The sequence below is a fragment of the Corallococcus sicarius genome, from assembly GCF_003611735.1.
Taxonomy (GTDB): domain Bacteria; phylum Myxococcota; class Myxococcia; order Myxococcales; family Myxococcaceae; genus Corallococcus; species Corallococcus sicarius.
In genome coordinates, this window is the sequence record NZ_RAWG01000052.1 from 1 (window position 1) to 42,265 (window position 42,265).

At 66.1% G+C, this 42,265-nt stretch carries 21 protein-coding genes; 1 reads left to right on the plus strand and 20 read right to left on the minus strand.

Annotated features, from left to right (window positions below):
* Positions 1-7,676, plus strand: a 7,676-nt coding sequence (locus D7X12_RS10895; RefSeq protein WP_147443604.1) for a non-ribosomal peptide synthetase, incomplete at its 5' end; no start/stop codon positions are given.
* A 10-nt stretch (positions 7,677-7,686) separates the two neighbouring features.
* On the opposite strand, the gene D7X12_RS10900 is transcribed toward D7X12_RS10895, so the two are convergent.
* The 20 genes from D7X12_RS10900 to D7X12_RS10995 form a co-directional block, all read right to left on the minus strand.
* The gene (locus tag D7X12_RS10900) at positions 7,687-8,943 is read right to left on the minus strand and encodes a polysaccharide deacetylase family protein (protein WP_158620026.1); all 1,257 of its coding nucleotides are present in this window, start codon (positions 8,941-8,943) and stop codon (positions 7,687-7,689) included.
* Positions 8,944-9,285: 342 nt separating this feature from the next.
* Complete coding sequence (locus D7X12_RS10905; protein WP_120625204.1) at positions 9,286-11,403, minus strand: DEAD/DEAH box helicase; 2,118 nt, start codon at positions 11,401-11,403, stop codon at positions 9,286-9,288.
* 7 nt (positions 11,404-11,410) lie between these two features.
* Positions 11,411-12,730 (minus strand): BREX system ATP-binding protein BrxD, encoded by a 1,320-nt coding sequence (gene brxD, locus D7X12_RS10910; RefSeq protein ID WP_120625205.1) that lies wholly within the window; start codon positions 12,728-12,730, stop codon positions 11,411-11,413.
* Positions 12,731-12,801: 71 nt separating this feature from the next.
* A complete protein-coding gene (gene pglZ / locus D7X12_RS10915) occupies positions 12,802-15,666 on the minus strand; it encodes a BREX-6 system phosphatase PglZ (protein WP_120625206.1) in 2,865 nt (954 codons plus the stop codon).
* Positions 15,663-19,646 (minus strand): BREX-6 system adenine-specific DNA-methyltransferase PglX, encoded by a 3,984-nt coding sequence (gene pglX / locus D7X12_RS10920; protein WP_120625207.1) that lies wholly within the window; start codon positions 19,644-19,646, stop codon positions 15,663-15,665. The genes pglZ and pglX overlap by 4 nt, the downstream gene beginning before the upstream one ends.
* On the minus strand, positions 19,643-23,254 hold the full coding sequence (brxC, locus tag D7X12_RS10925) for a BREX system P-loop protein BrxC (RefSeq protein ID WP_120625208.1): 3,612 nt from the start codon (positions 23,252-23,254) through the stop codon (positions 19,643-19,645). The genes pglX and brxC overlap by 4 nt, the downstream gene beginning before the upstream one ends.
* A gap of 14 nt (positions 23,255-23,268) precedes the next feature.
* The gene (locus tag D7X12_RS10930; protein ID WP_120625209.1) at positions 23,269-23,907 is read right to left on the minus strand and encodes a BREX protein BrxB domain-containing protein; all 639 of its coding nucleotides are present in this window, start codon (positions 23,905-23,907) and stop codon (positions 23,269-23,271) included.
* Positions 23,904-24,635 (minus strand): DUF1819 domain-containing protein, encoded by a 732-nt coding sequence (locus D7X12_RS10935; RefSeq protein ID WP_120625210.1) that lies wholly within the window; start codon positions 24,633-24,635, stop codon positions 23,904-23,906. Before D7X12_RS10935 ends, D7X12_RS10930 begins: the two co-directional genes overlap by 4 nt.
* A complete protein-coding gene (gene brxE / locus D7X12_RS10940) occupies positions 24,622-25,218 on the minus strand; it encodes a BREX-6 system BrxE protein (protein WP_120625211.1) in 597 nt (198 codons plus the stop codon). The genes D7X12_RS10935 and brxE overlap by 14 nt, the downstream gene beginning before the upstream one ends.
* Positions 25,215-27,257, minus strand: coding sequence for a hypothetical protein (locus tag D7X12_RS10945; protein WP_120625212.1), 2,043 nt, complete (start codon positions 27,255-27,257; stop codon positions 25,215-25,217). The genes brxE and D7X12_RS10945 overlap by 4 nt, the downstream gene beginning before the upstream one ends.
* The gene (locus D7X12_RS10950) at positions 27,257-29,827 is read right to left on the minus strand and encodes a hypothetical protein (protein WP_147443605.1); all 2,571 of its coding nucleotides are present in this window, start codon (positions 29,825-29,827) and stop codon (positions 27,257-27,259) included. The genes D7X12_RS10945 and D7X12_RS10950 overlap by 1 nt, the downstream gene beginning before the upstream one ends.
* Positions 29,828-29,838: 11 nt before the next feature.
* Entirely contained in the window at positions 29,839-31,314 is a 1,476-nt protein-coding gene (locus D7X12_RS10955) for a hypothetical protein (protein WP_147443606.1), read from the minus strand.
* Positions 31,295-34,381: a DEAD/DEAH box helicase gene (locus tag D7X12_RS10960; protein ID WP_244224483.1), complete on the minus strand. Its 3,087-nt coding sequence runs from the start codon at positions 34,379-34,381 to the stop codon at positions 31,295-31,297. The genes D7X12_RS10955 and D7X12_RS10960 overlap by 20 nt, the downstream gene beginning before the upstream one ends.
* Positions 34,382-34,566: 185 nt before the next feature.
* A complete protein-coding gene (locus tag D7X12_RS10965; protein ID WP_120625216.1) occupies positions 34,567-35,910 on the minus strand; it encodes a protein kinase domain-containing protein in 1,344 nt (447 codons plus the stop codon).
* Positions 35,903-36,622, minus strand: coding sequence for a PP2C family serine/threonine-protein phosphatase (locus tag D7X12_RS45355; protein ID WP_120625217.1), 720 nt, complete (start codon positions 36,620-36,622; stop codon positions 35,903-35,905). The genes D7X12_RS10965 and D7X12_RS45355 overlap by 8 nt, the downstream gene beginning before the upstream one ends.
* The gene (locus D7X12_RS10975) at positions 36,610-37,266 is read right to left on the minus strand and encodes a vWA domain-containing protein (protein WP_120625218.1); all 657 of its coding nucleotides are present in this window, start codon (positions 37,264-37,266) and stop codon (positions 36,610-36,612) included. The genes D7X12_RS45355 and D7X12_RS10975 overlap by 13 nt, the downstream gene beginning before the upstream one ends.
* 669 nt (positions 37,267-37,935) lie before the next feature.
* Complete coding sequence (locus D7X12_RS10980) at positions 37,936-39,651, minus strand: sigma-54-dependent transcriptional regulator (protein ID WP_147443607.1); 1,716 nt, start codon at positions 39,649-39,651, stop codon at positions 37,936-37,938.
* A 122-nt stretch (positions 39,652-39,773) separates the two neighbouring features.
* The gene (locus D7X12_RS10985) at positions 39,774-40,211 is read right to left on the minus strand and encodes a penicillin acylase family protein (RefSeq protein WP_158620028.1); all 438 of its coding nucleotides are present in this window, start codon (positions 40,209-40,211) and stop codon (positions 39,774-39,776) included.
* Between the two features lie 102 nt (positions 40,212-40,313).
* Positions 40,314-40,754, minus strand: coding sequence for a penicillin acylase family protein (locus D7X12_RS10990; protein ID WP_120625221.1), 441 nt, complete (start codon positions 40,752-40,754; stop codon positions 40,314-40,316).
* Between the two features lie 67 nt (positions 40,755-40,821).
* Positions 40,822-42,265 (minus strand): thioesterase domain-containing protein (locus D7X12_RS10995; protein WP_147443608.1); only part of this gene is annotated, 1,444 nt, incomplete at its 5' end.

Sequence of the window (42,265 nt, forward strand, 5' to 3'; positions counted from 1 at the left end):
GTGACGGACAGGTGAAGGTGCGGGGCTACCGCATCGAACTGGGCGAAGTGGAAGCGGCGCTGGCCCAGTACGCCGGAGTCCATGAAGCAGTCGTCGTGGCCCGGGAAGACGGAACCGAAGGCAAGCGGCTGGTCGCGTACGTCACGGCGCAGGAGCGCACCGCACTGGAGGCCAGCGAGCTTCGAAGCCACGTGAAGCAGCGGCTGCCGGAGTACATGGTGCCGCAGGCGTACGTGGTGCTGGACGCACTGCCGCTGACGCCCAACGGCAAGGTGGACCGCAAGGCCCTGCCCACCCCGGACACGGAGGGCACCGCGAGCGCTCAGTTCGTGGCACCGCGCACTGTGGCCGAGCAGAAGCTGGCGGCCATCTTCGCGGAGGTGCTGAACGTCGAACGGGTCGGCCTGGACGGAGACTTCTTCGAACTGGGCGGCCACTCGCTGCTGGCAACGCAGTTGGTGTCTCGCGTGCGCGAGGCCTTCCACGTGGAGCTGCCACTGAGGGACGTCTTCGAAGCGTCCACGGTGGAGAAGCTGGCACAGCAGCTGGAGCGCACGTCGGGGTCTGGCGCGACGGTGCAGGCACCTCCATTGGTTCGGGCCTCGCGCGCGGGGCCTTTGCCGTTGTCGTTCTCACAGCAGCGACTGTGGTTCCTGGATCAGCTGGAGCCGGGCAGTTCCTTCTACAACGTGCCCGTGGCGGTGAAGCTCACGGGGAGGCTCGACATCGGAGCGCTGCAGCGGAGCTTCGATGAGCTGGTGCGCCGGCACGAATCGCTCCGCACCACGTTCCAGAGTGAGGGCGGAATGCCCGTGCAGGTCATCTCCGCCAATGCGCAGGCCCGGCTGGAGCTGGTGGAGCTTGGAGCACTGCCCGAGCCTGAGCGTGCACTGGAGGCGAAGCGCCTCGCGGAGCAAGAGGCCGGGCACCCGTTCAACCTGGAGCAGGGGCCGCTGCTGAGGGCGACGCTGCTGAAGCTGGCGGAGGAAGAGCACGTGCTGGTGCTGGTGATGCACCACATCGTGTCGGACGGCTGGTCGATGGGCGTCCTCGTCCGCGAGATGGTGGCGCTGTACGAAGCCTACGCGCAGGGGCGTGCCTCGCCGCTGGCGGAGCTGCCGGTGCAGTACGCGGACTACGCGGTGTGGCAGCGCGGATGGCTGAAGGGCGAAGTGCTGGACGCCCAGCTTGCCTGGTGGAAGCAGCAGCTCCAGGGAGCCCCCAGCGCACTGGAACTGCCGACGGACAAGCCGCGCCCGGCGGTGCAGACATTCCGAGGAGACACGAGGCCGCTGCAGTGGCCGAAGGGGCTCTGGGAGTCGGTGAAGGGACTGGCGCAGCGGGAGAATGCAACGCCCTTCATGGTGTTGCTGGCGGCGTTCCAGACGGTGCTGGGCAGGTACGCGGGGCAGGACGACGTGTGCGTGGGCTCGGCGATCGCGAACCGGACGAGGGGGGAGACGGAGGGGCTGATTGGCTTCTTCGTCAACACGCTGGTGCTGAGGGCGAAGCTGACGCCGGAGCAGAGCTTCCGGCAGTTGCTGGCGCAGGTGCGGGACGTGACGCTGGGGGCGTACGCGCACCAGGAAGTGCCGTTCGAGAAGCTGGTGGAGGAGCTGCAACCTGAGCGTGACTTGAGCCGGGGGCCACTCTTCCAGGTGATGTTCGTGCTGCAGAACGCGCCGGGCGGAGCGGTGAGCCTGTCGGGGCTGAAGCTGGAGGCGGCGGAGTCGTCGGGGAAGACGGCGAAGTTCGACCTGACGCTCGGCCTGGGGGAGTCGGAAGAAGGCCTGTCAGGCGGTCTGGAGTTCAACAGCGACCTGTTTGAAGCCGAGACAATGGATCGGCTGCTGGGGCACCTGCGCGTGCTGCTGGAGGCGGCGGTTGCTGACCCTGAAAAGCGGCTGTGGGAACTGCCGCTGATGGGGCCGGAGGAGCAGCAGCGGTTGGTGAAGGAGTGGAGCGGCACGGCGGCGGAATACCCGCGTGACGCCAGCCTGCACGCCCTCTTCGAGGCACAGGTGCAGCGCACGCCGGAAGCGGTGGCGGTGGAGTACGAAGGCCAGCGACTGACGTACGCGGCGTTGAACCAGCGGGCCAATCAGCTCGCGCACCACCTGAAGACCATGGGCGTGGGGCCCGAGGTGCGGGTGGGGCTGTGCGTGGAGCGCTCGCTGGAGTTGGTGGTGAGTGTGCTGGGCATCTTGAAGGCGGGAGGCGTGTACGTCCCGCTGGATGCCAGCTACCCCCTGGAGCGGCTGTCATGGATGAAGCGCGAGGCCGGAGTGTCACTGCTGGTCGGCCAACGGAAGCTGCTTCAGTCCGTGAGCCTCGACGAAGGTCAGCGGTTGGTGTGCGTGGACACCGAGTGGGGTTCCATTGCACGCCAGCCTGAGAGCAACCCGAGCCCGAGCGTCGGTGGCGACCCTCTGGCCTACGTGATGTTTACGTCGGGCAGCACGGGGCAGCCCAAGGGCGTCGGTGTGCCGCACCGAGCCGTGTCGCGGTTGGTGCTGGGGACGGACTTCGCGCACTTCGGGCCGGAGGAGGTGTGGCTGCAACTGGCGCCCATCTCCTTCGATGCTTCGACGCTGGAACTCTGGGGCGCCCTGCTGCACGGGGCGAAGTTGGTGGTGTACCCATCGGGCACGCCCTCGCTGGAGGAACTGGGCCGCGCGCTGGAGGCGTCGGGCATCACGTCGCTGTGGCTGACGGCCGCACTCTTCGAGCAGATGCAGGCGAGGCAACCGCAGGCCCTGGCGAAGGTGAAGCAGGTGCTGGCCGGTGGCGACGTACTGCCCGTGGGCCGCGTGAAGGAGCGGCTTGCCTCCGGAGGTGTGCTCATCAACGGGTACGGCCCGACGGAGAACACGACGTTCTCCAGCACCTGGCGGATGGAGCGGCCCGAGGACGTGGGCACCTCCGTGTCCATCGGCCGGCCCATCCGGAACACAACGGGGTACGTGCTGGACGGGGCGATGCAGCCGGTGCCGGTGGGCGTGCCGGGTGAGCTGTACGTCGGAGGCGAAGGCCTGGCCGTCGGGTATGTGAACCGGCCCGAGCTGACGGCGGAGCGCTTCATCCCCAATCCCTTCGGAGACGGAGCGCGGCTCTACCGCACGGGCGACAAGGTGCGGTGGTTGAACCACGGCACGCTGGAGTTCCTGGGTCGCACGGACACGCAGGTGAAGGTGCGGGGTTACCGCATCGAGCTGGGCGAGGTGGAAGCCGCACTCGCCCTGCACGCCGGGGTTGGCGAAGTGACGGTGGTGGCGAGAGACGAGGGTGCGGAAGGCAAGCGACTGGTGGCGTACGTCACGGCACAGGAAGGCGCGGTGCTGGAAGCCAGCGAACTCCGGAGCCACGTGAAGCAGCGACTCCCGGAGTACATGGTGCCTCAGGCCTACGTGGTTCTGCCCACGCTTCCCCTGACGCCCAACGGCAAGGTGGACCGCAAGGCCCTGCCCGCACCGGAGTCCACGGCGGAAGGCGCGCGGCGTGAATACGAAGCGCCTCGCACGCCCACGGAAGAGCTGCTGGCCGGGCTGTGGGCCACGGTTCTCCGTCACGAGAGGGTGGGGCGCCACGACGACTTCTTCGAAATGGGCGGCCACTCGCTGCTGGCGACGCAGCTCGTCTCGCGGATCCGTGAGTCCCTCCAGGTGGAGCTGCCGCTGCGCGAGCTGTTCGAATCCCCCACGGTTGCTCGGCTGGCGCAGCGAGTGGAGGTCGCACGGGCTGCCGCGGCAGGTGTCCAGGTCCCGCCCTTGAAGCGGGCTTCACGCGACGGCGCGCTCCCCCTGTCGTTCGCCCAGCAGCGCCTGTGGTTCCTGGATCAACTGGAGCCGGGCAGCACTGTCTACAACGTGCCCTCGGCGGTGAAGCTGACCGGCACCCTGGACGTGGCCGCGCTGGAGCGGAGCTTCGACGCGCTGGTGCGTCGGCATGAATCCCTGCGCACCACGTTCCGGATCGAGAGCGGCGCGCCCGTGCAGGTCATCGACCCCCAGGGCCACGCACGCCTCAAGGTGGTGGACCTGCGCACGCTGCCGGAGGCCCACCGTGAAGTGGAGGCGAGGCGTCTCGCGCAGGATGCGTCGCAGCACCCGTTCAACCTGGAGCAGGGGCCGCTGCTGAGGACCTCGCTGCTCCTGCTGTCCGAGCAGGAGCACGTGCTGGTGCTGGTGATGCACCACATCATCTCCGACGGCTGGTCCATGGGGCTGCTGGTGCACGAGCTGACGGAGCTCTACGCGGCCTTCTCCCAGGGCCAGACACCACGGCTGCCGGAGCTGCCGCTCCAGTACGCGGACCACGCGGTCTGGCAGCGCGAATGGCTCCAGGGAGAAGTCCTGGAGGCGCAGCTCGGCTACTGGAAGGAGCGGCTGGAAGGAGCACCTCGCCTGTTGGAGCTGCCCACGGACAAGCCCCGTCCCGCGGTGCAGTCGCTGGAAGGCGCCTTCGCTCCCTTCTCGCTGGGCCGAGAGCTGTCCCAGGCGGTGCATGTGCTCGGCCGCCGTGAGGGCGTCACTCCGTTCATGGTCTTGCTGGCGGCGTTCCAGGCGGTGCTGGCGCGCTACTCGGGTCAGGACGATGTGAGCATCGGCTCGCCCATCGCGGGACGTACGCGGGCGGAGACGGAGGGGCTCATCGGCTTCTTCGTCAACACGCTGGTGCTGCGGACACGGCTGGACGGCCATCCCTCCTTCCGCGAGCTGCTCGCCCGGGTGCGCGAGGTGACGCTCGGCGCGTACGCGCACCAGGACGTGCCTTTCGAGAAGCTCGTGGAGGAGCTGCGTCCCGAGCGCAGCCTGAGCCACGCGCCTCTCTTCCAGGTGATGCTCACGTTCGACAGCACGCCCAAGGCAGTGGAGCAGGCCCGGTCCGGCCTGACGCTCCAGCCGGTGGAGGTGGAGCACCGGGTGGCCCGGTTCGACCTCACGCTCGGTTTCGTGGACGGCGAGGACGGCCTCACCGGAGGGCTGGAGTACAGCACTGCCCTGTTCGAGCCCGCGACGGTGGAGCGACTGCTGGGACACCTGAAGGCGCTGCTCGAAGGCGCCATCGCCGAGCCCGAACGCTCCGTCTTCGCGCTCCCCCTGTTGGGAGCGGCGGAGCAGCGGCGGTTGTTGGTGGAGTGGAACGACACCGGCTCCGGAGGGCCCGCGGATGCGTGCCTCCACACGCTCGTGGAGCGACAGGCTGCGATCACCCCCGACGCGGTGGCGGTGGTCTCCGGCGACGTGGCGCTGACGTACCGGGAACTCGACCAGCGGGCGAACCGGCTGGCGTGGCAGTTGCGCGGCCTCGGCGTGGGGCCCGAGGTGCGCGTGGGCCTCTGCGCGGAGCGCAATGCGGAGCTGGTGGTGGCGGTGCTCGGCATCCTCAAGGCGGGCGGCGCCTACGTGCCTCTGGACCCGGCGTACCCGCCCCAGCGGCTGGCCTTCATGCTGGAGGATGCGAAGCCTCGGGTGCTGGTGGGGCAGCGCGCGCTGTTGGACTCGCTGCCTTCCGTGGACGTGGTCCGGGTGGTGCTCGATGAGGCGCACGGCTCCGCGGCGGAGTCCGGGCACGCGCCTGTCTCCGGCACGGCTCCGGATCACCTGGCCTACGTGCTGTTCACGTCAGGCAGCACGGGTCGTCCCAAGGGCGTGGCGTTGGAGCACCGGAGCGCCGTGGCCTTCCTGCGCTGGACGGCGCGGGCCTTCGCCTCGGACGAGCTGGCGGGTGTCCTGGCCTCCACGTCGCTCAACTTCGACCTGTCCGTCTTCGAGCTGTTCGCACCGCTCACCCGAGGCGGCGCCGTGATCATGGCGCGCAACGCGCTCGAACTCCCGTCGCTTCCGGCGGCCCAGAGGGTGACGCTCATCAACACCGTGCCGTCCGCGATGGCGGAGCTGGTGCGCGCCAACGCCGTGCCGGATTCGGTGCGCACGGTGAACCTGGCCGGAGAGCCGCTCGCCAACTCGCTGGTGCAGGCCCTCCACGAGGCTGCCCCCGGCGTGGAGCGGGTGCTCAACCTCTACGGTCCCACCGAGGACACGACGTACTCGACCTGGGCGCTGGCGCCCCGAGGAGCCACGCGAGAGCCGACCGTGGGCCGGCCGCTCGACGGAACGCGCGCGTACGTGCTGGATGCGCTCGGCCAGCCCGTGCCGCAGGGTGTGGCGGGCGAGCTGTACCTGGGCGGCGCCGGCCTGGCCCGTGGCTATTTCGACCGGCCTGATTTGACGGCCGAGCGCTTCGTGCCGGATCCGTTCAGCCAGCAGCCTGGGGCACGGCTGTACCGCACGGGAGACCGCGTGCGGTGGCTGCCCGAGGGCGTGCTCCAGTACCAGGGCCGCATCGATCAGCAGGTGAAGGTGCGCGGCTTCCGCATCGAGCTGGGCGAAATCGAGGCGACCCTGCGCCGACACGCGGACGTGCGTGAGGCCGTGGTGCTCGCGCGCGAGGAGGGGATCGAGGCCCGACGCCTGGTCGCGTACGTCGTGCCCCAGCCGAAGGCGGTGCCTGATGCGGCCGACCTGCGGCGCTTCGTGAAGGAGCGACTGCCGGACTTCATGGTGCCGTCGGCCTGCGTGGTGCTGGACGCGCTGCCGCTGACGCCCAACGGCAAGGTGGACCGCAAGGCCCTCCCAGCGCCGGAGGCCCTTCGTTCGGAGCCGGAGCGGGTCCACGTGGCGCCGCGCGACGCGGTGGAGCTGCTGCTCGCCGGCATCTGGAAGGAGCTGCTGGGTACAGGCCCCATCAGCATCACGTCCGACTTCTTCGAACTGGGAGGCCACTCGCTCCTGGCGATGCGGATGATGTCGCTCATTCGCGAGCGCCTGGGTCGCACCCTGCCCGTGGTGTCGCTCTTCCAGGCGGGCACGATCGAGGAGCTGGCCGCGAGGCTGCGTCATCAGGCCCCGGGGCACCTGTCTCCCCTGGTGCCACTGACGAGCACGGGCACGCGGCGACCCTTCTTCTGCGTCCATCCGGTCAGCGGCAACGTCCTGCCGTATCTGGAGCTGGCGCGGAGGCTCGGGCCGGATCAGCCGTTCTACGCGTTCCAGTCACCGGGCCTCGAGGGAGAGCGCGCGCCGCTGGAGACGGTGGAGGCCATGGCCGCGTGCTACGTGGAGGCGCTGCGAGCCCTCCAGCCCTCTGGCCCCTACCGGCTGGGCGGCTGGTCCCTGGGAGGCGTGGTGGCCTTCGAGATGGCGCGCCAACTGGAGCAGCAGGGCGAGCAGGTGGAGCAGCTCGTGCTCATCGACGCCTACGCCTTCGACCAGCGCCCGTCGGAGGACGTGGGCGCGGAGTGGATCGCCGCGCGGTTCGTGGAGTTCACCGCCCGGCTCCTTGGCCTGCCCGTGCCCGAACTGGCGACGCTGGACCGCCTGCTGGAGATGGGAAGGAGCACCGGCGTGCTGCCCCAGGGATTCGGACCCGAACAGCTCCAAGCCCTGTACCGCGTCTACGAGAGCAACCTCCGCGCACTCTGGCGCTACACACCGGGACGCTACGCTGGCCGCGTCACCCTGCTGCGCGCGAGCGAAACGCAGGTCCCCACGGGTCCGGATGGCGGCTGGGACGCACTTGCTGACGGCGGAGTGGAGGTGCACGAAATCCCCGGCGACCATCACTCCATCCTCCGGATGTCGGCGCTCGACGAAAACCTGCGCGGGCAATCATGACTTCACGGACTCAAGGTGACGGGCTCGCCTCCACATCCGAGAGCGCGAAGTCATCCATGGTGAGCGTGCCGACCTGATCGATGGACAGCCCGACGCTGAGCGCCCGGGCTTCGGAGGGGGCCGCGGGCGTGGTCCACTCGGCGAAGGTGTAGCTGGTTCGCGCGGGCAGCAGGGGGCCCTGGGCCCAGTAGTCCCAGGCGCCCGCGCTGTTCCGGTAGTACGCCTTGAACCGCACCGGCGTGGTGGCCTTGTACCAGGCGGTGATCCGGTAGTGATGCCCCGCCGTCACCGGAGGCGTGCAGCTGCTGTCGTCCTGCCGGGTGATGAGCTTCCGGTCGCCGCTGGAGATCTGCGTGATGCGCACCTGCTGGGCCCAGCTCCCTCCGTGGGCATCCGAGGTCCGCGTCCAGGTGAACGTATTGGTCCCGAAACCGCCGCGCTGCCAGCAGTCCGGCGTCCCATCCCCGTTGGCGTCCGCTTCGAGCGAGGGGTTCTTCAAGAGCTGCGAGGGCGGCCAGCTCACGGGCGGCTTCAGCACGCCGCCGATGACCGCGTCCATGGTGGCGACGGTGGTGCCCCTCGACGCGCGAGGCTGAAGCCAGTCCAGGAACGCCGACAGCGTGGCCGGCGCGGTGGAGTAGGTCTGCGGTGGGTTGCACGGCCCGCAGAGGTGGTGGAAGACGATGGGCACCCAACCGCCTCCCGCCTCCTCCGCGCGCAGGACGTAGTTCTTCAGGTCCGTGAGCGTGGTGGTGGCCTGCACGGAGCCGTGGGTGCGGATGGCATACGCGTCTGCGGGCGGCACGGGCTCGGCGTACGGGTTGCCGCTGCCGCCGGTGGCGGTGCGCAGGCCGCCGCTCTCCCTCGCCGAGTTGTAATTGCAATCCTTCACAATCTGCCGCGTGGTCGAGTCCTTGTCGCCGAAGGGGTACGCGAACGAGGTGACGCGGAGGCCGGCGTTCAGCAGCGCGACCCGGTCGTTGCAGATCTCCCTGCGCTGCTCGTCCGCGGAGAGCTGGGTGAGACGCGGATGGGTCAGCGTGTGACCTCCAATCTCATGGCCGGCGGCCTGGAATGCGCGCACCTGGGCGAGCGTGAGGCGGCCGGACAGTCCCATCCGGGTGCTGTGGACGTAGAAGGTGCCGCGCATGCCATGGGCCTCCAGGATGGAGGCTCCTGTCGCCTGCGTGGCCAGACCATCATCGAAGTTCAGCGAGACGACGACGTGACCGGGCAGGAGGGCGAGGGCCGGACGCGTGGTTTCCATGGCGGAGGAGCTCCCGTGCGCGCGCAGGCGAGGGTGGGCGTCCGCACCGGGCACGCACGGGCGACGGCGCGAAGCATCCACCCGCAAGGTGTGCATGGCCGTGGCCTCGCGCCGGGCCGATGCCCCCAGGGACGAGGGGGCTGCTCAACGCGATGCATTTCCCCGCTGGGTGTCCAGGGCGCAGGTCTGTTTCCGCGATGACCTCCAGGCCGTTGCCGTCGTCCATGCACACGGAGCGCTCGCGCGTGCCGCCCCCCCTTCCACGACGAGCAGCACCAAGGTGGGGGCAGGGCCGGGGGGGCCTTTTCCAGCTGGAAAGGTTTTGGGGGCGTTGGAACTCCCTCAGTGTCCGGGGCTGATTCCTTCGAGGATTTGTCGTGCGCCGTTCACGTCGAGGAATGAGCTTCCCAGCATTTCAGCCACTGCCGCCTCGGGGAGTGCGTCCTGGAATTTGCTCAGGCGGTACGCGGGGATCCTTGCTGTAATGGACGGGATCCTGCCGGGCGCAGACCAGAACCCGGCGTTGGAGACGCCCGCCAATCCTTGGGCGACTTCCTTGTGCGACGCGCCCGCGCCGCTGATTCGCACGAAGAAGTTGTCTGGAACCACCTTCCAACCATGTGCGAGTTCAAGCGCGTACTTCAGGGTGTGATTGATGCGCCCGCCAGCGAAGTTCCACCAGAGCGCGTTTCCGTCGGAATCAATCTGCACCGCAGGCCCCACACGGCGGAGGAGTGGGCCGAGGTCATCCCTCAGCGCTTGAAGTGCTCGGACGGCTCCCTCCTCAAGGTAGGCGATGGGCATGTCTGCCTCCAGGACGGCCCGGATGCGCTGACACACTTCACGGCCAAGGAACTGCGGCATGAATCCACCCCAGGTGGGTTTCTTCCCGGCTGGGGCGGTGCGCACGTGCACTTCCCGGTCGCTGTGGACGAGCCTGTCCACCACCCAGGCGCGGCCTCCGAGCAGGAACGAACTCATGCCCTCCACGAGCCGCTCGACGAAGGCAGGCTCAATGGACCCCAGTTCCTGCGCGCCTGCGAGCACTCGGTACATCACCGGGCTCGTGAAGACGGCGTACAACTCGGCGAAATTCTTCCGGCCGAAGAGCCGCTCGGCACGGTCCCCCAACGAGAGCTTGCCGCCGGACTCAAAGAGGAAGTCCTTCGCGATCAGGTGTCGGAGGAGTGCCTGGAACTCTTCGACGGAAATGCCCTGGAAGTCCGACACACGCGAGAGCTGCATCCAGGCATCCTCGGGGGAGATGGCCCCGAACTGGAGTGAGAGCGCCATGAGTTGCTGCACCAGCACGGGCCAGCAGCGCGGCTGGACGGGAACGGCTTCCACCCAACCCGTGCGGGCCTGTTCGATGAGCGCGATGGCCAGCAGCAGCGAGTCGGTGTCCTCGCAGAGGAACGCCATGTTCGAGACCTGTCCGGCGCGGCGCCCTGTCCGTCCAATCCGCTGCAGGAAGGACGACACGGTGGAGGGCGCATTCACCTGCAGCACTGCATCCAGGTCGCCCACGTCGATGCCGAGTTCGAGCGTGGACGTGCACACGATGCAGGCGTCCCGGCCATGGTGGAAGCGGTCTTCGGCGAGTGTTCGTTCCTCGAGTGACACCGAGCTGTGATGCACGAAGACGTCGGTGCCCTGGCCCCGCATCCGTTCCGATACCGCTTCGGTGAGCGAGCGTGTCTGGCAGAAGAACAGGCTCTTCTTCCCTCGCGCCAGCCCAGCGCCTGATCGCGCGATATCCGAGACAGTGCCCGGGAGGCTGACCGAAAGCTTCCGTTGCGTCGGCTGCCGGGGTGGGTCCACCACTGCTCCGTCACGGCGGGAGGATCCTTTCAGCCAGGTGAGGATTTGAGCCGGGTTCCCCACGGTGGCGGACAGGCCAACCCGCTGAATGTCTCCGCCACCAAGCGCCGCCAGCCGCTCGATGACGGAAAGCAGGTGTGCCCCCCGGTCTGTCCCGGCAAGCGCATGGATCTCGTCCACGACGACGTACTTGAGCTGCGAGAACAGCGACTGCACGGGAACGCGCGGTGAAATGAGCATCACCTCCAGCGATTCCGGTGTGGTCATCAGCAGCTCACAGGGCTCCTTGACGAAGGCACGTTTCGCCCGGTCCGGCGTGTCTCCGTGCCACACGAAGCGACGAAGTCCGACCATCTCGGTGTACGTCCCAAGCCGTTCCTCCTGGTTGTTGAGGAGTGCCTTGATAGGCGCCACGTACAGCGCACCCACCCCCGAGACAGGCCGCTCGATGAGCTCGGCCAGCACGGGGAAGAGGGAGGCTTCCGTCTTCCCTCCGGCGGTGGGTGCGAGGACGACCGCGTTCTTGCCGTCGAGCAGCACCTCCGCCGCGAGCTCCTGCACGGGCCTGAGCCCGGTGAACCCGAGGCGGCTGACGATGGCCTCCTGCAAACGCGGGGGGAACCGGGAGAACGCGCTCATGGGGGCCTCAGAAGTTCACGACCTCGTAGCCCTGGTTGTCGCCCGGGTCGGGGTCGTACTCGGGCTTGCCCTCGCGGAGGCTTGCCTCGGTGTGGGTCAGCGCAGGCTCAATGGGCGGCTTGCCCGGAGCTGGCCGGAACTCCGGTTCCTGCTCGACAATGTCGAACACGCTTACCAGGCGGCGCAGGAACTGTCGGGGCACCACGCCCACGTCGGCGCGAAGCCCTGATGAGACCTCCTGCACCAGCGAGTCCAAGTAGTCCGGGGTGACTGTCACCTCGAAGCGGCGACGGTCGGTTGTCGGGTACATGGAGCGGAGCTTCATCCCGACCTCCTTCAGCCGCTTCAAATCGAATGGCTTGAGCGCGAGCTGTGGCTGCTTGAGCGGTGCGAAGCCGTCCACCTGCGTGAACTGGATGCGCTCATGGAGCGGCTGAAGACCCTTCACGCCCCGGTTCGTGTCGAAGAAGTCGGGCGTGCCGGTGAAGACCCAGAGCAGTCCAGGGAATCCGCTTGCGGCATCCAGGATCTGCCGCATCCCGTTCAGTGACTTCTGACGCACGTCCGCCTTCATCCGGAGGATGGTTTCCGCCTCGTCGATGATGATGACGAGCCCCGCGTAGCCCGCGCCCTTCACGATGGCCAGGATGCCCCGCAGGTACGCGAGCGCATCGGTGCTCTGGATCTCCCCCTTGATGCCGGCCAGCTTCTTGGCGCCCGCCGCGACGTTCTCGCTCCCGGACAGCCAGGAGAGCAGGGCGGAGGCGTCCGCGAGCTGACCCTTCTGCTTCAGCTCGAAAATGGTCCGCACCACGCGCACGAAGTCGGCGGGCACTTCGTTGCTCGTCCGGGCGACCAACTCCTCGTCCAGCTTCGCGAGCACCGCGGCATCGAACCCTGGCGCGTCCGGATCCTTCCCCAGGGCGATGAGTGACTCCTCCACGCTGGCGACCCAGCGGTCGAGGATGTCTGCGAGCGCGCCAAGAGGACACGCGCTGGTGCCCAGGTTCCCCACGACCTTCCGGTACACGTTGTCGAACCGGTGGAAGTGCAGGTCGTTGTCCGAGACCACGACGAAGCTGGTTGCGAAGCCGCGCTCCTGGGCATCCACGGTCGTCAACCGGGCCAGGAACGTCTTGCCGCACCCATAGCCGCCCCGGAGGAACTTGACGCTCCCTTCACCGTTCCGGGCCAGGTCCAGCATCCGGTGCAGCTCGCCACGCTCGCGCTCGATGCCGACGGCGAAGGTCTCTAGACCGCGCTCGGGAACGGTGCCTCCGCGGAGGCTCTGGAAGACGTGCTCGGTGTCCCGCTGGCTCAGGGGCATGGTGTTCTCTCGAAGAAAGGAGGCAAGACGTTCTCGACACAGTAGCGCGGTGGATGCACCGCACGCGCATCTCAGACGCGCTGGTACCGCTTGCCCTCCGAGGTCATCAGCACCTGCACCTCGAAGGTGAGCTTGTCCCGGAAGGAGTCGAAGCGCGCGGCGAAGGCGCGGGCCTTGCGCGGGTGGCCGAGCAACTGCACGAGCTCCCCCTCGTTGAGGCTGCCGAACTGCTGCAGGTGGTCGAACACCTTCCCGGCGTCCGCATCGCCCAGTTTTTCACCCCAGTGCTCCAGGGCCTGGGGCGGCTGTGCCGGCGGAACCTTGGGAGACGGTGTCGCGGTCACGTCCGGCTCCTTCCGCGACGTGGGGACGTAGGAGACCGGGTAGGCGGTGGGCGGAGATGCCGTCACTGTCTGGTCGCTCGCCAGGACCAGCTCGACCGAGAGTCGCTCGTTCACCGGGCCTTCGAGGACGAAGTAGACCTCGGTCCAGTCGCTCGTTCCCGGGCGGAGACGGAGGCCCGCGGCCTGGGCAACCGCGTCGGGGCCGATGACGTCCTTCACCACCAGTTGGATGTCCGGGCGGCCTGGCACCCGCATCGCTACGTCCATCGGCTGCGCGCTGGCGAAGTCCAATGGGGCCTGGCCACTTTCCCGGGCGGGACTGACGCGCACGCGGAGCCGCTGGACGCCCAGGGCCGCGCTGGCGGGTTCGCATTCGAGGCTGAAGCGACGCCCTGTGTCCGCAGCGGCGCGTTTGCGCGAGACGTGCAGCACCGGGATGACACGCTCCTGGAGCGAATTGCCTCCGTGCGTGAAGGACCCAGGCGTCCTTCCCACGTCGTACTCAGCGGTGTCCTCCCGGAACACCAGGAAACCCGGGGCGTCGTAGTGGAGCGAGGCAAGCGGCACGCAGAGGTGGCCCGCATCCGTGCGCTCGGTGGTGCTGAACACGTAGCGCCGGTCCGCCTGTCCGCGCGAGTCGAACCCGTGCGCCCGGACGCCACGCTGGAGGAGGAAGCCGTGGTCCGAGGTGAAGATGAACTGCTGCACGCCCGCGAGCTCGAGTTGGTGTCTCGCCGCGACGATGTCCCGAAGGATGTCGCCGAAGACACGGACCCCGAAGCCGCTCTCGCCAGCTTGATCCAGCTCGATGCCGTGGATGACGACGAGCTGCGCCTGGGAGACGCGGTGCTTCAGCTTGGCGACGGACGTCTGTCCAACCTCCGCCAGGGGGATCGTGAGCGGCGGCTTTCCGGCGGCTCGTGCGCCCATGGCCTTCACCCTGTCGTCGGGACGGGTGACCATGGCCTCTCCGGTGCGGAAACCGGTGATGCGGCCCTCCTTCAGGATGGGACTGAGCCGACCATCGCGGTCGACGGGGGCCAGGGCATTCATGCCAACCGCAGTGATGGTGGGCAGCTCCGCCAGCCGGGCGCGGAGGTCCACCTGGACGCCGCTTCCCAGCAGTTCATCGCGGAGCTCCAGTGCCATCTCGAAGCGGAGCGCGTCCAGGACGAAGAGGGCGACCTTTGCTCCGGGCACAAGAAGGGGCAGGACGGTCTGGTCGAAGATGCTTCGCTGCTGGAAATCGGTCGAGGGAAGGGCGCCATGCTCACGGCAGATGCGCGCGAAGTCCTTCGCGAGTCGATCCGCCCAGTCCGCCCACGCGAAGCGGAGCTGTTCGAAAGCCAGGTCGAGGGCGGTGAGCTCTGGGAGTAGCGGCCCATAGAGCGCGGCGTGGCGCTGCTCGAAGTGTCGGTGGGCCAGGTCGACGGGCGCGGCGATCTCCACGTAGCGCTGAATGGCCTCTTCAAGCCCGGTGGCGTGCTCCAGGGAATGCTGGGCACCGAGCAGGGTGACACCAAGCCGTGCTGCGTCCCCCACCAGCGTCCAGGCCCAACGGCGGGGCTGCTCCTGCTGCACCCAGAAGCCCTGGCTCGCCTCGTGGGCCTCGAACCAGTGCAGGGCCTGAGGGTAGTCGCCAGCGGCAAGCGCCTGCACCGCACCTCGGTAGATGGTGAGCGCCTCGAACTGGAAGGTGTCGATGCGGCCCAGGTCTTTCGGCTCGGTGTCCTCCTTGTCGCGGAGCCAGAGCTCCACGCCGAGCGCCCACGTCCGGTATCGCTCCGGCTGCTGCTGACGGAGGCGCACGGCTTCCTTCTGGCATCGTTGGACTGTCTGCTCTGGCAGCGCGTGCAGCCGGGCGAGGTCAGGGTGACGGGGCAGTCGGCGGAGGTCGTGCACGAACTCGACGCAGAGGAGCCACGCGACGACGGCTTCGGTCAGGTCGGGGATGAACTTGAACCACTGTTCGTCTGTGCCGAAGAGCATCTCCGCACGGGCGCGAAGAGCGGGCTCCACGTTCTGGAGGTTTTCCGCCGCCATGCCGGTGAGCTGATTGAGGAGCTCCGGGGCGCTCAGGTGGGAGATCCACTCGACGTGGGTGTCCACGGCGGGGTCACCGGTCTGGGCCAGCCACGCGTCAGCAGCAGCGAGCGAGAGTCCAGGCGCGGCGATGAATGCCTCGATATCCGGCAGCGGGCGGCGCCCGTTGGCGGCAACGCTTACGAGTGAAGCTAGGTTCTGCTGGAAGGGGTGCGCGCTCTCGTAGAGTTCAAGCAGAGGCGTGCCGCGGACCGAATTGGGGCTCTGCTGCGCGGGGAGGTTGTTGTAGCCGGGGAGATGGACGAGCAGCAGGGGCTTGTCAATGGTGCTGCCCTCGTGCTCAAGCGCAAGCATCAGCTCAAGAAAGCTGCCTCGGAATGCGAGTACAGGCACTGGGAACTGCTTCGCCTGGGCCCGCTTGCGCAATTCATCGACGAAGCCGGTGTACGTGCTCTCGGCGTCCAGCCATACGACCAGCTTCTTGTCGTTCAGCGCGGAGAGGAGCTTCAGTTCGAGGAAGGCGCTGACCTGCCCGGAGGGGGTGCTCATGCCGAAGCTGCCTCATCGTCCTCGACCTCTTCGTCCTGCGCTTCGGAGAGATCGAGTTCCTCCTGATCCTGCTTCCGGGCCTTGCGCTCGCGCCGCGCTTGTTCTGCAGCCTCAAGCTCCCGCACTCGCGAGGGCTGCGTATCAAGGAAGGCTGTTCGCAGGGCGTCGGCATCTTTCTCGTCCAGCTTGAAGTCCGGGCCAAGCTCATCCTGGAGTCGGAGTTCCCACTGGTATGCCTTATCCGGGTAGTACTTCCAGAAGCAGCCGTGAGCCACCGCAAGTGATGGGTCCTTCCGGCACTTCGCCTCCACGCGGGACGGGAAGTAGCGTGCGGCGAGGTGGGACCAGTCGTAGTCCTTCCTGCCCTTTGCGTTGGCGAGTTCCTTCCACCACTTCTTTGGGTCCTTCCACATGGGCTCAAGCAGCGGCCAGAGCGCGGCGCTATTCACCATTACGCCGTCATCGAGATCCATTTTGTACGGGCCATCCGCCTCGCGACGCTCGGTCTTGTCGTCTGGGCACGAAGGCCCCCTCTCGTCGATCTCTTGGACCTTGTCGATGAAACTATCGAGTTCATCCAGTAACTTCTTGTGCTGAACGTAGCTCCTTTCCGCGTCGGTGCGAATTCTTCTGTCTGGGCTTTGGCGTGCAGTCTGCAAATCTGCGAGAGTACCTTGAATCGCCCTTTGCTCTGGGAGGAGGTGGTAGGCGAGGAGGGTACTTAAGGTAGCGTCTGACCAGCTGTGGACTGAAATGAAAGCGATAAACGATTTCCTGGCTGAAGATAGTGGAAGGTAGATTGGTCGATTCTCGTAAATCTTTCGGTGATAATTAAAGAAATCTCCATGGATCCATTCTTCCAGTGATAGGGAACTCATCTGATTCTTCCTGTTTTCCCATTCCCGCAGTAGGCCGTGGCATGTTGGGCCCTCCAGTCGAGTTCGGAGAGAACTGAAAAGAATGCCGTTTGTGGCGGACGTTGATGGCGAATCCGGAATGCGACGGCCTTTGCCCTCTTGGTCAAATCGGCCCAGTGTTACGCCGATTTGGAATGAAAGGGCTTGAATCGCTTCGGGTGGATGAGTCTCGATTGCCACTGGTAGCGTTTCGTCTGAAGCGTTCTTTGCAACTGCCAAATACGCCCAGGCCTTGATGGATTCCCAGTTGGTTTGGCCTGGGATTTGGAATTCGCTGGAGGTTTCTCGGTTCGATTCTGCAATTTCAAAAGCTTTGCGAGTTGTGTGGTAGATAAAATCCCAGTCATTGATTTCAAGCAATGGGAGCCGGTTTGCGTCTCCAACCTGAAATGCTATGGATGGGTTAATTTCTTCTAGGATCTTTCTGGCATAGGGAGAGTTCATCTGGCAAAGGGTCTTGCCGATGGTTGTCGGGTACACTGAAGGTGCCGAACTGTCGATCAGGGAGCGGAACCAATGGGCTCCTGCTGTGAAGGTGCTTCCGATGCGAGTAAATGAAAGCCCTGATTTGAAGTAGTAGGCCTCGTTGCGAATCTGCCTTGTGTGCGTGCCGTACAGGTGCTCTGCGTTGACTTTGACCTCAAGCCCACGGTGATGCCATCGGCAGATGTCGTCGCATGCGCCAAACCAAGTTGCGTTTTCGCTTCCCTTTACTGTTCGCGCCCATGTGGTGTTCCATTGCTTGGGCATCTCTCTGTCGGTACGTACAGATAGTACGGAGCCCTCCGGGGCTTCCCACCACTTGCGAATAAATCGTAGGTTGTTTCCGCTATTTAGTCCGAAGCGAGCGGGACTGCTTTCGCCAAGTTTTGGTGTGTTTGCATATGTGTCAACCCTTGCCTTGGGCCACCAGTAGAGCAGTGGAGCGCCAGGGAGTGGGTGGAGCCATTCGGTTCGGAATTCATTTCTCCCAACTTGCGCGAGCACTGCCATTCGCTTTCGGGCGGTGCGGTTGCGGTCGTACGACTTGTCGCTTAGCGGCGTGGGTTGCATCGCGACGCTCGGCTCTGTTGTGGTAGACGACCTCCGGAATACCGACATGGCTGTGGCGAGAATCTCATTTGGGACCTCGTCAAATGCGCCGCGATCGACATCCCCAATTATTCGTAGGTCATAATTCTTAAGTAAATTCTCTCGGAGGTCCGTGAATCCGCTCAGGAACATCCAGTTCCGCATCGTCACCATCGCGGACGCACCGCCGGGCCGGCAGAGTTCGAGCCCCCGTTCCAAGAATGCTGCGTACAGGTCTGACTTGCCGCGCGGGTAGTGTCTCGCGATGTACCCAGCGTCCTTCATCCGGGAGGTGCCCTGATAAGGCGGATTCGCGACGACCAAGTGGTATTCGCCTTCTCGTGCGATGCTTGCGAACCGGAGGCCCGCCGTCAGTTGCTGGCCGCGAAGTCTGAGTCCCAAATCTTCTTCACCGGAGTGCTTAGCAAGAAACGTATTCAGTCTCTTGAGGACGATCCGCTTTGCGTCCTCCTTAGTCACCTCGATTCGCTTTTCTTCGGCCCTACCCGCGAACATGTCCTGTTGCTGGCTCGCTTTTCCAAGCTTGCCCCGGTAGGCGTCAAGAGCGTTGTCCACAGCGTCGCCAACCTTGAGCAGCGTGCCCAGGTAGTCCACGCCTGCGAGGACATCCAGCAACTGCTGCGTCAGTTCCGGTGGAATGCCGGTTTCAAGCTCAATGTCTCGTTCCAGCTTGAGCAGCGTCGGATCTTTTCGATCAAGAACGGACAGTCGCAGTGCGGGCGCAACTAGATTTACCTGTCTGGGTGATGCGTCATTCGCAAGCGAACGGGCTTTGAGGAAAATCGCGGCTGCGGCGATCTGCACCGCGCGCGGGTCGATGTCTACTCCGTGCAGGTTGTTCTCGAGAATCCACTCAGCGATCTGCCGGTCCGTCCAGCTCTCACCTCGGTGTCGGGATTCCTCGCGGTAGAGTTCCACGAGCACGTCGAAGGCGACCACCAGGAAGTGGCCGCTGCCACACGCAGGATCGAGGAGTTTGAGTTCCCGGATGGACGCGGGGGCATGCTTCACCACGTCGTCCGGCAGCGGCTGGGGTACGTAGTACTTCCAGGTCTCCTCCGGCCGCCCCTCAATGGGCATAAGCGCATCTAGTGCGACCTCACCGGCCTCGCGCTTCTTCCGCCACTCGGCCCGGCGCTCGTCCAGGGATCGGAGGATACCGCGCTGCTCCACCTCCGCCTGCCACCCATTCTTGCGGCACATGGCAAGCCATGTGGGGCCGAGCGAGTTGTGGAGGAGCCACTCCACCATGTACCGCTCGGTGAACATCTGCGTCTTGGATGCGATCTCGTGCGACTCCAGCTTGCCGCGCGCGTGCAGTTTGGCGTCCAACGTCTCACGGTCAGGGTCGTTCCAGTACTGGTAGACCCATCCGAGCGTCATGTCGTCTTGCCAGGCCTCCGCCGGTACTTCGCCGAGTGCTTCAATCACCGCGCGCAGCGTCGCGGGCGAGGCTGGGAAAAGAGACGTGAGGCCCACCTCGCCGAACAGCCCGGGGAGTTGCGCCGCCAGTTCGTCGAAGAGGAGCTGAAGCAGGATGGCGTAGCCCTGGGTTTCATCCTCGATGATCCCCGGCGCGTATCCGCGGAATTGCTGGTAGCCCGCGCTCTTCCATCCACCTGTCACCACGACTGGCCTGGAGAGGCCCACCGCCTCCAAGTGCCGGATGAGCACCAGCCGATTCAAGAGCGTGGCGCCCGCCTCCTTGACGGCGTTCTCTATTGCCCTCTCTCGCGCCTCCTTGGTGTCGCCTTCTTCCGCTGCGCGCTCGGCGAGCGCGGACTCCAGCCGCCGCCGATGCTCACGCATGGCTTGGGACAGTCCTGCCTTCGCGAAGGGCACATTCAGCCTGTACCGCTGCTCCGCGTATCCGAGCAGGTCTTTGAGAAGCATCCCCCTCAGGTTCCGGATGGTCTTCCGGAGAGCGGCCTTCGATTCGGGCGTGAGTCGCGCCGAGGTGTTGCTGGTCATCCAAGCCTCACTTTGTGCCCGCGTTCGAGTTGCTGAATGACGCGATCACGGATTTCGTCAAGTACGCGCCGAAGCTCATCTGCATTTGAGACCTCGCGCCCGCGAAGATTGAGTTCCACCCGGACGACCGGCTTCTGATCCTTCGTGGAGACAAGCTCATCCAGAAGGGCCTCAGCCTCCTCGGCGGCCTTTTCGAGCCGTTGAAGGAAGTCCATCCGGAGTTCATACAGAGAGGGGGCGGTAGCATCGGGCGAACTCCGCGCCAATGCCTGGCCAATCGGTCGGAACACCTGGTGTCGCTCGTCATCGCCGAGCTTCTCGAATCCGGTCCGCTGGCGCAGGCGGGCCCGGACCGCTTCGGCCTGCTTCTCCTGATCCTCAAGGAGTTGCCCTCGCCGCTGCCGGTAATGCGCGCGAAGGTGATCCAGCGATACGTCGATGGACCCCAGGTCGATCCAGGGTCGCCGCCCTTTGAGCTGCGCCTCTACTGCCTTGATGTCCTCCTCCACTGCTTCGGAGGAACCGTCGCGGACAAGTTGCTCGGCGTGGTGCTCTCGGACCTCCGCCGCAGACCGGACACGTTGGATGGCCTCTTCGGTCAGGTCCGTGTAGAGGCGGTTGAGAAGCTGAGCACCCTCCTGAAGCGCGGGCAGGGCTTCCTTGAGCGCCCTGACCGTTGGATCGATGTCGCGCACCCGCCGACAGGACTCCAGCGCGGTAGCGAGCTTCTGGAGCGGCTCCTCCATCGCGGGCCGCCCCGGCAGCATGCTGAAACGTTGCTCCAAGACGCGAAGCCGCTCGCGTAACGGAGCGAAGTGCTCGAACACCGCGCTGGCCAGCGCTTCGTCGCTCGGCTCGACGTCCTTTCCGAGGGATTCAAAGAAGCGCCGCATGGCCGTCCGGTCACGCGGCGTCACTGTCTCGTCCCGGTTCGGTAGTAGCGTTGCGCGCTTGAGTCGGGTGACCTGAAGGAATACCTCCCTTGCGCTGGCGTCCATGGGCGAGGTGAGGACCGTGCCGTCCTCGGTCTTCACCTTCACCTTGCGCGCACGGAGCAGGGCGAGCAGGCACGCGCGGACCACGTCAGCAGGGTAGCCATAGGGCGGCCTGGCGAAGTCCTGCAGGAGCACGTTGCCCACGGTGCCGTCGTGCTTGTCGATGTACGTATGAATCGCCGATGGGACCGTGCCCTGACAGCTCGGGAGAAAGCGGCCCCCGTCCTGCGTGAGAAGCCCCAGTCCCTGCTCAAGGAACTTCTGCGAGACGCCCGCGAGCGTCGGCGCAAGCAGTTGCTCCAGTTCCTTGTCCGTCACCGCCACGTCGGTGTGGTGGGTGTAGAGCTGCGGCAGACGTGCGCTACCCACCGCCGACATGATGGCGTTGAAGGTGTTCCCGTAGTCCTTCGCAATCTGGTGCTGGGCGCGGAAGTAGAGGTCGCCCTCCACGAACGCGCGCTCCACCGCGAGACGGGCCTTGGTCTCCAGGTCCTCGGCGCGGATGTGCTCGTCGAAGAGCAACCGCTGCTTCTCCGTGGACAGGGAGGCCTTACGGGGCTCGTACTTGGTGATCATGCTCCGCGACTGGCTGAGCGACTTGAGCGTGTCCGCGAGGTCACCCTCACCACCGATCCAGAGAATGCGGTCCTCCAGCTGCTTTTCCGCGCTGCGCTTCGCCCACTCCGCAGGGGAGCGGTCCGCCTTCCCCGAGAAGTAGCGGAAGTCCATCGTCACTGCGGCCTCGTCGCCTGCGTTGAGCAGCCGCTCGTCCTTCATCTGCCGCCCGTCAGAGAAGAACGCAGACCAGTAGAAGGCGCGGCCCTTGAGGCGCGGACGCTCCGGGTCCCGCATCAGCTCCGACAGCTTCTCCCGCACCAGCTTGTGACGGTCATCCGCGCTGACGCCCACGTCCTCGCGCTCGCGCTGCCACTCCTGGCCGGCGGAACTTTGGATCTTGTAACCCTCCTTCTCCGAGAAGCCGATGAGGTTCTGGTTCCGAAGGCGTTCCAGCGCGGGCTTCACCTCGTTGATCGGGTTACTGTCGCCAAGCCTGGGGTAGAGGCATGAGGCGATGAGTTCCGCGGTGACACTGACCTTGTCGTTGTTGAGCTCGAGCAGTGCGACGGCCTTGGCCACCTTCTGGGCCCAGGGGTCACTCGCGAGCGCTTGGTTCGAGAGAAGCCGCGCCATCGCCGCCTGGGTGTCGGAATCGAACGCGGTCTGCTGGACGTCGTAGATGAGGTCGAGAGTGACGAGTTCCCCCACGTCCCGGGTGGCCAGCTTCTGCTCGCGGAAGAGTTCGCCCAGGAGTTGGAGGAGGCCGCGGATGGCGTAGTCGTCGCCCTGGGTCCTTGTGGAGCGCTGGCGCAGGCTCGTCGTCAACGCCATGAGCAGGTCCACCTGCCCCGGGAGCATCGGGTAGACCTCGACGAAGTCCTCCTCGGTCAGGCTCCCGCACTCGAACCCGAAGAGCTTGAGCTGCGCGCCATGCAGTCCAAACAGGCGTCGAAGCTCCGGCTCGCGGTCCTGGCGCTTCTTCAGCAGGCGACGGTGAACGACGTCACGGATGTTGGTGGTGGCCAGGTGGACACGAAGCGACGGCGGGAAGCGGTCCTTCAGCTTGCCAATGGCGAGGTTGGTGGAGGCCTCTTCCAGCTTCTGCTGGCCGGTGGCGAGCAACCACACCTTCCCCTTCAGGCGCTGGCCCAGCTCCGAGACGAAGCTCTGTAGCTTCAGCATCCGGTCTTCGTTCTGGTGGACGTACTGACTGACCTCGTCCACGACAAGGAAGAGCGTCTTTCCAGGCGCCCGACGCGCGAGCATTGCTTCCAGGTTGCGCACCGTCTCCGCGGAACTCAGGCCCGTGTGGCGCGAGGTGCCGACGCGGCTGTCGAACCAGCCCATGCTGTCCGCGTAGGTCCCCGGATCCATCACGCTCATGATGCGTGAGAAGTGCTCATCCGCCCGCGCCGTCGCCCGGACCTCGCTCCAGTCACGTCCAAGGGTCCGGTGGGCCACCTCCAGGAAGTGCTCCCATTGCTGGTCCTTCTCCAAGCGGAGTTCGGCATCGGCGACGAGCGGGTCGGTGCTGTAGCCGAGCCGCCGTTGCACCATCCGGGCGACTGCGGAGTGGATGTGCTCCCCGTCGTTCGCCTCACCGCCAATGTCGAAGACGACGGCGATGGCGTCCACCTTGCGTGCCAGGTTCTCCCACGCGTCCACCAGCGCCTTGCGATTCGGCGAGTCGTCACGCGCGAGGAGGGCCTCGGAGAGCTTCCGGCCATCTGGCAGGGAGCATCCATCCAGCGCGAGCCCCAGGAGCTTGGCGAAGCTCGACTTGCCGGAGCCGTAGAAGCCGGAGATCCAAGAGGCGGGCAGCTCCGGGCCGGGGCTCTTGTCCAGCTCCCGGGCAATGTTGGTGAGCAGGCGGACGTACTGCTCGTGGATGCCCATGGGAACGCGACGGTGGCGCTCGTCGGATTCGGGGTAACCGCCAGTCACGATGTACTCGCTGACTTCGTCGGCGAGCTTTTCGGGGCTCTGCTCGTGGAAGTAGACGACCGGCGCGATGTCACGCGTGACGTTGCGAGCGAAGAGGTCGGAGATCTTCAAGTGAAAGCTCTCTTTCAGGCGTAGATGCGCGGCCGGTAGTCGCGGTCGGGCTCAAGCTCCTGCATGAACGACAGGCCGCCATCGCGTTGCTCGCCCGGGTAGAGCAGGACGACCGGCACGTTGTCAGTGCGGCCACCCAGGTGCTTGAGCAGCGCTGACGAGCGGAAGAACGGATAGAGCGCGCCGGTTCGGCCGAGCAGCACCAGGGTCCTGTCGGGATCGACGGGGTGTTGCTCGCGGAAGGCCTTGATCCGGTGCTCGAGGTCCGCCGCGAGCCCGCTCGGACCATCAATGTGTTCGGAGAGCTTCTGCCGTAGGTCGTTCATTGCGCGCTCGGGTGAGCGCGCGTAGACCCGCCGCTCACGCTCGACGAGAGATTGGATCTCTTCGGCCCCGAGCCGCGTCCGGAGCCGCTCGAAGAGGACCTGGTGCAACGCCATGGAGAGGACCGACCAGCCCTCGGATTCGAGGCGACCGATCATCGTGCGGAGTCGCTGCCTGAGCTGGAACTCCTTCTTCGGAGGGTAGAGGAGGATGGCGAAGTTGTGATTGCGCATCGTGCTGATGCGCGGGCCGGCCTGGGCCGTGAGGTCCCGCTCGAGCGCGGCAACGGCCCGGTCGACGCCCTCCAGCGCGAAGAGGTCGTTCATCATCCGAGCGCTCCGAGAGGGCTCGCATCCAGTTCCACCAGCGAGCCCATTCTCCGGTAGGTGACGTCGGGGAGGCGACGGAGGCGCGCGTCCACCGCGTCGTGCGAGAGCCCCACGGAGCGAAGATAGGGGTTGTCCTCCCATCCACCGGTATGGGTGACGAGTTGGAGGAGGCGGACGAGGTACCCGAGGGCTTCGTCGGGAACGCGCGGCAGGAGGGCCGTCCGAGCCCCCTGGCCGGCGGACACCAGGCCGGCCTCGTCCGCAGCGCGGATGAGCTTGGCGGCGAACCCGTAGCGCGTGGCGGGCGCCCACTCCGCATCCGGACGCGCACCCACCCAGCGCGCCACCGCGTCACGGTCGAAGTCCTTCCGGCCTTCCGTAAGACGAGCAGGGAGCCAGTCCCCCGTGAAGGCACGGTAGAGCGGATCCGCGAGCTGAAGGTGCCAATGACAGAGGAGGGGACGGGTGCCAGGGTCGGCCGGACGCCAGCGCCGGAGTGCAGCGAGTGCTTCGGGGTAGGCGTCGAAGCGGACGGCAAAGTTGGCGAGCAGGAGCTTCACCCGCGCAAGGCTCTTGTTGCCGAACCAGCGCTCGGAGAACGCGCGCTCGACGCGCGCCGTGCCTCGGACCTCGGGGTCAACGGCTTCCCAGTAGGCGCGTGATTCCTGCACCGCGAGCGTCAACCGGAGGATGCGCGTGTGGAACGCGTTGACTTCAGCGTTCGGCACGGGTCGCCTCCGGGAGAATGAAGGACAGCGGATAGGTCGCGGGAGGCTCGGCGAGCAGGGCACACGCGAGCCTCCGGGCCTTGAAGACGGGCCCCTCTCCGTCGTGGTCCTTCAACTGGCGGCCACCGGGAGCCACCTTGTAGGCGACGTCAAGGCCGGGGCTGAGAAGCTGCGCGAGGAGCGCCTCCCGTTTGAACGGCGCCCCCGTGACCTGGAGGAGGGGAAGCGCTTCCACGGGCGAATGCGCCTCGAGTTTGTGGTGCGCGAGCCGCTCGTCCAGTGCTTCGTCGAGCGCGAAGCCGAAGTGGAAGAGCGTGAGCATGTCGTCCGCGCGACCACTCTGGGCGCGCAGGTTCTCGTCGACGAGCCGCGCGGCCCGACGAGCGGCGTCAAGGCCCGCCCAGCGGTGCGTGCGGGGAAGGAGGCGGCTCCAGAGGTCTCCGCCACCCTCCAGGTCCACGAGGTCGGTCCTCCACCAGCCAAGGCGGGGATGTGGGCCTTCTGGCGACTCGCCCGCCCATGCGAGCGCAAGTTGGAGGGCCAGGACTTCATCGAGCTGTTCGGGGGCTACTCCGTGCTTCATGCGGGCGGTTGTAGCAAACGCCCAAGGCAGTGGGAGCAGCCTCTTTCCGGGCACCGCCCACAGTGGCTGCACCGGAAGGCATCAGGTGATTCAGAACCCCCGCAAGGTTCGGCCCACAGGTCGCGTCCGTAGTGCCGGTCCACCCAGCCCGCTGCTCGCCGCTCCCCCGTGGCAGGGCCTTGACATCCACCGGGTTCCAGCACCGGGTAGGCCGCGCGGCACTCTCCACACACGCGGAGTCCCCATTCCGATTCGCAGCGCTTGCAGCGGCACCACCAGGACCACTGGTCCCAGTCTTCGTTGCCTGCCGGTCTGGGTTCGAAGGAACCCGGAGCCGTTTCGCAGACGGGGCATCGGAGGCAGGACTCCATTCGCGCAGCCAGGGGAAGGAGCTTCTTGAGTTGGTCCAGCGCGCTGAGCCTTCCTGGATCGAACGGTCGACGCGCATTCCGTGCCTGTTGCTGCTCACGCTCAAGTTCGCCGCCCCTGCGCGCACACTCCGCGAGCAAGCGCTGCTGTTCGGTCGCATTCGCGGGCGCCACGATCGCCACGCTATCGCCGACGCGCTGCATCCACTTTGGAAGACTCACACCAGGGTCGGGGCGCACGACGGCTCTTGGAGGGTAGCCGGCAAGCCGGGTTGCAGCCTCCCAGCCGTGGATGACCCGTGTGACCCGTTCGACGGCATCCAGGCTCCACGGGGAGATGGGCAGCAGGCGCGGCCATTCCCACCCGGAGATCGCGCGGGTCGTTTCCGCGGTATCTCCCTCCTGAGGACGGCCGAGAGCCAGGACCACCGTGTTCAGGGAGCTGGCGGCGTGCTCCCGGACCTGTTGCCAGAGCGATCCGGAACCGTCCCGGGTGAGGGGTACGAGGAGGGGAACGAACCGGAGCCTGGCCTTCTCACACTCCAAAGTCATGCCGCCTTCGGCGCACTCCAGTCGGGCGGTTCCCCGAGGGCCCGAAAGCTCGACGACAGCGGAGGCGGCGAGGAGCGTGCCGGCAGGAGGCTGATACCCGAGGTCACTCAAGGCCCGGACCACGATGAGCCGCGCGAACGCCCCGAAGTCGCGGCACGCCGCCTGCCTCTGGCGTCGGACTTCCTCCCTGGAAGGGTGGGGCACATGCCCGTACCGTGCCCAGGCACGCCAGAGCGCGGCGACCTTGCGGTAGTGCGGATCGTTCACGAGGATGTTCGTCGGCTGGAGTGCGACGGGCACGGACCTGGTGCGCGGGAGCTCTTGGTACAGAGGAGAGTCGAGAAGGGCCTGGAGATCACGCTCAAGTCGCTCGACGAGCTGGAGCGCCCGCAGCAATTCCTGCATCAGGGCATTGTCCGAGGAGTACTTGCCCCAGAGCGCGAACAAGCGTTGCCCTCGCCAACGGGAGCCAAGTGCCTCCTCTCCGAAGTCACCGCTTTCCTCGGCCATGCTTTTGATCCGGCTCAGCTCTTCCCGCCGTTGTCCGACCCATGCGAGGAGGTGGTCCACGAGGCAGACCGCGACCCGGTTCTCGTAGAGATTCCAGTCGTCCTCGATCTGGGTCGCGAGGATGCGAGCTGGCTGGATGCCCCGGAGTGTCCGGTGCTCCCAATCTCCGGGATGTGAAACCAGTGTGGCGGTCGCGCGGGAGGAGACCCGGCGGGCCCTGCTCACCGCAAGCCGCTCCTCGTCTACCCGGAGGTGGAGACGTGGCCGGTGACAGACGTGCTGCAGGTGGGGGAGCTGGGCGATGGCCTCCCTCTCCAGGGGGTGAAGCTGGGCCTTCTTGTCAATCTGGGGGACGAGCGGCAGGGTGTTCACCCACGTACTCCAGGGGACGCCATCCCTCAGCGGTTCGGCGAGGCGCTCAAGAGAATGAAGATCAATGGACTCCGGCCACTGACCCAGGAAGGACTTCTCCTCCGCTCCTTCCACGCCCTCTGGGACCAGCCGCGAGGAGGGGGCACCGGGGCGGTCCAGGACCTCGAACAGGTCTGGCACGACCGGGTTCGGTGCCGTGTCCCAAGTGCGTCCGGAGATCCTGGAGCGCAGCCGCATCAGGAAGCCTCCTCATCCCGCTTCGCACTGAGCTCCCGCTCAATCAGCTTGATGGAGCGCTCAGGTGTTCCGCCGAACGTCTTCCAGCTCTTCTCGAGCTCTCCTTTGAGATCTTCAAGCGCCTTCGGGCGGACGTCATGTCGATCCTTGAGCTTGCGCAGGACCTTGGTGTGCAGGAGGTGATCCATGGCCTCACTCACGGTTCCACCCGCGGCCATCACCACCGGCACAAAACGCTCCGCATCCCGCTCGAGCCGGTTTCCCCAGCCGAGGCGGAAGCGCTTGTCCAGGAATCCCGCCACGCCTTCCCGGGACTGGAGCCATCCGCGCACCTGCTCCACCACGTCCGCATGCTTCTGGCGGGCGTCGTCAAACGCTTGAATCAGGCCCGCGTATGACAGCGGCTCCCGCTTCAGCAGCGGCTTGAAGCTCCGTGAGTCGTGTTTGTTGGGCTCCCTTCGCGGAAGTTCCATGATGTGGGCGCGGTCATACGTCTTGTCGGCGAACTCCGTGGTGGTCTCGTCGTGGTTCGCGGTGCCTACGAACCAGACATTCGGCGGCAGTGGGAGGTGCCGGCCCTCCGTCATCAGCGTGGGCGGATCGGTCAGTGGATCATTGAGCAGTGTCAGCCGGCGCTTGCCTTCCGGCAGCTCAAGCGCGGAGAGGAAGTCCGCGAAGAACTGCTCCACGCGCGACAAGTTGATTTCATCCAGGATGATGAGGAATGGGCGGTCCCGGAAGGCCGGCGTGCCCGCGCGATAGAGCGCCTGGAGGAAGTTCGTCGCGTAGTAGTGCCGGTGGAATGCATTGAAGTAGCCGATCAGGTCCTGACGGTCTCGCCAGCCTGCCTGGACCTCCACGACCTCGTAGCCATGAGCGTCAGCCCCGATTGCCTGGGCGAAGGCGAGAGGCAGGCTGGTCTTGCCCGTGCCGCTGATGCCTTGGAGCAGCAACAGTCGGCTCATCGCGAGCCCGCCAAGGAAGCACCGGATGTCCCTCTCGCTGTAGTCGAGCGTCTTGCCTGGGCTCTCATCCGTCCGCAGCGCGACGGCAACCCGTTCGCGCAGATCCACGGCGAACTCCTTGAGCGTGGGCATGGACTGGCCCAAGGGCTGCCGGGTGCGTTGTTGTACCTGCCAGTCCTTGTTCCGGTCCACGGAGGCCAGGGCCTCCATCGGGTTCCGCTTGTCATCGGTCTGGGTGTACTTCTTTACCTCGGCATCCAGCTCGGCGAGGGCTGCTTCCAGGAGCTTCTTGTTCGTTTCCAGGGCTTCCTTCTGCGAGCGGATGGTTTCGAGTTCGACGGCGGCGGCCCGCTGCCTCCCGAGCCGTGTCTCCGCCTCCGCAAGTTTGGACTGCAGCACGCTGCGTTCCTCGAACCACGCTGTCCGCGCCTTCTCCAGCTCCGAGAGTCGCTGCCCCGCATTCTCACCCGGGCTCGTGCGGAGCCGGGACTGGAGTTCTGAGTTCTCCCGTTCCAGGTGCCGGAGGCGCGCCAGGGCTTGCGGCGGATCCTCCCCGAAGCGCTTGTCCATCTCCCGACGCGACTCCAGGTCCTTCCAGTACTGGTCCCGCGTTGCTTCGGCGACGGACAGGCACTCCCGGAGCGCCGTGAGATCCGCCGCCAGCCCCGCCACCTTCGCGGCGGCGAAGCGCGACACCCTTGCGTCGAAAGCCTTGCGATCTTCCTCAAGCAGCTCCTGCTCGCCGCGGAGCCGGGATTGCTCCGAACGCAGGCTCCGCTCCTTCGTCAGGGCCTGCTCTTGGAGTCCTTGCAGTTCCTTGCGCTCGGCCTCGATGCGTTTCTGATGCTCATTCCACTCCGTCGTCCGCTGCTCCTGAGCCCGCAGTCGCTCACGGTTGAGTTCGTCGCGAAGTGCGTCCTGCTCTTGATGACGACGCTTCAAGGAGTCCTGATTGAAGCGCAGCCGCTCCGCCTGGAATTCTCCGGCCCTTGTTTCGTCTTCACGGCGCAGCCGCTCGTCGCGCTCAGCCAGCCGCGTGCGCCACTCGGACTCGTCAGCGGCCCGGCGTGCATCCAGCGTGGACTGCAACTCCTCCCGCTCCTTCCGGAGGCTCGTCACCTGAACATTCAGGGCCTCGACCATCCTCCGGCGCTCGGCGAGGAAGCCTTGCTCGGCGTTGTTCTCGCGCTCCAAGAGCGCGGCTTCCTTCTCCAGCAGTAGGCGTTCCTTTTCTTCCTGTTCGTTCTGCTTGCGCTTGTACTGGGCTTCCTGCTGCTCAAGCCGCGTCTTCTGGTCGCGGAAGGCGCGGTCGCTCTCCTCTGCTTTCCGCTTCGCATCCTTGGTCTTCTGCTCCGCCGCCGCGAAAGCGCCTTGCGCGCTCCAGGCCCGGCTCAAGGCCTTCTTCAGTGTCATTCCCTCGGGCGGCGGTTCGCTCGGGGGCGTATCGGCCCCCAGTTCGGCGAGTTCCATCGCGAGCAGCTCGAGCTCCTCAAGTTCAGCCTGCGTGGGCGAGGCGTCATGGGCCGGAGTGTTGGGCGCAGGGGCAGGGATGGCGGGTGCACTCGCCAGGGCCTGAGAGGGGGGCTTCTCGTGAGCTTTCGCCATCAGGAAATTCCTCAAGTTGAAGGCAGGTGCTGAACGGCCAGATAGACAGTCTCGACGCCTTGCCGGATGAGCTCTGTCCGTCCCTGTGGGGCCTGCGAGGCGCGCAACCGATTCGAGCTTTCGTGTGCGGCCTCGTCTCGAAGGGTCGCCAGGGCGTTCAGGCGGTGCAGGAGGTCGGGTGCGGCGCGGGCCGCGTGTATGAACGGATGCTCGGGAAGGCCAGAGGTGCCGAGCAGGGCGAGGATGAGCAGGGGCCGCAGACTGCCGCTTCCGGACTGGAGCGCATGTTCCACCTTGCCGGCCCGGACTCGCGTCAGCGAGGGGGGAAGCGGCGTATGGAAGCCCGCTGCGGCCGCCAGGGCTTGGATGAGGGCCTCATTCATCGCCACGTCCCTGGAGAGGCGGGGACGGGTTGGCCGCGCCAGGCAGATGTCCTGTAGCAGGCGCTCCGCAGCCTTCTGGGCCTTCACCGCGACGTCGTCCCATTTGTCCGCCGGAGAAGCGTCCAGCCCGGCCTCAAGCAGCGCCCGCTGCATGGCCACCAATCGTTCACAGAGGACGCCCCGCGTCCGGATGGCGACCGTGAGCCGCGTTTCCACGTCCCATTCAGCCTGGGTGGTCAGGGTCCGGAGGTCTTCCGAATCGGGAGCCCCCACCACGATGGATGCGAGCCGGTCCCTCAGGGCGGGTTGGACCTGGAAGCGTTCCTCGACCCACCGGCGCAGCCGCGGGCTGTCACCCATGCCGAAGGGATCGTCCATGTGCCAGTCCCCCCGGTGATCGCGCCAGGCTCGCGCTGCCAGGAAGTGGGGCGTGGGTTTGTCGAAGACGAAGGAGATCCGCCGCACCAGGGGGGCGTCGGAGGCAACCGGTTCCTCCTCCCAGGAGTGGTGCTTGCGATGGAGCCGGACGGCCTTGAGGACGTCCTCCGCCCGGGGGCGCTGGGAGTGCAGTGGCTCTCCGGCGCGAGGACTGACGGCGAAGGCGTCATCCCGGAAGGGGTTGCCCACGCTCCCGGACAAGAGGACAGGGTGCCTGGCCGCGTTGAGTTCAAACTCCGCATGCGGAAGCTCCTCCCGGTGGAAGCGGGGCCACAATTCGCCCGTGAACGGATCCGTGAAGACCCAGCCCACGGTCTGTTCATCGAGCGGTTCGCTTTCATCATCCTCAAGAGCGTCCAATCCTGCTTTCGTGGGGACGCCCAGGTGGTCCAGCCAGCCATTCCCTGCCAGCTCGGTGAGGATGTGCGCCGCCAGTTGCTTGTCGAGGTGCAGCGCCGCGCCAATGACTTCGGCCCGTTGTCTACCGGCTCGACAGAGCCCCATGACGGCTCTCTGAAAGAGATTGAGCGTGCGGGGGCGAGGGTGGGGCGCGACGACGCGCCAAGCCCAGGTGGGCCAGAGAATCCAACGCGGCGGACCGCTGTATTCGACGAACGGCAGCTGGAAGCGGAGCACCGAGTCACTCTCAAGAGAGAATGGCGCCATGGGGGCCCTCGCACAGGGTAAGGAACTCACGCAGCGGCAGAAGCGGTTCCGCCGCGCGGATGAACTCCTTGTCACCCACGGACACCAGGAGCCGGTGCTGCCGACTCATGGCGACGCACAGCCGGTTGTCCAGGAGCAGGTGACCGTATTTGCGCCGCTGCTGGTCATCGGTCTCGCCGGGCAGCTCGTTGCTACGGGTGACGGACAGGAAGACGACGTCGAACTCCTTGCCCTGGAAGGCGTCAACCGTTCCCACGCGCAAACGTTCAACCCGTTGGCCCCGGTGGTCGTCGGTGCGCTGCCACCGTTCGGCGATGCGCCACCCCTCCGATCCCGTCTGTTCGGCGATGCCTTGTGTCACGAGCGCCGCGCCGATCTCCTTCACCTGTGCCGCGTAGAAAGAAATGATCCCAAAGGTCAGGTGCGGATCCACGTCAAGCAGCCGCCGGACCTCCTGCGCGATGCGCTTCGCCTCGGCGGGGCGCGACTTGCTCTGTCCCCGACGCTCCCAGTGCCCCGGACCTCCGGGAACATCGATCCATGCGGCCACACAAGGCCTTTGGGCCCTCATGTAGCCCGGCAGTGCATGGACAAAGTCTTCAGGGCTTGCACCCGAAAGGACCTGTCCATCTCCCCAGCGCTCGTAGAACATCCGGCTGACGAAGTCCCCGAGCACCGGATGCATGCGGAATTGCATGTCGAGGGTGACGACCCGCTGATTTCCATCCTGGTCCTGGAGCTTCCGCAGAAGCCCCTGCAGCCGCTCGAAGAGGCTGAGCTTGACGGCAGCCTGTGCTTCCGCAGCGATGTCCCCCTTGGCCACGGCGGCGGCCAACTCGCGCTCCACGTCCGGCTCCAGCATGTGCGGCAGTTGTCGCTGGTCGCCAACGAGCACCACCCTTCGCCGGGCCATGCTCATGGGGATGAAGAGGTCGAGCGGGTTGGAGCGGGCCGCCTCGTCCACGATGACTGTCTCGAAAGTGACCGCGCCCACGTCGATACCACGAGCCATCCGCATGGGCCGGCCGGCGGCCTGCTGGCATGTCGCCGCCAGCACCACGGTGTAGTGCTCCAAGGCCTCGCGGACGGCCGCCGGATCATTTTCGAGATCCTCCAGGTATGCGGCCAGCGCGGAGTCCTCTCCCGCGGTGGACTGCTGCCGCTGACGCTCGGCGGTGTCCATCACCTCGATGAGGAGCGACCGCGTCTTCTCGTCGAGCGTTGGTCCCGGAGGGGGAGGTGGCACCGACAGACGGTCCAGCAGGGCCTCCTTATGGACCACTCCCTCGTCCAGCCAGGGCGGAGCCGTGGCGTGGTTCCACTCCGCGCAGCGGCGCAAGAAACCGTCCTGCTCCGGCGAGAGCATGGGCCCCAGACGGACCAGTGCCTTGTGGGCTTTCGTCGGGCCATCGTCCTCGAAGCTGATCGCATCCACCCGGATGCCCTGGGCCGCTCTGCGGCGCAGTTCCTGTTCTTCGGTGTCTCCGCTGGCGGCTGGGCGGGTCAGCTCGGAAATCCGCTGCTGAATGAGATCTCGCAGCCTCGGGGGAAGAAGGGGCCCCAGCGCATCCGCCAATTCCCGTAAGTGCCTGGCCATCTCGTCGGGAGGCGCGGGAGCACGGAGACAGGCCACCGCGATCCGCCGTGCACGCACGTGGCGCTCGGATTCGGGGACCTGGCGCAGTCTGGCACGGAGCTGCTCGATGCGATCCGCGCGGAACTTCTCCACGCCGTCGATGACGCCTCCATCATCTTCTCGCCTCGAACCGACCTTGACGGGAGGCAGCCCGAAGACCTCACTTTGTTGGACCACGTTCTCCACCGCGTCGTGCTGGGTACTGCTCACGAGAATGCGGTGGGAAACCTCCAGCCCTTCTTCCGCCAGTTCCGCAAGCCGCCGCTGGAGCGCTGCGATGACCTTGGTCTTTCCCGTGCCGGGAGGCCCCTGGATGACTGCGATGTCTGGCGTATTCAAAGCCACATCAAGCGCCTTCATCTGTCGCTGGGTCGGCCGACCGCCGAAAGCTTGGAGGACGGCCTCGCTTTTCGGCGACCGGGATGCGAAGCGTGGCTGTGGGGCAGGGCGCCCTTCCAGCAACAGGCCCAACTGGGGCATGGGCGAGGTTCCGGTGCGGAGTCTCTGCTCGGCGTACTCGCGCCGCATCAGGCGGGTCCGGTCTCCTGCGAGCGACAGGTAGAGAAAGCCCTCAGCCGGAGGTTTGGGCTGCCCCTCGTCGTCCTCGGGTGCGCGAAGATCCAGCTGCCGACGAGCCGCGTCGACCCAGGCGACGCGTGCGGCGACGGAGGGCTGCGAGCGCTGTCGCTTGCCGGCACGCTCCAAGTCGTCCCATGTCGGGGGGACTGCCCCGGCTTCCAGTTCGAAGCGCTCCGAATCCAGGAAGGCCTCCAGCCGGGTTTCAAGATCGTCCGTGTTCGCCAGGATGAAGCGCCAGCCTCCATCGCGGCGCTTCTCGCATCGCTCGTAGCGGATGGCCCCGACCGTACGGGCCCGGCGAAGGACGGCCTCCCACTCCATCTCGTTGTACGTGGTCCAGATGCGCAGATAGCTTCTGTCCGCACGGACGGCTTCCTCCAGGGCATGGCGGGCTCCGACGGCCAGCTCTCCCGCCACGGACAGATCCGCGAAGGACAGCGGCGCGCAAAGCAACTGGAGCACGGCCCCATCTGTGCGTCCGCCCTTGATCACGCGCTCCACGCGGAGGTGATCGTTGTGCCGACGCACGTCGATGCTGAGATTGGTGCCAAGGATGCGGAATGCGTCATCCGCGTCGTGGGAGCCCCCGGAAATCACCGCACGCCGGTAGGAATGGCCACCAGGGGCAAGGAGCAGTCGCTGATCCAGCCACTGCGCCACGTCGGAAACAGTGCCTCCCACGCGGAACCGGCTCCGGAGCTGCTCCAACGCAAGGTCATCCACGCCGATGGCGATGGGCGTTCCGAAGCGGAGTTCACGGGTGAAGCTGTGGATCTGAACGGTTGCCTGACCCGCGCTGATCTGCGCTACCCACGCGACACTGGGCAGGTTGTGGCCCAGCACGGTCATCATGGATTCGTGTTTCCGTGCATCTACTCCGGTGACCGGCCACAAATGCTCGCCCCAACGGAGCACCACCTCGTCACCCGCTTGCTGGAGTTCGACCTCGCTGCTCTTCGTCGGTAGAGGATCGAACCTGCCAGCCGTGGGCTTCACCTGGACCGTGCTGACGAGACCGCCCCGAAGCTCATCCGCCCTCATCGGGTTCCTCCACTGATCAGTGCTACCCGGTGGGGCGTCTCTACCGGGCCGAAGTGCACCACCCAGCTCCGTTCCGGTACGTCCAACGGCAGGACCCGTCCTCTCTCGGTGACGCTCGTGGCGGCTGCCGCATCTGTTCTCCCCGGAGGCGTCACCCATGCCGGGGTGTCGTGCTGCCGCACGAGCACGCCGCGTTCGCGCAACTCCAAGGAGAGTTCGACAGCCCGTGCACGGAGGCCGGACTCGCCGCGCGTATGCCGTCGCGTCAGCCGAACCGGAGTTCCCGCGAGCGGCAGCAGGGCCCTGGCCCCCATGGCCTCGATGACGCCCCTGCCGGGCTCCCAGCGCAGAATCTTCACATGGGCCAGGGGCGGACGTGCGATGCCGCACCAGGGACACGCCGGGGCGGTCACGAAGAATGTCTGGCGGCAGGTAGCGCAGGGAACCGTCTGGTCTGCTGCGAGGTGGAGGCGCTCCACCCAACTTGCGACCCCGGGTCGCTTCAAGATGTCCTGTGCACCCTCTTCGAAGGTCTTGCGTGCCAGGGCGGCGAGTTGCTGACCGAGAACCTGCTCTCGCGCGATACCGTGGCTGGAGCGGTTCCTGGGGTCGGAGGAGTGGTCCACCCAGGGTAGCCGTGCGGCGAAGGCCTCTTCTTCAAGCTCCGGCTCCCCCTCCGTTACCAGGTCGCCGCAGAACGGATGGATCAGGGTGAGCGCATGGAAGGCAAGCACCGCGAAGGCCCACGCATCCGACAGCGAGGTCGGGCCACGTGCGCCAGAAACGACCTCGGGAGCTCCGTATCCCGGAGTGTAGAGAGCGCTTTGAGGATCGCTGTCGTGCCGGAGGTTGTCCAAATCGATGAGCCAGGCTTCGTTCGCCTCGACGGGCCCCGAGATGAAGACGTTGTCGTGGGAGATGTCGCCGTAGATGAGCCCTTTCGCGTGGAGCCCTGCCAGTGCTTCCCCCGCATGGGCAAGCAGACGCAACCGGCGTTGGAGCCCACCTGTGTCCTGGTACCAGCGCTCCACTGCCAGGCCACGGGGGGGCGCCAGCAGTGTGCGCACGGGCACCATGTCCGACAGGAACTCCGCCACATAGCCGACCTCGGGTGGACGGAGCAGCGCCAGGGGACGCGCCACGTGCAGATCCCGGAGGTCCAGGCGTTTCACGAAGGCAATCTGTCGCCGCAGTGCCTCGCGATCCCGGGTGCGGGAGCAGAGCTTGACCACCCGGTGCCCGTTCCGGGTACGCCACACCGATCCCTGGCCGCCTTCTCCCAGGCAGTGCTCCAGCGCATGGACCGTTCCATTTTCATCCGTGACCGTTCGCTTACTCATCTGGCTGTTCCCACAGCAGAACGACTGTCTTGTCATCCAGGTGCCTGGGGACGGGCCAGTTGCGAAGGGCTTTCGCAAGGCTCAGCCCTGGCTTTGGGGTTGCGATAACCTCGTCTTGAATCCAATCCACGAATCCGGAACGCTTTTCCGGGAGCAGGTCGTCCGATACGCCGTCAGAAGCAAGGAGTACCGCCATGCCGCTTCCCAGCACGCCTACGGGCTCCATCATCCAGTCCCGGAGTCCATGGGGCGTCCCGAGCGCTCGAGTTTCCGAGGCAAAAGCAGCCCGCTCGGGCGTCAGGGCACGAAACGCTCCCGGGGCGCCGTGGAGACCGATCAACCCGTCTCCGAGTTGCAGTGCCACGCCCGTTCCATCGGGCCTGAGCGCGTAGACCAAGCAGGTGGTGGCAGCGTCGTCTGGGGGGATGAGCCCGAGCCGTAAGCGCCAGCAAACTTCGATGAGACGCACGAGGTCCTCGGCGCTTCCACGGGGAGCAGCAGCCCAGTGGTTCCACGCCATCCTGCAGGCGGCAACCGCCGCACGCGCGCCCTCCCGCGATGCGGAACGGCTGCCCATGCCGTCCGCGACCACCGCCAGGGCTCCCTTGCCCCGGATGCGGGCATACCAAGCGTCCTGATTCGGAACCCCTGCACGTACGTGTGCGGGACCACGGACGGAGGCCCCCACCATCCGGAGGCTCAAAGGTCCCATTCCTCCGCGGCGTTCACCTGGGGCGCTACGTTGGGATTGGCGCTCCGGGACCGGCTGGTCACACTCATGGTCACCAACCGGAAGAACTCGCGGATCTGCCGTGCCTCATCCGCCTTGAAGACCCGTGCCTCGGGATCGTTCAGGAAGGCGGAGAGCACTTCCATGTCCGCGTCCGCACCAATTCCAAGGGCCATGCGGAACGCCTTGCCGCCTCTTTCGCTGTCCAGCAGCACCTTGAGGGGGCCCTTCCACTCATCTGTCGGTTGCCCGTCGGAGAGGAGCACCAGGGTGGGTCGATACGCGCGGCCAGGGATGGCGCTCCGGTCCTCCAGCAGGTCCTTTGCCGTTTGGAACGCAGCCCCCATGGGCGTGCCTCCCGCAGCAGGGTGATCGGTCCAACCCGCGCTCGCTGCACTCGTCAGAGGGACATGCCTCCGCACTGTCCCCCCCCCGAATGTGAGCACGGCAACCTGGATTTCAGCACGGAGATCGTCCTCGCTTTTGAAGGATTCCAGCATTTCCTTCATGGCCTGATTGAGTGACTGGATCTTGCCATCTGTATTCATGCTGCCGCTCACGTCGGCCAGTACGATCACCGGGAGGGGTCTCGCTCCCGGAATGGTCAACTCCTTGAGTTTGCTCATGGTCGACTCCGGACTTCGGGCTGTGGGGGGCTGCATGGGCTGAGCGGAAGTAGCAGCGGGAGGAGGAGGTGCGCGTGGCTTCGGGGGAGGCAAAGGCTGACGGGGGGCCGCGGCCCGTGCCGAGGATGAAGGAGCATCCGGGCGGGCCCGAGGACGGAAGTTGTCAGCGACGTACCGGCTGATGATGTCTTCATGGTATTTGGCGAGCCCCATTGCTGTACGGCTCCTTGTGTCTGGACCGCCTGTGCTTTGCGGGTTCGCGCACTGCCGAAGGTTTGCGATTGCGGTACACCGTCAGCACTCGGCCTGCGAGCGTGCAGATTACCTGGACTCCCTCAAAGCGTGAGAGGTCCAGTCCATGGTCCGCCCAAAGGCGGACTTCGCGCCAGCCCATGATGAAGATCTCCGCGCCGCGGGCACGACGGACCCGCCCATAGGTCAGCGCTACCTCAATGGCGCTCGCACGAATCTGCCGGGTTCGGCTCCTCTGTCGCGCGTGGTGCGTCATGATCGCGGTCACATCCATGGGGGCTCCTCTCGCCGGTAAGCTCTGGCGGGTGGTAGAGCGAGCCGCGTGCCATGGGTGCGTTCGGATGAGGGGTCAATGGTTTCAATGGTTTGGATGGATGCTTCCACCCTCACCAACGCCGATGTCCCCGAAGGACGGAATCAGGATTCCGGCGGATCGGAAGGATCCTTCCGGAGCCAATTGCGGAGGGTTCTCTCTCCGACGTCCGCCACCTGATCGACTGGTAGGTGGTGCGCCTTTGACACCCGTCGAAGCTCCATGGCGAGGTATTTCCGAAGGTCCGCGACCAAGACCTCGGTCTGGACAGGACCCTGCTTGATAAGTGGCTCTGGGAGCGAGCGTCCCTGTGCGAACGCTTGAGCAATCATCCGGGACGATTCGTCCGAGTGGGGTGCCGGAGCCTCCAGGGCCTCCAACGCATAGCTGATGGCTTCGTTGTGAGGGAGCGGCCAACGGTCATCCGCCCGCGCCGCCAGGAAACGCCAGGCGACCCGGAAGAGATCGCGGATGTTACCTGGGAGATGATGGGCACGGAGAGCGGTCATCAGCCGGCTGCGCTCTTTCTCCGGAAGGCTGGTATAGCGGCGGTGCACTCGGGCACGGCGTGCCGCCCCGACAATCACCGCGTCCCACATCCAGTCTAGCTCCTCAGGTATCTCGCGGAGTGATGGCAGGCGGAGTTCAAAGGCGCGGACGCGGTCGAAGAAGTCCGGGGCAATGCGCTGGGTCAGTTCCGAAGCTGGCAAGTTCGTCGCGGTAATCAGACGGAAATCCGTCTTCTCGAACTCGGGCGAGCCGAGGCGCTGGAACCGGCCCTCTTCAATAGCCTTGATCAGCAGTCGTTGAAGATCATGGGCGATGTCGCCCAGTTCATCCAAGAAGAGCGTGTCGCCATCGGCTGTGTGTAGTAACCCGTCACGGTTCTGGTCGGCCCCTGTGAATGCACCCTTGCGATAGCCGAAGAGTTCGGTACGCATGGTCTCGCTCGTATATTGACCGCATGCAACGGCGGGCCAGGCGTCATCCAGGGAGGCTTTCCGGTAGGGACTGGCTGCTCGGATCCAAGTGGCGAGCGTTGTCTTACCAGTGCCCCGCTCGCCTAGAATAAGGACAGGGACCTTTAGTGGTGCCACACGCTGGGCTTCCCGAAAGACATCCGCCAGGGCCTTGGAGCGGAAGCGGGCTGGGTCCCACCGGATGACCTCGTCTTGTGCCGCGTCCGTGCGTGGTCGCGTCTCCATGTAACGCTTGTAGAACGTATCGATTCCGACGACGACCGGTGTCACGACAGGTTTGCCGTTCTGACGATCCTCTTGCTTGAACGACTTCACGACCCGGAATGGGGCTTCAATGAATCCTGTTTCCGCCATCAAGACCCAGACGGTTTGCATGGACGGCGTTCCAGGAGAGACGTGGACCACCAACTCGCGCCCCGGAAACTTGCGGCGGACTTGAGGGATGCATTCACGAAGGAACTCGAAGATCGCGGAGTGATCAGTCGGGTCTGAACCGCTCCAAACAATGGGATGCAGGCGCAAAGTAGGGCATCTCTCCGCGAGCACTGCGACGAGTTCCTCATAAATGTTTGTATGAAAAGCGGCTTCGTCACCTCCTTGGCGGAGGAGCACGGCGTCGGTGATTCGTCCCTGATATTCGGAATCGCTGTTCGTGAGGAGCGCAAGCGTCGGCCCCTCGATGCGCTCTCCACCGTGGAGCCGAAACGAACGCTCGCGGCTCCTTTCAAAGGGATCGTTGTTGACTGCTATCCATGAGATGAGGACGGGCGCTCCTTGAGCTGCGGCAACCGGGGTCGATAGGTTCATTGCCGGAGAGCTTGGCACCCAAATCGCTTTCACGTCAGACGCTTTGGGGAATGAAGGGTGGTGGGTCACGCAAGCCTCAGCCTTCTTTTGCCCTGGCTGAAGTGCTGCTCAGTCGGGGAGAGCACCCTCGGCAATAGGTTGCCTTCCTGATCGCGCTATTCGAGCCGGGAGGTGTTGTCGACCACGAGCTCCGTCGTCACCAGGGCCGGGTCCGCGAGGATGTCCGCCTTCTCGAAGAGGATGGGACGCAGCTGCTTTCCGGAGAAGAGCTCCGTCTGGTCCACGAAGCGCGGCGAGTCAGGGTCGGCGTTCTGCGAATAGGAGAGGACCGCGTTCGCGCGAGGGCCCTGCGGCGTGAACTCCATGACCATCAGGAAGCTTGTCCCGAAGTCGACGAGGTAGCCCTCCTGCGAGGTGAGCCCCGTTCCAAGCGACACGAGCGCTCCCTGCTGCTGGGACTGCGGGAGCAGCGTCGCATTCGCGCCCGAATAGCCGACGACGTTGAGAACGCCCTCGAAGGCGGCGCCTCCGTGCATGGGGATGACCCGGTCCTCCTTGCGCACGAACTGCACGTTTCCCAGCCGGGCACTCACCGGGTGTAGGCGATCTCGCTCGACCAGTCGGCGCCGGGGCCGCTGAGCATGGGGCCGTGGTGGCTGCGCCAGTACGTGCGCTTCTCCGAACCCAGGCTGCCATCATCCTGGCGCACGGCGATGGTGTACTCCTGGCCCGTCATCCTGGGGACCCCGTCCTCCCGCGCTCACCTGCGGCGGCTGCGCGTTCGCGACGTAGCCGAGCAGCGGGATGAGGGTGTCGAACAGCGACAGGTCCAGGTGGTAGGCCAGCAGGTCAAAGGCGCTGATGGGCTTCACCCAGTTGGCGCCCTTGCACGGCGCGGGACGCTGATCCGCGGGCGTGTCCTGGAGGTACTGGTTGTAGCCCGCCGCGTAGCCCTTCACGAGCTCCTGCAGCTCCTTCTCCACGTAGGCGTCCTGGGGCCCCCGGCCGAAGTACCGCGCACGCTCGCCCCGGACCTTCAGGAACTGATCCGCCAGGATGCAGACCGCGTCCTGCGCCTGCGTGTAGCCGCTCCCCGCCCCCAGCGCGCGATAGCCGTCGGCCTGGCTGTTCCTCATCTAGCCAGTTATTCCTGGCTAGATAGGACATTGCCCGGCGCGAGCGCGACGTCTGGGGTTCTCGGGGTCAGGGCATCAGTCGAGCCAATCGCTCCGCCAGCGTCCGCACGTTCGGTGCGCGCAGCACGCTGTAGTGATTGCCGGGCACCTCCTGCAGGAGGAGTCCGTCCTGGGCGAGCGCACTCCAGCCCCGGTCGTTCTGCTCCGTCGCCAGCCGCTCGCTGGCGCGCAGCACGACGATGCGGCCGGGGAGGGGCCTGGGCTCGTAGTGCTTCATGGCGCGCAGGTTGTTGGCGAAGACCTCGAAGAGGGCTCGACCCTGCGGCAGCGCGTTGAGCACCGCCGCGTCGGGCACCCAGGCCTCCTGGCCGGCGAGCTGCCCCTGGTCGCTGGCGAACTGGGCCAGCAGTTGATGCGGGTCGTCCACGTCGATGCTCACCCGCGTGCCAGTGGCGGTGCTCGGGTCGATGAGGGTCAGCAGCTCCACGGTCTCTCCGCGGGCCTGGAGCTGGCGGGACATCTCGAAGGCCACCAGCGCTCCCATGGACCAGCCTCCCAGGCGGTACGGGCCCTGGGGTTGCACGGCGCGGATGGCGTCGAGGTAGGTCGCCGCCATCTCCTCGATGGTGCCCAGGGCGGGCTGCTTCCCATCCAGGCCCGGCGACTGGAGGGCGTAGAAGGGTTGATCCGGTCCCAGCCCCTGCGCCAGCTCCGCGTAGCTCAGCACGTTGCCGCCCACGGGGTGGACGCAGAAGAACGGACGGCGTGTGCCCTCGCGCCGGATGGGCACGAGCGGTGAGAAGGGCGCGGGCACCTGGTGCAGCAGCGCGGCCAACTGCTCCACCGTGGGGGCCTGGAACAGCGCGGCCAGCGGCAGCTCACGCTTCATGCGCTCACGGATGCTGGCCATGAGCCGCACGGCGAGGAGCGAGTGGCCACCCAGTTCGAAGAAGTGGCTCTTCACGCCGATGGGCTTGATGCCGAGCACCTCCTCCCAGAGCGTAGCCAGCTCCTGCTCCAGCGGATCGCGCGGCGCCACGTACGTGTTCGTGGTGCCCAGGCTGCCTGCCTCGGGAGCAGGGAGTGCGTTGCGGTCGAGCTTGCCGTTGGGGGTGAGGGGGAAGGCTGCGAGGGGAACGAAGACGGCGGGCACCATGTACTCGGGCAGCTTCTGCTGGAGGTGGGCGCGCAGCTCGTTGGGGTTGGGGTTGGAGGCGACGACGTAGGCGACGAGCCGCGCATCACCGGAGGGAGCGTCGCGACGAGCGAGGACGAGGGCCTGCTGCACGGAGGGGTGCTGGCGCAGGGTGGCTTCGATTTCGCCCAGCTCGATGCGGAAGCCGCGCACCTTCACCATGAAGTCGGTGCGGCCCAGGTACTCCAACTGGGCGTCCGCGCGACGGCGCACGAGGTCGCCGGTGCGGTACATGCGGGCGCCAGGGACGGGACTGAAGGGGTCCGGGATGAAGCGCTCGGCGGTGAGGTCGGCCCGGCCGAGGTAGCCGCGTGCG

Coding starts and splice junctions, on each gene's coding strand:
- D7X12_RS10975 (WP_120625218.1), bottom strand. CDS start 37,266: ATGAGCAAACTCAAGGAGTTGACCATTCCGGGAGCGAGACCCCTCCCG.
- pglZ (WP_120625206.1), bottom strand. CDS start 15,666: ATGAGCACCCCCTCCGGGCAGGTCAGCGCCTTCCTCGAACTGAAGCTC.
- D7X12_RS10990 (WP_120625221.1), bottom strand. CDS start 40,754: ATGAGGAACAGCCAGGCCGACGGCTATCGCGCGCTGGGGGCGGGGAGC.
- brxD (WP_120625205.1), bottom strand. CDS start 12,730: ATGCCCCTGAGCCAGCGGGACACCGAGCACGTCTTCCAGAGCCTCCGC.
- D7X12_RS10955 (WP_147443606.1), bottom strand. CDS start 31,314: ATGGCGCCATTCTCTCTTGAGAGTGACTCGGTGCTCCGCTTCCAGCTG.
- D7X12_RS10945 (WP_120625212.1), bottom strand. CDS start 27,257: ATGCGGCTGCGCTCCAGGATCTCCGGACGCACTTGGGACACGGCACCG.
- pglX (WP_120625207.1), bottom strand. CDS start 19,646: ATGACCAGCAACACCTCGGCGCGACTCACGCCCGAATCGAAGGCCGCT.
- D7X12_RS10900 (WP_158620026.1), bottom strand. CDS start 8,943: ATGGAAACCACGCGTCCGGCCCTCGCCCTCCTGCCCGGTCACGTCGTC.
- D7X12_RS10930 (WP_120625209.1), bottom strand. CDS start 23,907: ATGATGAACGACCTCTTCGCGCTGGAGGGCGTCGACCGGGCCGTTGCC.
- D7X12_RS10960 (WP_244224483.1), bottom strand. CDS start 34,381: ATGATGACCGTGCTGGGCCACAACCTGCCCAGTGTCGCGTGGGTAGCG.
- D7X12_RS45355 (WP_120625217.1), bottom strand. CDS start 36,622: ATGGGACCTTTGAGCCTCCGGATGGTGGGGGCCTCCGTCCGTGGTCCC.
- D7X12_RS10905 (WP_120625204.1), bottom strand. CDS start 11,403: ATGAGCGCGTTCTCCCGGTTCCCCCCGCGTTTGCAGGAGGCCATCGTC.
- D7X12_RS10950 (WP_147443605.1), bottom strand. CDS start 29,827: ATGGCGAAAGCTCACGAGAAGCCCCCCTCTCAGGCCCTGGCGAGTGCA.
- brxE (WP_120625211.1), bottom strand. CDS start 25,218: ATGAAGCACGGAGTAGCCCCCGAACAGCTCGATGAAGTCCTGGCCCTC.
- D7X12_RS10965 (WP_120625216.1), bottom strand. CDS start 35,910: ATGAGTAAGCGAACGGTCACGGATGAAAATGGAACGGTCCATGCGCTG.